This is a genomic window from Pseudoalteromonas sp. HL-AS1, from assembly GCF_031198785.1.
Classification (GTDB): domain Bacteria; phylum Pseudomonadota; class Gammaproteobacteria; order Enterobacterales; family Alteromonadaceae; genus Pseudoalteromonas; species Pseudoalteromonas distincta.
The window spans coordinates 2,306,859-2,364,529 of record NZ_CP133569.1 but is presented as its reverse complement, the minus strand read 5'-3'; the positions used below and the strand labels follow the sequence as shown (position 1 = coordinate 2,364,529).

Sequence of the window (57,671 nt, the reverse complement as noted above, 5' to 3'; positions counted from 1 at the left end):
CATAGGAACCGGTTGTGCCAAACGGCTTTTAGTTAGTGCTACAGTAGGGGTTTTGCCTTCATCAAGAAGGACTTTAATTGCATCAAATACAACTGAATTCATTAGATATATAACTCTTTAATAAAATAAATACGCAGCATATGAATGCTGCGCAGATGCTATGTTAGCAATAAATAAGGGAGGGTACATTAAATAAAGTTACTTACTTTGACGAAGGCGTACATCTAATTCGTCAATTACTTCACTCCAATCACCATCCTCAGCAAGCGATTCAGCTAAAAAGTGCTGTTGCGCTTCATCCCAAAAAGGGGCTTCTTGGAGTAGTGTTGTGTCTTCTAATTCATGTGAGGCAATGAATGCATCTATTTGTTCATCAGAATTAGGTAATCCAAGTTGTGCAAATAGTGTATTGATGTCGTGTTTAGTCGTATCCATGATATTGCTCCTTATACCAGCTTTATTAAAAACATGACCATTCTAGCGTATAAAATAGCTTCACTTCCTGCGTTAAAAATTATTCATATAGAACAACCATATGTCATAATTTTCGCCTTGTCATTGTGCTATTTTCTTAGCGCTATAATAGAACACTCATTTAATGCAATTGGTATTAACTAAATGAAAACTTATTTTAAGGACTAACTCTACTCCTAGCTAGCTAAACTCTCGCTGAATTTACGGTTAATAATTTTAGGTATATAGTTAACGCAGTCTATAGCCAAAATAATCAAGGAAATACAATGAGTGTAACTACGCCTGCTGATACGTTCAGCGTACAGTATTTAGCCGCAGAAGATATTAGTACTGCAGCGAGCCTAATTTATCAGGCATATCACGATGATCCTGTATTACAAAAAATGCTTAGCTACAATGACGAAAATAAATCAGTTTACGAAAAAAAATTACGATCATTAATTCGTGAAGAGCTCAGTAGTTTTTGGCAAGAAAAGCAGCCATTAATTGGTTTATACCGCAACGATAAATTAAAAGCAGTAGCGTGTGTATTTGAATCTAATAGCCAATTACAAGCGCAGCGTTATTGGCACTGGCGTTTAAAATTGATGCTGAGTGCGGGCTACTTACAAACAAATCAATTAATAGATAAAGAACAAACAATTAGAGATGCCCTTAAAGAGAAAGGCAATTACTACTTTTTAGCTTTTATTGCCGTAGATCCACATTTTCATGGGCAAGGGTTTGGTCGTTACTTACTACGAGGGCTTGATGATTTAGTTAAATGTAACGCTGAGTCAACGGGGATGGCTGTATTTGTAACGCGTAAAGAACACACTGAATTTTTTAAAACCGAAAAGTTTGAAGCATTTAAACACCTTACTTTTAACCAAGTAGAGGGCGAGTTACTATTTAAATCAATAATTGAGCCAACTATTTAAAATTATAATGTAAGCCAATGCGCCCAAACGGACATAAGGCTGTGAGATATATCTCACATTATCGTGAGTATTGTCAGTTAAAGGCTATTAATAAGTGGCCTTTTTTCATTCAAGCTATTGTTATTTAAAGTTTATTTTTATTTTTCATTTTTGTGACGTTTATTTATTTAGTGTTAAGTCCTATTTCTCCCCCCTGATTGCTTTAAACTTCTCTTTGTCAAGACGACACAGCTCAATGATTGAGTTACTGCCAAGGATACGGAATAGGCAACATAGCGGACGCTAGCAGGAAGCATAAAGGACAAGCTAAAACGGATACAAGGAAGAATAAGGAAGTGCATGAAGCACTTAGTAGCTAGGAGTTACTTTAGGATAATCACGGATGACGCTACAGGAAGTAGCGGGAGCGTTAGTTTACGCAGGACAGCCAAGATGGCAAGTGGACATTGCAGGATGCAAAAGTGGCAGGAGCTACTTTAAAGGATTAACAGGGATGATGCTACGGGACGTAGCCAAACGATAGATTTCGTGGGTTTGCCAAGATGGCTATGGATATTGCAGGATGCAAAAAGTGGCAGGAGCTACTTAAAAGGATTACCAAGGATGATGCTACGGATGTAGCCAAACGATAGATTTCGTGGGTTTGCCAAGGTGGCCATGGATATTGCAGGATGCAATGTGAGGGTAAACAAGGTTGTTTACTCGTTCAGGGGATGATAATACGGATTTAAGATAATGGATATCTAGCAGGATGCAGTCCAATTGGGGCGTAACTTTAGTTACGCCTTAGTTTTTTGTATTGAATTAATTTTTACTAAATCAAAACAAACTCCCTTAAGGTATAAGCTTTATATTTTATGCGGCGGAACGACCACACTTTTCAAAAACTCATTTTCCATAATTAACACACCTTGATAAGCATTTTCACCATCGCTTGAAAACTCAAATATAAATTCGCTTTTGATGCCTGGCTTGCCGCTCTTTAAAAAACCAAAGCGGCGTTTTGTGCATGCAACACTCATCAACTGCACCTGCAGTTGCTCACTTTGACGTTTAGCATGAACGTTCGCCGCTTCAGCAACCTTTCGGTTAAGCCAAAATAAGTAAATTACACTACCAATAAGTATGAACGTCCATAAACTTGCCATTTAAGAGAATAACCTTCCAATTGCACGCGCGAGGGTTTCGCTACGATTTTCTTTACGTAATAAGCCTAATAAATGCGGGCGAATAGTCGGTATTGCAACTAAGTCAGCAAAAATACTTGGAAACAATTCTTCAATTTTTTGATGATGCGCGCAATTATCCATAAATACATGTAAGCGTTCAGGGTTTTCTAATTGCTTAAAACACCGCCCAGCTATTGTTAGTAACACGTCAGAGTCGTGCCTCACTGGTGAGCTTAGTACAGTATCGACTAATTGAGCGCATAACCCTTGAGCTTGACCTTTTGAAGCTGATCTTAGTGCTGCGGTTATAGCCACTGTGTCGTTGTTACTAATAGCACCCTGCGTGTAATCAACAAGTAACTCACTCATTGATGTTGGTATTTCAACGTGTTCAAGCATGGCACTGAGTGGTTGTAGTACTTCAATAGGTAAATGCGCCCATGCTTTTTGCAGATTACTTAAGTTTGTATCGCTGTCTAAGCGTAGTGCAAAATCGGCAATACCCTGTAGTGCAACACTTTGCCAATTATCAAAACCAATTTTACCGCTAAAGTACAGTTGTGCATGCTCGTAATACTGCGATGCAGGCTGTTTTAATAGTACTTTTACTTGAGCGTTAAATGCCGCTAATTTATTTGCGTTTGGTGTAAAAACATAAGGGTTATTATCAAGCTTTCCATCGGCTTGTTCGCCTGTAATTTTAGTGCCTAGCGCTTGAATAACCATATCAGCAAAGTGATCTCGACTAGCACTTACCAGCATACTTTGCTCATCAAGGGGGAATTTTAAAAACCATACATACGGTTCTTTACTGGCTTTAGTATCCCAAAATTGAATAGCGAGCCATGCATGACCAGCAAGTGGATAAGGGTAAGGCACTTGAGCTTGTTCAATAGCTAAAAATTGGTTTTTATCAAGCTTAGTAATGTGCCTGCCAATATCAAAAGCACGCCACTGAGTACCCGCACCATCTAAAAGCTGACCTAATGTAGCTATTTGATCACTCATTGTTTTCTCAACTGTTTTTACTGCAAAATTACATTAATTATACGTCATAGCCGCTTGTGAGGGAACAGGGTATAATTGCATTACATATATAAAAGAGGGTGGTTATGTACCAGCAAACCCAAACTTATTTAGTGCAGCTAACGGCACTTTTACAAAAACACGCGCTTTGGCAAAGTGAGCCAATAGACGCTGAGGCACTGCTTTCAAAGACCCCTTTTTGTCACGATACAATGGCATTTGAGCAGTGGTTACAATTTGTATTTATTGAAAAAATACAGCAATTAATAACACATAGGCAACCACTGCCGCGTAACTTTGCTATTGCCCCTATGGCGCAAATGACACTTGTGAATAAAGCCGGAAGCGATGAAATTATTGAATTACTAACAGCCCTTGATACCTTTTTAGGAGAACCGAATGAGTGAGCGTCTAGCGCCTATTGAATATGGCGAGCTGACTATTTTGTATCAAGATGAAAACTATGTGGCAATAAATAAGCCTTCAGGTTTATTAGTGCATCGCTCGTTTTTAGATAAACACGAAACCCAGTTTGCTATGCAAATGTTGCGCGACCAGCTAGGTCAACATGTATTTCCAGTACATAGGCTCGATAGACCTACGTCGGGCGTATTACTGTTTGCATTGAGCTCGGAAGCTGCTCGCGATATAAACCAGCTATTTATTGAAGGTACTATTGCTAAGCGCTATTTGGCCTTAGTGCGCGGCTTTGCGCCAGAGTCAGTATTTTTAGATAAACCACTTAAAGAAGAACTTGATAAAATAGCCGATAAGTTTGCAGATCAAGGTAAAGCACCGCAAGAAGCGCAAACCCAGTTTAATTGCTTGCACCAAGCTGCATTGCCTATTCCTATAGGTAAGTATCCAACAGTGCGTTACTCGTTAGTTGAGTGTTTTCCAAAAACCGGGCGCAAGCATCAAATTCGTAGACACTTAAAGCACTTATCACTGCCTATCATTGGGGATGTAAATCACGGTGATAACCAGCATAATCAATTTTTTAGGGATCATTTTGAGCTAAGACGCTTAATGTTATTTGCAACAGAGCTTAGTTTTGTGCACCCTTATAGTAATGAATCAATAACAATTAAAGCGCCACTAGGTGAAGACATGCTTGAAATATGTAAGCAGCTAGGTTGGCCAGAGCAAGAAAAGGATTATTAATGGCACATATTAGTATTTTTGTAGGCAGCGTTAATGGCGGTGCAGAGCGTTTAAGCGATGAAGTTGCAGCCACAATAGAGCAAGCGGGTCATACTGCTAAAGTAATTACTGAAGCATCACTTGATGATATAAAAAATGCATCGCATATTTTAATTGTTACCTCCACAACAGGCCAAGGTGATGTACCGAGTAATTTGGCCGGATTGTACTTTGCAATGAATAGCACTTTCCCAATGCTTACCGATAAACCATTTGGTGTAATTGCAATGGGGGACAGATGTTACGGCGATACATTTTGTGGCGCAGGGCGAAGCTTTGACGAGCTACTTCGTGATTTACAAGCAAAGCCTGTGGGCAACCGCCTAGAAATAGATGCATGTGAAGATTTTGAACCATGGCCAGTAACCGAGCCTTGGTTAAAAGTATGGCTAGAAAAACTACCTGCTTAATTTTTATTATCCTGCCTGAGTATAGGGGAAAATAATTGAATAAAAACGTCTGAAATAATTTATTAGGCGTTTTTATTTTAAGAGCCAGTCTTCTTTGAGCATATAAAACCACTGACTCCAAACAATTTTTCACTCCATCTCTATTTTTATTTAAAACACACTTATGTGAAGTAGCATATTATCGAGTTTTCTAATAACGCTTAATCAGTTCTATCTTTAAGCTTACTAAATCTTCGATTATACAATTTCCAGACTTCGGTTTACGTGTCACTCAGATATAGGCCAATGTAGTATTAGCTAATGATGGATATTTATTAAATGCTTTTGGTATCAAGCTTTTGCTCAACGACCTCTATACATTTATACATGACCAAATTTAGTTGACCACCACACAAGGCAATTAGGGACATTAAAATGAAAGTGAATATTTAATTGGGGATTACTTGATTAGTCGATTTAATGAAGCAGCAATACAGCGGCAATATCTTACGATACTACCGCCAGTAATAATGCTCGCGATAGTATTAAACCAATACCTTTATTTTTTAACTTTTCCCTTAAGAACATAAATTTCACCATCGAAACTGCCTTGAATTGTTAGCCCTTGGCTTGCCAACTCTTGCAAATATTCGATATGATCATTAGTAATATGCTGGCCCGGTACTAAAAGCGGAATGCCCGGTGGATATGGAGTAACTAAACCGGCACAAATGCGATTGTTACTTTTGCTAATAGGCACAGATTCGCGGTCGCCATAAAAAGCATCGCTTGGAATACACGCCAAGTCGATGGCTGGTAAATTTTCAGGCAAGCGAGCTCTGCGCGTCGATTTCGATAGTTTTACCTTACCGCTGTCTAGCTTTTTCAACGCATTGTACAAACGAATTATTTTTGAGCGCGTGCCGCCAAGCGTGAGTAAAACTAAAATGGTGCTGTGTGTGTATTTTTCTATCTCTAGCCCAATTTCATCCAGTAAGTATTTATGAATATCTTTTAATGAGTAAGGTAGCTCACTAATATCAATAAGGATTTTTAATGGATCGTGACCCATATTATCACCACTAAAATGCGGGAATATTTCCATAAAGTCTTGCTTAGCTAATACTTTAATTTGCTTAAGCGAGGCCATCTGTTGTTTAAACTCCTCAACATGATTTAGCAGCGCATTGAGCAGCTTATAGCCTTCCATCTCTAATTGCTTTTGGCACACGTCAAGCGATGCAATAAGCTGATATTTAGGCGATGTACTAGCGTAGATACTATAAATCTCTCGAAAGAAATCGGCATCAAAATCGGGGTCGTTAATATGAATATAAGACGCTTGAGAAAACGCCGATACAACTTTATGCGCCGAATGCGTAATGTAGTCAGCCCCTGCATGTATCGCAGAATAATGACGAAAGCTAGGATGAAACAAAGAGTATGCAAACCAGGCTTCATCTATAAATACTTTAATACCATATTGATGAGCATAATCGACGACTTGTTTTAGGTCGCTAAGTAAGCCATCGTAAGTACAACCGGTAAGCACTAGTAATTTAGCATCAGTATTGTTTTCAATTGCTAACTTGATGTCGGCCAACGACGGTGGCGCGAAAATGCCATATTTTGGATTTAAGATACTCGCCAAATAAATAGGGTAACTGGCTGATTGCAAGATGCCATAGTGTACTGACTTATGGCAATTACGGTCGACAATTACTTTATCGCCCTTGCGCAGGAGTGTCTGCAAGATGATTTTATTTGAGGTAGACGAACCATTTGTAACAAAGTAGGTGTGTTTAACTTCAAACGTCGCCGCGGCTGATTCTTGAGCGCGACCAATGGTATTGGTGCTGTCTGATAATGAACCTAGCGAGTCTACCGAAACCGACAGGTCGCCAACAAATACATTGCGGCCGTAAAACTGATAAAAATCTTTGATGTAAGGTGAGTTTCTAAAGCTAGAACCCCCACTATGACCCGGTGTATGCCAAGAGTCGTTTGCTTCACCAACGTAACGACGATACGCCGTCCAAAATGGCGTTTCAGAGCGGTCGTCAAAATCGTTAATCATATAACCTAAAATAGCTTCTGGGTCAGAAATCACTTCATCTTTAAAAAAGAATGATTCGATTTCTTCTGATTCGTTTACGATCTCCAGCCCTTTGGTGTCGTCGCCAATAACATAAACCGGTAACTCAAGACGAATTGCCTTTAAATCCTCGATAAAGCGACTATACATTCGCTCACCCACTTTGTTGTGCATATCCCAGCTAAGAACTACGGCTTGAATATCACCATCTTCCTCTACACATTCCAGCGCGTGTTTAAGCTCGAGGCATTCAATAATATCGATATGAATATCGTCTCGCTCAAAGTTAGGAATAGTCTTTGACAGATTCGTTGAAAGCCCTTGTAAGGTGGTTGGGTCTTGTTCAATTATCAAGATACGAAGTAGAGGTAGCATAGAGGGTTTCGCAATATAATTTTATAATGCTCACTAGCATAACCAAAGGAGTGTAACTTGTGAAATTAATACTTTGATAATGTTCTAATAATTATTCTATTTCATTGATACGGCTGTTGAAATTTTAGGATTAAAATTAGTTCAATCTAGATGATATTTAATTGCGGTGTGGGGTTTGAAACTTGTAGTGGCCACATAAAGCGGCCAAGAGGTACTTTATGGTTGAAGAGGGATTTTAATACTTCTAAACCGTGTATCCATTAAAAATTTATTTATGTATTCATTCATATAAAAATGAGCATCTTTTTCAAAGTACCACTCATTACCATCATGAAGCTTTTGGAATTGCCCTAAATCATACTTAGAATGGTACGCTAAAGAAAATTCTGAACTGAAGTTAAATAATTCGGTTTTGTCATCACACTCATCTATTGTGTCACTACCATCGTTATTAATATAACCTTTTACAGTAATAAAATAAGATACTTCATATATTTCATCTTTGACCGCAGTAATTTTTGGTATAGAAAGCTCGATAGTTACAAAGCCATCACTGTTAGCTACGTTTAAACTTTCGATTTGCTCAGATTCTTTGAAAACAAAAGAGGATATTTTTTTTCCTGCAAGATTAATGGCTTCTAACATTATTTTCACCTTTCAACGTTGTGTGAGTAGACCTAAGCCAATCCATATCTGCATGAATAGGTAATCTAGTTAACTCTTTTACTTCAGCAGCTGAATTAATTGTTAAATTAATATTGGTAGTATTAGATAACCTATTTTCAATAGACTTTGATACGTATTGGTTTAATGTTTCTCCGCATGCTGTTGCGGCATATGCTGCTTCTTTATGAAGCAGGGGCGTAACTCGAATATTGAATGACCCTTTAAAAGGTTTATCAGGTTCTTTTCCTAGGATTTTACAAGTGTCTAGGTAATCATCAACAGAGTTATGAAACTCATTGATTAATTCAGGTAAAGTATCTGCACCAAAAACAATACTATCCCTGATATGCTCGATACGTCCTACAAGACACTCATCTTCAATTGAAAAATCAATTGAAGCTAAATAGCCTTTATATGATATGGATTTATTGCTCATTACGATAATCCTTTATTAACTGAATTGCTTCTTTAATGACATACTGTTTCACTTCATTTCCAGGATGAGGCTCATGCCAGCTGGCATAAAGGCTCATTTCTTTATTAATAAATTTTCTCCTAGAACCACTCCCTTCAAGAATTTCAAAGCCTAAACCTTCCATAATTGAGCACAAATCTTTCCAAATAAATGTTTTAGGCTTGGTTAATAATTTTGCGATTAACTTTTCTTGTTTACCCATAATATAGATGTCCATTCCTGAGGGTGCAACTATATATTAGTTGCAAAATATGTCAATTAGTTCATTTTTATTCAGTCTTATCTTTAAACTCACACAAGTCTTCAATAATACAGCTGCCACATTTAGGTTTACGTGCTACGCAGGTGTAACGTCCGTGAAGAATCAACCAGTGATGTACGTCTACTTTAAATTCTTTTGGTACAACCTTTTCAAGCTTTGTTCTACAGCGACAACATCTTTACCCATGGCAAGCTTTGTACGATTAGATACACGAAATATATGTGTATCTACGGCTATTACAGGCCAGCCAAAGGCTGTGTTGAGTACAACATTAGCGGTTTTACGGCCAACGCCTGGTAGGGCTTCTAGGGCTTCACGATTTTCTGGCACGATGCTGTTATGTTCATCTACCAATATTTGGCACATTTTGTACACGTTGGCAGCTTTAGAGTTAAATAAGCCTATGGTTTTTATATAATCACGCAGTGTATCGTGACCTAAATCTAAAATGGCTTGTGGTGTATTAGCAACAGGGAACAACTTTCGAGTGGCTTTATTAACGCCTACATCAGTTGCTTGTGCTGAAAGAGTTACTGCTACTAGTAACTCAAATGGGCTTGAATATTCAAGCTCTGTAACTGGGTGCGGGTTATCGTCGCGCAGGCGCGACAGTATTTGGTGACGTTTTTCTTTATTCATGCAACTTAAAACGTATTAGTGCTAATTGTTGCTCTAATACGTTTTCCCCTTAAGTTAAGCTAGTAACACGTGCTCGAGGACCTTTTTCAGCCTCTGGCGGTGCAACTTGTTTTGATTTTATTTGTGCGTCAATTACGTTTTTTGCAGCAATAAGTAGCCCAAGCCCTAAAAAGGCACCCGGTGGTAAAATTGCCAGTAAAAATTGGTTATCAAAGTTAAATACTTCTATGCGCATGCTCTGTGCCCATGGGCCAAGTAATAAATCGGCTCCGTCAAACAGCGTACCTTGGCCAATGAGTTCACGCATAGCTCCTAACACTAACAATACAGCCATAAAGCCTAAGCCCATCATTAAGCCGTCAAATGCTGATAAATGAACAGGATTTTTAGAGGCGTATGCTTCGGCGCGGCCAATAATGGCGCAGTTAGTTACAATCAACGGGATAAAAATTCCCAATGATTGATATAAACCAAAGGTATAAGCGTTCATAAGTAATTGAACTATTGTTACAAAGCCCGCGATGATCATTACAAATACAGGTATACGAATATCTTTTGGCACCCAGTTACGCACAATCGATACGGTAACATTTGAGCCTATTAGTACGAGTAAAGTTGCTAAACCTAAACCTAAGGCATTTGTTACCGTTGAGGTAACGGCAAGCAGTGGACATAAACCTAAAAGCTGTACAAGGGCAGGGTTATTTACCCATACACCTTCTTTGTATAATGTTTTTAACTCACTCATTTAGCTACCTCCATACATTCGGCATTAGGTGCTGCAAAAATATCATCAAAATTAGTTTGTGCGAATAATACGGCATTTTTAACAGAGCCCACAACAGCACGTGGCGTTATGGTCGCGCCTGTAAATTGATCAAACTGGCCGCCATCTTTTTTAACAGCCCAGCGAGCGTCTTCTTCGCCTTCAACCGTTAAGCTTTTAAATGTTGTGATCCAAAGTGATTTTTTAACTTCTACTTTGTCACCTAAACCAGGGGTTTCTTCGTGTTTAGTCGTACGGACGCCAGCAATAGTGCCATCGCTTAATACCGCTGTTAATAAGTTAATATCGCCACTGTAGCCGTTTGGCGTAACATGCCTAATAACAACAGCGACTGGTTTATTGTTTTTACGAGCACGGTAAATTACTTGATTTGCGTATGGGCCTAGTTTTTCGTCAGTAATAACTACGCAATCTTGTGATAATTGATTGTCGTACGATTTTGGGTCGAGCACTTCTTGTAGCTGCGCAGTAAGTTGCAGTTGTTCTTGCTCTGCAATCTTATCGGCAGTAAGCGCGTTGATAGAGGCAACTAAGCCAGTTGTTGCTAATGCAAACGCAGTTAAAATAGCACCATTTTTAGCCATTGACGAAATGATCATTTTACTGCTCCATGGCCATAAGTACGTGGCTGTGTGTAGTAGTCTATTAGTGGCACTGCAATATTAATCAGTAATACGCTAAATGCGATGGCATCAGGAAAACCACCAAAGGTACGAATTAAATAAATTAGTAAGCCAATTAGTGCGCCATAAATTAAGCGCCCTTTGTTAGTTGTTGCTGCAGATACCGGATCGGTTGCTATAAAAAAGGCTCCCATCATAGTGGCACCACTTAATAAGTGAAATAGGGTGCCCGGCTCTGTACCTGGTGATGCGATATAACCAATAGCACTACATACAGCTAAAGTTGCGATAAAACTGACAGGAATATGCCAGTTAATTATTTTTGCTTTTAATAAGTATAAACCACCGGCTAAAAAGCCTAAGTTAACCCAGGCCCAACCAAGGCCAGCCCATTCGTTAAATATTGGCTTTTGCATGCTTTCGGTAACGGTTAAACCGTGTGCTATGTCTGTCTTAACAGTATCCAGCGGTGTTGCCATTGTTAGGCCATCAACCCCTGCACGTACTTGATCTAGACTAAACCCAGAGGCCGTAAAATCGGTAAATATTAGCCTTAGCTGATCAGCAAAGCCTATTGGCGTATTTATTAAATCGCTAACAGGCAACCATGCGGTCATTTGCACCGGAAACGAAACTAACAGCAGTACATAAGCCGCCATTGCTGGATTGAATAAGTTAAACCCGAGGCCGCCATAAAGCTGTTTAACTATAACAATAGAAAATAAACAGCCAATCACGATTATCCACCAAGGGGCAAGTGGTGGAATACTCAATGCCAATAACACGGCAGTAAGCCACGCACTGCCATCACTTAATGCAGGCCAAACAGGGCGCTTTCGTATTAGCATTATTGCAGCTTCAAATATGCTTACAGCAACAAGCGCTAGTACTAGTTGAATAAGCACACCTGTACCAAAAAAGAAAACTTGAGCAATTAGCCCAGGAATACACGCAGCAATAACGCTAAGCATTAATCGCGTTAACGATTTGTGGCTGTGATTATGCGGTGAACTGGCCATGGTTAGTTTCATGACTGATTATTTCCTTCTTTTTGTAACTTTTTAGCTTTTGCTCTCGCAATTGCAGCAGCCACGGCGGCTTTTTTCTTATCGTCGGCTGATTTAGGTTTATCTGCGTTAATAAGATCTGATGAGTCATCGGTGTTACTTTCTGCACTCTTAGGTGCTGCGCTATCAACTTGTAGCTGAGTTTGCTCGGTATCTTCTAGTGCTTTAGCTGCTTTTTTAGCTTTAGCGCGGGCAATAGCCGCCGCTACCGCTGCTTTTTTGTCATCAACAGGGGCATCAGTTTGTGGTTCTTCACTTGTGGTTTGCTCGGCTTCTTCTAATGCTTTAGCTGCTTTTTTAGCTTTAGCACGAGCTATGGCCGCCGCTACCGCTGCTTTTTTATCATCAACAGGGGCATCACTTTGTGGCTCTTCACTCACGGTTTGCTCAGCGCCATCTAATGCTTTAGCCGCTTTTTTTGCTTTAGCGCGCGCAATGGCCGCCGCTACCGCTGCTTTTTTATCATCAACAGGGACATCGCTTTGTGGCGCTTCACTCACGGGTTGCTCAGGATCTTCTAGTGCTTTAGCCGCTTTTTTAGCTTTAGCGCGAGCTATGGCCGCCGCTACCGCTGCTTTTTTATCATCAACAGGGGCATCGCTTTGTGGTGCTTCATTTGTTGATTGTTCAGCGTTATCTAATGCTTGTGCTGCCTTTTTGGCTTTAGCACGAGCAATGGCAGCAGCTACCGCTGACTTTTTATCATCAGCAGGGGCATCGTTTTGTGGCTCTTCATTTGCTTGTGCTGCCTTTTTGGCTTTAGCGCGAGCAATGGCTGCAGCAACTGCTGATTTTTTATCATCAACGGGTGCAGTCTCGGCCGATTCATCTGTTTGAGATTTTTGCTCTTTATATTTACGCGCTTGTTCTTTACGTAGTGCGCGTTCTTTTGCTACTTCGCTGTTATCTGGCTCTAGTTCTTCGCCTTGTTGCTTTTTAGCTTTAGCGCGTGCAATAGCGGCAGCAACAGCTGATTTTTCATCGCCGTTATCTGATTTATTTTTAACACGGGCTAGTGCCTCAGCTACTTTTTGTTTTTCGTCAGCAGACTTAGCAGCAGGTTTGCGTTTATGGCGGTTTTGGCGTTCTTCTTGCTCACGCTCTAAACGTTCTTTTCGGGCGTCAAAACGCTCTTTTGCTCTGTCAGCTTTAATTTTGTCAGCTTGTTGTTCTTTAATTTCAACTTTGGCTATACGGTAGTACTGTACAAGAGGGATTTCGCTTGGGCACACGTATGCACAAGCACCACATTCAATACAATCAAATAAATTGTGCTCTTGTAGTTTGTCGTACTCTTTTGATTTAGCAAACCACTGCAATTGTTGTGGTAATAAAGAAGCAGGGCAGGCATCGGCACAGGCGCTACAACGTATACAGGCTTTTTCAGGGCCGGGTTCCGCTAGCTCTTTATGATCAGGCGCTAAAATACAGTTGGTTGTTTTAACTATGCCGATACGTACTGTGGGTAGCGTAAAGCCCATCATTGGGCCGCCCATCACAACACTTTGTTGAGGTACAGGCGAGAACCCTTGGCAATCAAGTAAGTGCTTTATTTCAGTACCAAGTAGTGCCCATACATTTCCAGGTTTATGAATAGTGTTGCCTGTTACTGTAACTATACGTTCAATTAGCGGTTTACCTTCATAAACGGCTTGTTGTACGGCAAACAAAGTACCCGTGTTATGCACTAAAATACCAATATCGGCTGGAATACCAATGCTAGGAACTTCACGGTTAGTAAGTAATTTAATTAATTGCTTTTCACCGCCAGATGGATAAATAGTTGGCACCGTTTGAATAATAATTTTTGAGTTATGCTCAGCTGCTTGCTTCATTGCTGCAATAGCTTCAGGCTTGTTATCTTCTATACCCACAATGCACAGTGTTGGGTTTAAAAGTTGCTGCATTATTTCAATGCCTTGGATAACTTCTTTAGCGTGTTCGCGCATTAAAACGTCATCGGCAGTAATATAAGGTTCGCACTCAACAGCATTTACAATTAAAAATTCGATAGGTTGCTTGGTATCTGCTTTTACATAAGTAGGAAAACCAGCACCACCCATACCGCTAATACCGGCTTGATGAATAATATTTATCAGCTCGTCATGACTAAGCTCAGCAGGATTTTTATTTTTATTTAGAGCTACCCATTCGTCTTTGCCGTCTGGTTCAATAATAACACTTAGTTCAGGCAGGGCCGATGGGTGTGCTGATGGCATAGGTGCAATATCAGTAACCACACCAGAGCTTGGCGCATGCACAGGTACCGACCAGTTAGCAGCAGGCGCTGTTAATGGTTGGCCTTTTAATACGTGTTGGCCTTTTTCTACAAGTAACTTACCGTTTGCACCTATGTGCTGCTTAAGCGCAACAATGAGTTTGTCGGGCAAAGGTAGGCGAGTGATACTCGCACTATTGGAGAGTGACTTTTGTTGTGGTGGGTGTATGCCGCCAGGAAATGCCCACACGGTGCCTTTTTTTATTTGTTCAAGTAACTTGTCCACTCAAACCTCTAATCTATTTGTGTAACAGGAATAGCGTCTAGCTGCCATTTCCAGTTTTGTTTAGTTTCGGCTACAGGTAGCATATCAATGCAATCTACAGGGCAAGGCTCAACACATAAATCACAGCCAGTACATTCATCAATTAATACAGTATGCATTTGACGAGTTGCGCCTAAAATAGCGTCAACTGGGCAGGCTTGAATACATTTGGTACAACCAATACATTCGTCTTCGCGAATATAAGCCACTGTTTTTATAGGTTCTGCTTGCTCACCACCGGCAAGTGGTTTTTCATCAACCCCCATTAAGCCGGCAAGCTTTTTCATGGTTGATTCACCGCCCGGTGGGCATTTATTTATTTCATCGCCATTAGCTATGGCTTCAGCGTAAGGGCGACAACCCGGGTAGCCACATTGTCCGCATTGAGTTTGTGGCAAAATAGTATCAATTTGTTCAACAATAGGGTTGCCTTCAACACGAAAGCGTATTGCTGCAAACCCTAAAATAAGTCCAAAAACGAGTGCTAGCGAACCAATCGCTATCAAGGCATAAAACAAGGTCATATTAAAACTTCACTAATCCAGTAAAACCCATAAACGCCATCGACATTAAGCCTGCGGTGATCATTGCAATGGAGGCGCCTTTAAAAGGCGTAGGAACGTCAGCAGCAGCTAAGCGTTCGCGTAGTGCTGCAAACAATACAAGCACTAAAGAAAAACCAACAGCAGCACCAAAACCATATACTGCAGATTGTAAAAACGAATGATCTTCTTTGATATTTAATAAAGCCACACCTAATACCGCACAGTTAGTGGTGATCAGCGGTAAAAATATGCCAAGTAAGCGATATAGGGTAGGGCTGGTTTTTCGCACAACCATTTCGGTAAATTGCACTACAACAGCAATCACTAAAATAAAGCTCATGGTACGCAAAAATTCGATATCCAGAGGGATTAAAATATATTGATTAACTAAATAGCTAGTTACAGAGGCAAGCGTAAGCACAAACGTGGTTGCCAAAGACATACCAATCGCTGTATCAAGCTTACCTGATACGCCCATAAACGGACATAAGCCTAAAAATTGTACTAATACAAAGTTATTGACCAGAACGGTTCCAATCAATAACAAGACATATTCTGTCATGTGTGCCTCACGCTATTAAAGTCCTGCGTATTATCCTTTTTTCTGCCTCGATAAACAACATTTGCGAGCTGTTATCAGTTAAATAAACGTCAGGACAAACATATTGATCACAAGGCTGTAAAATTAATGTGATCTTGATGTAAGGATAAAATAGTAGAAACAAAAAAAGAGCAACGAATGCTCTTTTTTGTATTAATTGAAAACCTGATTAGATGTCTTTAGGTTTTTCTATGTAATAACCTTGCACACCATCTAAACACAAAGTTTCTATAATGTGCTTTTCTTCTTGGCTCTCAACGCCTTCAGCAAATACGCTAACACCAATACGGTGGGCTAAATCAACCATTAAGCGCATAAAGTACTGATTGTTTTTATCGTCTTCAAGGCCGCGAGTGTAACTTGCATCCATTTTAATAAAGTCAGGTTTTAAATCGCGGAAAAATTTAAATGATGTTAAGCCAACACCAAAACGTTCAACAGTTACGCGTGCACCAACGCGGTGAACCATGTCGATAAAGCGTTTACTAGCTTTGATGTTTTGTTGTAAACCAAACTCGCTAACTTCAAATACTAGTTTAGATGCAATGTGCGTATCTTTTAATAATCGGCGTTCTAGCCAAATTACAAACTGATCGTTGTGTGCACTAGAGGCTGTTACGTTTAAACCAAAAAACTTTTCAGATAAATTACGGCTTTTAACTTTTTCAAGAGAAGAGTCGATGATTAAGCGATCAATTTCTATTGCCATATCAAGCTTTTCGGCCATTGCTAAAAAAGAGGCGGTAGGCAGTACCTGATTGTCTTCTGTTTTAAATCGAACTTGTACTTCAGCGTAGGCTTTTATGCTTTTACCAAGCGGCATAATGTTTTGCATCACTAAATGCACACGCTTAGATTCAATAACTTCCTTAATAACCTTACGCCAGTTTTGATTACCAAAACCTGCACTCACATTATTAACTAAATCAGTTTCACGTTGTACGTGCCATGCGTTTACCTGTTTTGATTGCGCCATACTCATCGCGTTATCAACAACAGAAAGCAGTTCGCCTAACGGCTTACCTTTTTCGTAACCTACAATACCTGTATTAGCTACCGAGCTTAACTCTTGGTTTTGTTGGTACTGCGTGAAACGCGATTGCAGGTTTTCACCAAAGCGCTCAGCTTCTTTTAAAGGAATGTGGGGGAGTACTACCGCAAAATCAGAGCTGTTTAATCTAAATACTTGGCTACCCGTGTAAGTGCCGCTTATGTGCTTAATAATATCAGCAACGCCTTTAACGTACTCGTCACCTTTTTGATAACCACGGCTTTGGTTTATAGCTTGTAGTTCGCTACAACGAACCATAGCTAAAGAGCCAAATGTACTTTGCTCAGTGTTTTCAATATTTTTTTCGTAATACTCAACAAACATATTACGATTACCAAGCGAGGTAATTACATCTTTGTACGCTTCATGCTTGATAGTCATAGCAGCGCTTTGAATGTCTTCGTTTTTGTTTTTTAAAAAATGTGATAACCGATTAAAACTAGGTACTAAATCTTTTCCCATTTTTTTCAATCGAGTGCCATCTAATGCTGCTTCTAAATCATTATCAAGTTGGTTTTGATTGATATAAATATCGATAATGTCAGCAACTGTTGTACTTATATTTTTATTTAAATGGTAAAAAATAGATTTCATTAGAATTATTGGAATAATAACTAAAATAGCAGAAATCAAAATAACAATAAAAAGGGACGTTTGTAGCTGCGACGCTAAATGCTCAATGTTAAGTACAAATTCAACTTTTATATCTGCGGCATCGTTTACAGCAAACTGTGGGCGTACAGAGTTAAAGTTAGAGAGTACAAAATCAGCAAACATTGGTAATTGAGTAGGGGGGTTAATGCTAAATACTTCAGCACCTTGGTAATCTCTTAGAGTAAAGCTTGAAAACGTATTACCATCTGCAATTGATTGTTTTAAATTTTGAGCAGAAATATCGTCTAAAGAAAGGTCATTAATATACTTAGTAACAGTTGTTTGTGCATTTTTTTGTGCATCACTTACCGCAGTATCAAAGCTTATAGATATGAAGTAGCTTCCTGCTGCAACACACAATAACCAAGAGATAATTTGTATAAAAATAAGTTTTTTAAATCCAGCCATGTTTTCAGTCTTTTAATAATCAAAAGGGAAGGAATCAAGTCCTTGATTAATAAACTAAGTACAGCGCATTAAAGAATTAAACTAATGCTTTAGTTATATAAGGAAGAGTAGTGGAAATAGCTTGAAATGTCTATGAAATTCTTAGAATTGGCTCCCCCTCCCCGACTCGAACGGGGGACCTGCGGATTAACAGTCCGTCGCTCTAACCAACTGAGCTAAGGGGGAACTAAAGTACTGATATTATGATGATTTGGCTCCCCCTCCCCGACTCGAACGGGGGACCTGCGGATTAACAGTCCGTCGCTCTAACCAACTGAGCTAAGGGGGAACTATATCATAAACATAAACTTGGCTCCCCCTCCCCGACTCGAACGGGGGACCTGCGGATTAACAGTCCGTCGCTCTAACCAACTGAGCTAAGGGGGAATCGTTTATGGTTGAAAAACTTGGCTCCCCCTCCCCGACTCGAACGGGGGACCTGCGGATTAACAGTCCGTCGCTCTAACCAACTGAGCTAAGGGGGAAGCGTCTTGCCTTTCAACGGGGCGAAATATTAATGATGGAGCCGCAAAGTGTCAACATATAAAAGTCATAAATTGAAAAAAGAGGTTTATTCGTTGTTTTTGTGTTCGATCTGCGTGATTTATAGCTCTATTAAAGCTATTTTTTTGAGAATTTAAGAATACTAATGCGAGTTTTATTATTGTTGAGTCTTTAAATTGGTTAAATTAAACACGCCATTAAAGCCACTTGTAATTAAAAAACAACTCAAAAACATAAAATTTCATTTTTTACTTTGGGGTATTCTTCGTATTTATTTACTTTTTTATTTTAATTTTCTAAAAATATACCTGCACGAATAGTCATTAAAGTATTTTTCCCCTTAATAGTGATCCAATTTTGATCTATAAATTGAGCATTTATTATCTTCGCTCAAAAATAGAACAATCAATAACTTAACTTTGTATTAAACGTTTTTTATTTACTAACGTATAACTATGTTAAGAAGAAAAATCGGCAAGCTTGCGTTTTCAGTGTGAGTTTATAAAAATGCCACAATTAGCAAATCAACAATTGATTGGACCTCAGCGAAAATTGCGAGTCTCTCAAGGCCTTTATAAATGCGGCTTTGAATGAGTTATCCACGGTTTCTGTGGATAACTCTGTTTATGAAACTTTAAGAACATCATCGGCACCAATGTTTTAGGGTGCTACAACGATTTCAAGCTTTTAAATCACTATTTTTTATTCATTGTAAAACAGTAGGTTATGTTTTGGTGGCTAATAGATGTAACTCCATGAATGAATTTTTTCGTAACGATAAACCAAGTAGTTGCTTTGTGTAAAAAAGCATCAGATAACACAGGGTGTTTGTAATAAAAGTTATAAAAATGTGTTTTAATTGTTTTTTGGCGTGTTTAGGCTCTATTTTAACAAAAAGATGTAAAAATCAAGTTTTACTATTTTTTAGAATATTTACTTCCGTAATTACATCAATTGTAGTGATAAATCCGTGGCTTGAACTGCCTTGATGCTTTAAAATGATTCGTTCAGTAAAAAGAGGCCTATTTATTTCATGCGCGCAATTTCAAAATCTCAGACTCGCCCAGATTTACTAAACGATCCTATCTTGCCTACATTAAAGACGATGACCATACCGATGATATTCGGCATGATCACACTAATGATGTTCAATATTGTAGACACCTTTTTTATAAGCTTACTTGGCACCGAACCACTAGCTGCCGTGAGCTTTACATTTCCGGTTACTTTTACCGTTATCAGCTTAGCAATAGGGCTGGGGATCGGTACATCAGCAGTAATAGCGAAAGCGCTCGGCAGTAATAAAATTGATGAAGCACGTTTTGATGCCAGTATTTCTTTAATGGTTGGTGTGGTTCTGGTTATTGTGTTGTCATCTGTTGGATATTTACTAATTGACCCCATATTTACTTTGCTAGGAGCGGGCGCGCAAGTATTGCCGTTAATACACGAATACATGAATGTATGGTTTATCGGTAGCGTATTTTTAATAACCCCAATGATTGGTAATTCGGTACTGCGTGCCAGCGGTGATACCAAAACGCCAAGTATAGTAATGGGCGGAGCCGGGCTGATAAACGCCGTACTTGACCCAATACTTATATTTGGCTTTGGGCCGGTACCCGCGTTAGGAATTCAAGGCGCTGCCATAGCAAGTGTTGTTGCATGGTCGGTCGCTGTGGTTATTATTTTATATATATTAGCGGTTAAAAAACGTTTGTTGAGTCTCAAAGCGGGCAAGCAAACTGTAACTGGCGCTATTCGTAAAATATTAAAAATTGGTTTACCTGCTGCAGGTGCAAACATGCTTACACCCGTTGCAATGGCTGTAATGACCGCCTTAGTAGCGCATCATGGGCCAGAAGCCGTGGCCGCATTTGGAGTAGGAAGCCGGATAGAATCTATTGCAAGTATTTTAGTGCTTGCGCTATCGATGACATTACCGCCATTTGTGAGTCAAAACTTTGGGGCTGGCAAATTATGCCGTGTTAAAGAAGCGTATACCGGCACACTAAAATTTGTGATGGTATGGCAATTTGCCATTTACGTATTACTAATTGCATTTTCAGGTGTTATAAGCCAATTATTTGGTAAAGAACAAGCCGTAATAGATGTAATTAAGCTCTTTATTTATACCATCCCACTAAGCTATGGCTTACAAGGGGTGATCATATTATCAAACTCATCGTTTAATGCTTTACACAAACCAATGAACGCATTGGTACTAAGCGTTATTCGTTTATTCATATTTTATGTACCATTTGCTTATATCGGCAACGAAATAGCCGGATTATTAGGGTTATTTATAGGCGCTGCCATAGGTAATTTATTTACAGCAATAGTGGCATATAAATGGTTTATGAAAAAACTAGAAGCGCTGAGCGGCGAATCGTTACAGGAGTGCAATAATTGAGCGACCATTTTCAGTTAAAATCACATTTCAAACCAGCAGGCGATCAGCCTACCGCCATTAAACAGCTATGCGAAGGTTTAGAAGCGGGGCTTGCACACCAAACGTTATTAGGTGCCACCGGTACCGGTAAAACCTTTACCATGGCCAATATTATTAGCGATTTAAACCGTCCAACAATAATAATGGCGCACAATAAAACATTGGCTGCGCAGCTATACGGCGAGATGAAAGAGTTTTTTCCTAAAAACGCGGTTGAATACTTTGTATCGTATTATGATTACTACCAGCCAGAAGCCTATGTTGTATCTAGCGACACATTTATTGAAAAAGATGCTTCGATAAATGAGCACATAGAGCAAATGCGTTTAAGTGCGACCAAAGCATTGCTTGAGCGTCGCGACACCATTATTGTGGCATCGGTATCGGCTATTTATGGTTTGGGTGACCCTAAATCGTACATGAAAATGATGCTACTTTTAAAAGTGGGCGAAAAAGTAGATCAACGCGACATGCTACGCCGCCTTGCTGAAATACAATATACCCGCAATGATATAGATTTTAGCCGAGGTACATACCGTGTACGTGGCGAAGTAGTTGACATATTCCCAGCAGAATCAGACACTTTTGCTGTACGTGTAGAAATGTTTGATGATGAAATAGAACGCTTAAGTATTTTTGACCCGCTTACCGGTGCAATTGAAAAGCACATAGTGCGCGCTACTATTTATCCTAAAACGCACTATGTTACCCCGCGTGAAAAAATACTTGGCGCTATCGAAAAAATAAAAGAAGAACTAAAAGAGCGACGCGCCCAGTTACTCAGTGCAAACAAGTTAGTAGAAGAGCAACGTGTAGCACAGCGAACGCAATACGATATAGAAATGATGACCGAGCTTGGTTATTGCTCGGGTATAGAAAACTACAGCCGCTATTTATCTGGGCGTACGCCAGGCGACCCACCGCCAACATTGCTTGATTACCTACCTGATGACGCATTAATGATTATTGATGAATCGCATGTAACCGTATCGCAAATTGGCGCAATGTATAAAGGCGACAGAAGCCGTAAAGAAAACCTTGTTGAGTATGGTTTTAGAATGCCCTCCGCAATGGATAATAGGCCACTGCGCTTTGAAGAATTTGAAGCCATAGCACCACAAACTATTTATGTATCGGCAACGCCTGGCGACTTTGAGTTAGAGCGTTGCGCGGGCGAAATTGCAGAGCAAGTAATTCGCCCAACAGGGTTGCTCGACCCACTTATAGAAGTACGTCCTGTGGGCGATCAGGTTGATGATTTACTCTCAGAAATATACAAAAGTGTGGAGAAGGGCGAACGCGTACTGGTAACTACACTTACTAAACGTATGTCTGAGGATTTAACTGACTACCTAAGCGAGCATAATGTTAAAGTACGTTACTTACATTCAGACATTGATACCGTTGAGCGCGTAGAAATAATTCGTGACTTACGAGCAGGTGTGTTTGACGTGTTAGTGGGCATTAACTTACTGCGAGAAGGCCTTGATATGCCAGAAGTGGCACTTGTTGCCATACTTGATGCTGACAAAGAGGGCTTTTTACGCTCAGCTCGCTCGCTGATACAAACCATTGGCCGTGCTGCGCGTCACCTAGATGGCCGCGCTATTTTATATGGCGACAGAATTACAAAATCAATGGCAAAAGCCATGGACGAAACAGCACGCAGGCGCGAAATTCAGCATGCATACAACGTTGAGCACGGCATAGAGCCTCATGCTCTGGCTAAAAAAATACTTGATGTAATGGATGTAGGCGAGGAAGCGGCTCCTAAAGACAACCTTAAACTTATTCGTAAAGAGTCTAAAAAGGTTCTTAGTGCGAAAGAAATTGCCGTGCAAATTAAGCAGCTTGAAACCAAAATGCATGCATACGCAAGCGACCTAGAATTTGAAAAAGCGGGCTCTGTTCGCGATGAAATACATGAACTACAACAACAGTTGATTAATTAAAAATGACAGCAAACTTTACACCTCTTATTACTGCGCTTGAAAACGCGCCAATTTTAAAAAATGAACTGTGTCGTGTTTTTCATGGCCGAGGCCACAGCGTCGAAGCATTAAGTCATATTAATTTAGACTTTTACCCGCCAAGTTTATTTTTGGTTTCGTACGACGAAATTGACGAGCAAACACTAAGCGAGCTCACTAATGTTGTGTGGCAATGGGCGCAACAAAATCAGCCTGAGCTTATTACTTCACTTGTGTATCAGCAACGCGCTGGCGTGCAAAGCCAAAATACCGTGGTTTATGGGCAATTACCTAACCCACATGTTGTAACCGAAAACGGCATTCGCTTTTTGGTTGATTTACAGAGCCGCCAAAATACCGGAATATTTCCCGATATGCGCAGCGGCCGTGAATTTGTAATGGCTAACAGCAAGCATGGCAAAGTGCTTAATTTGTTTTCGTATACATGTGGGTTTTCGCTTGCCGCCATGCAAGGTGGGGCAGATCATGTGATGAACATGGATATGAGCAAAGGCGTGCTTAAAGTCGGCAAGCAAAACCATCAACTAAATGGTTTTGAGCGCGGCGTAAGTTTTTTACCCCACGATATTTTAAAATCTTTTGGAAAACTAAAAAAAGCAGCCCCGTTTGATTTAATAATAGTTGATCCGCCAAGCTTTCAAAAAGGCAGCTTTATATTAACTAAAGACTATCAAAAAGTGCTGCGCAGGTTGCCAGAGCTACTTTGCGATAGCACACAATTATTATTGTGTGCGAATAGTCCAGAGCTTAGCGAAGATGCATTTAAAGCATTAATAAACGAGAACACCCAAGGCGCAATTGAATTTGTTGAGCGCCTAGCCCCCACCGAGCGTTTTATTGAAGTAGACAGCGACAAAAGTTTAAAAGCGCTTGTCTATAAAACGTCACAAATACCTGCTTAAATGAAGCTCAGTAAACGCCTAACTGCCATTGATAAATTAATTTCGCAGCATCACGATATTATTTGGGATTGTTGCTGCGACCATGGTTATTTAGGCATGGCGCTATTAAAACGCGCAGCTGCAAACCACGTTATTTTTGTAGATATAGTCGCCACTTTAATGAACGGCTTAGAAGCGCAATTATCATCTATTAATAAATTACAAAAAACCTGTGATAAAAATCCGCAGTGGCAGGTCTTATGTCAGGATGTAGGCAAAATAGAAATTGCTCAAAGTAAAAGCCAAGTAGTTGTAATAGCAGGTGTTGGCGGTGAGCTGTTGTTAAGTTTAGTACAACAAATTATTGCTAATAACGCAGTGGAGCATTTAAATAATGTTCGGTTTATTTTATGCCCAGTGCATCACACTTATAAGTTGCGAGTGGGTTTAAAACAACTTGGTTTAGGGCTTATAAGTGAACAAATAGTTTACGACAACAAACGTTTTTATGAAGTGATTGAAGTGAGCTTTAGTACCAATAATGAGATTAGCCATACCGGCAACAAAATGTGGGACTTTGCTAGTACAGAGCACGCTATGTACCAACGACAACTCATAAATCATTATAATAAAATACTCAATAAAGATAAGCCATACTATCAAAAAGTTATAACAGACTATCAAGAACTCACCGATAGTTAAAAAAGCCCAAAAGTAGGGCGTATATGTGATCTAATTACGACATTGACGACGTAATGTGTTCATAGTTTATATCGCACTACGCGAGTTTATTTGGTTTATTTATGTCAGATAACAAGAGTCACATTAATCATTTGCTTAGCAATGAGCAAAAATGGCAACACAGTTACGAGCAACCTATTTCTTATGCACCCCTTGTGCAATTGGCTAATAGTAATTGGGTGGTGCCACAGCATTTTTTACGTTACAAGCACACGCTTCAAAGCGTAAACGAAGTACTTGAGAGTATTGAGTTTTCGGCTCACTTTAGAGTGCTCGCTGCACAAAAAGGTGAAGAAATTTACCTGCAAGTAGCAGTGCTGAGCCCTGATAACTACCAAAAAAGCGCATCTACTAATGAAGTCAAAGCTAAAAAACTATTATTTGGCAGACGCTGGATAGTAGAGGAAAACTTACCTACTTCAGAGCTTATTCAAACCGCATTTTTAGCGTTAAAAGTTGCGCGTGAACATGAAGTAAGAGAGCTTTTTCAGTTAATGCAAAGCGGCGCAACAAGCACGCCATTTAATAACCATCACGACTTACCGGTAATGGCGCAAAACCCTGAACTTGTTAAAAGCGAAGCGGTTACAAGTAACGTTGATGAAGTGCTTAAACGCATTGTATTTGCAGGAAAAAGCATTGAGCTTAAAAGTCAGCAGCAAGTAGCCGAGCAACATTTATATACTGTTGAGCTGTTGTGTGAGGATTGCCAGCTTAGCGAGTTTAATAAAAAAACAATTGCGTTTCTAACAGCAGACTCATCCGCTAATAGTTTTTTACATAGCTTAATTGCGGCATTGGTGGCCACAAGTAATGACTACGTAAACGAGCAGTTTAAATACAAAGGTTTTGCCCGTTTTAGCAAGCACGTAGTGGTTGAACAAATAGGTAACCTAAGTATCGCTATGCGCTCGCCAAGTACAGTAGGGCTTTGCTCTATGGGTAAGCAACATGCTAATCAGTTAAATTTTGAGATAGACAGTGGGCGAGCACCACAGGGCTGCGGGCAAGCTATTGGTGGGTTTTTAGCTGCTCACGGCATTGAGCAGCCAGAAAATGCGCATTTATATCCAAATTACTTATAACAACTTAAAGTTTATTAATTTCATCTTTAACGTTAAAGCTTGAATCAGTAACAATAGCCTCAAGTGTTTGTACACGCTCTTTTAATGCAAGCACTTGTGCGTTTGTTTCAGCTAATTGTTTATGGGCATCGCTGTTGTTGTTTTGCATTTTATGCTTAAACTCAAGGTGCTTTTTATACATATCGTAAACTACTCCTGAGCCAACCGAAATTAGCACAATAAGTACAATCATCGTAGTTCCAGACATAACCTCATTCCTTATCATTTTATTATTCGTTTATGGCTAAAGTATAACCTTTAAGTGCTTTTGATAAAGCTGACAATTGTAACTTAATTTGTATATTTTATTTAAGTTCAGCTTTGAGCGTGTTCATCATTTATACACTTTAGATATTGTTTAATGGCTACTATAATAAACATAATTTAGCCAATACAGTGAGTTGCCATGTTAAATAATAAAATTCCACCGGTTATCGTTGTGCTGTTTTTTGCAGGCATAATGGCGCTTATTGCGCATTACAGTGTTATTGATTTCACCGCATTTATTACCTACCTAGCAGCAAGTTTGGTCATTATTGGGTGTGTTTTTTGTATTGCAGGGGTAGCGAGCTTTAAAATAGCAAACACCACAGTAAATCCTAATAAACCTGAGCAAGCATCAAAACTTATTACGAGCAGCATTTATAAAATTTCGCGTAACCCAATGTACGTAGGTTTTGCATTTATTTTAGCAGGGTGGGGTGTTTGGTTAAGTTCCTTGTGGGCGCTTTTATGTATTATCGGGTTTATTGCGTATTTAACGTTTTTTCAAATAATACCCGAGGAGCGTGCGCTCACTAAATTATTTGGTGAAGAGTTTACCGCCTATAAAGCGCGCGTAAAACGCTGGCTTTAATCAATACCATTGCCTTAAAACCTGACAAACAAAAAAGGCTATCGATGATAGCCTTTTTTTGTTTGCAGCAATTGTATTACTAATTAATTGCGGCTTATTCGTATTCTAACGGGTCTGTAATGTTATTTAGTGCAAATGCTTCAAGGCGTTCTTGGCACGCGCCACATTTACCACAGGCCTTTTCACGGCCGTTATAACAGGTCCACGTTTGGCTGTAATCTAAACCCATTTCAATACCGTCGGTCAAAATACCAATTTTAGTATTATTTAAATACGGGCTAAAAATTTCTACCGCGTCGTAGTTAGCAATACGACACACATCATCCATTTTTTGCACAAATTCAGGACGGCAATCAGGGTAAATAGCATGATCCCCAGAGTGAGCGCCGTAATAAACTTGGCTAGCTTTAAGTGATACCGCGTAGCCAACAGCAAGCGAGAGCAAAATCATATTACGATTAGGTACAATCGTACTTTTCATGCTTTCTTCTTCGTAATGGCCTTCAGGTACATCAATATCATCAGTAAGTGATGAGCCACCAATAAGTTGGTTAATCGCCGAAATATCAACAATTTTATGTGGAACGTTTAATTTTTCACACACACTTGCCGCTACTTTAAGCTCTTTTACATGACGCTGACCATAGTCAAATGATAGGGCATATACATCATGGCCTTGTTGCAGGGCTTTATTTAATACGGTAAATGAGTCCATACCGCCGGAATAAATAACAACTACTTTTTGCGTCATATCTGTTTTGCTCTTAGTTTTAATAGAGGTTTATATCAGGGCGCGATATACTACACGGCCGCAGCTTAAATAACAATTTTTGCACAGCGCTTTTTGGTTTTTTAATAGTAGCAATTTGGCTGCTAGGTAGTAAGTGAGATCTCTTTTGTACAAAATTAATGAAGTGTTTGAAACCATTCAAGGTGAAGCTAGCTTTACTGGCACACCCTCAATATTTTTACGTCTGCAAGGCTGCCCAGTAGGTTGCTCTTGGTGCGACACTAAGCAAACGTGGGATGTTGATAATGTATATAAAGTATCGCTGGATGAAACCGTAGAAAAAAAAGCCGACTCAGATCATTGGGCTAACGCCAGTGCAGAGCAAATTTTAGCGCTGTTTCAATCACGTGGTTACACCGCAAAGCATGTTGTAATTACTGGCGGCGAGCCATGCATGTTTGATTTAAATCCAGTATGTAACTTATTACATGAACACGGTTTTAGCACACAAATAGAAACCAGCGGCACGTTTGAAATACTCGCCCCAGAGCAAACATGGGTAACGGTATCGCCAAAAATTAATATGCGCGGTGGTTATGAAGTACTTACCAGCACCATGAAGCGTGCCAACGAAATTAAACACCCCGTTGCCATGCAAAAGCATGTAGAAGAGTTAGAAGAATTATTTGCTAAAACAGGCGTTAATCCTAAGCTTGTTTATTTGCAGCCAATTAGCCAAAAAGTATCAGCAACAAAATTAGCAATCGACACCTGTATTGCCAAAAACTGGCGCCTATCAATACAAGTACATAAGTATTTAGGAATTAGTTAAAGCCAGCTTAAAGTTATATTACGTATGTTGGGTAGAGCGAAGCTAAACCCAACAAACCTCCACTTCCACACCATTTTCTAATAACGTTTATAGTATTTAAATACGTAGGTCGTGTACTTAGCTCGGATAACCGAAGCGCCATACGACAATTCTTAATTACATCGACTTTAAAGCTCATATCTTCTTCGCTAATAGCCATAACTAGTTTACTATGCGCGACTTAAAAATTTTCTACTACTTACCACTAGGCTTATATGTCCGCAAATGCACTCTACACCGACCTTTCTGATTACTACGACTTAATGTGCGCAGATATAGATTATCAAGCCCAAAGCAATTCTATTCACAGGCTGCACCAAATTTTTGGTAATGGCGCAAATACCCATCTCGATTTAGCATGTGGCACCGGCCCGCATGTACGCCACTTTATTGATTACGGCTATAAAAGTAGTGGGCTTGATTTAAACCAGCCAATGCTCGATAAAGCAAAAGTTCGTTGCCCAGAAGCGCAATTTTCGTTGCAAAACATGAGTGAATTTAAGGTAACTGAGCCCGTGGATTTGATTACCTGCTTTTTGTATTCAATCCACTACTGCGACGGTATTAATAAGTTAAAAGAGTGCCTTGCTAGCGTACACAATGCATTAAATGTAGGTGGAATATTTTGTTTTAACACGGTTGATAAAAACAAAATCGACAGCGATTCATTTGTAGAGCACACAGCAACAAGCGAAAATAGCTTCTTCACATTTCGCTCTGGCTGGCACTATAGTGGCAGCGGAAGTAAACAGTTATTAAAACTCAGCATCGAAAAAACCACCGCAGATAAAACACTCGTATGGCACGACGAGCACCCAATGGTTGCTTTTAGTTATACCGAGCTTAAAGAAGCCTTAAAACCGTACTTCGAAATCCACATATTTGAACATGACTACGACAAAATAACCCCATGGGCAGAGCGCTCAGGTAACGCCATTTTCGTCTGCGTAAAAATTTAAGATAAACTCGTAGGTTGGGTAGAGCGCAGCGAAACCCAACGAGCTCCAACGAACCTCTAATACCCACGGCCCAATAACCCCGCATTATATATTTGAAAACGTAGGTCGGATAAGGGAAGCACCATCCGACACAGTAACTTATTTAAGTTTCGGCGAATATAAACAGCTAATTAATCATGATGTATGAAGTCAAGATTTGACCCCTTTGGTTTCTTAGCTCGGATAACCGAAGCGCCATACGACAATTCTTAATTACATCGACTTTAAAGCTCATATCTTCTTCGCTAATAGCCATAACTAGTTTACTATGCGCGACTTAAAAATTTTCTACTACTTACCACTAGGCTTATATGTCCGCAAATGCACTCTACACCGACCTTTCTGATTACTACGACTTAATGTGCGCAGATATAGATTATCAAGCCCAAAGCAATTCTATTCACAGGCTGCACCAAATTTTTGGTAATGGCGCAAATACCCATCTCGATTTAGCATGTGGCACCGGCCCGCATGTACGCCACTTTATTGATTACGGCTATAAAAGTAGTGGGCTTGATTTAAACCAGCCAATGCTCGATAAAGCAAAAGTTCGTTGCCCAGAAGCGCAATTTTCGTTGCAAAACATGAGTGAATTTAAGGTAACTGAGCCCGTGGATTTGATTACCTGCTTTTTGTATTCAATCCACTACTGCGACGGTATTAATAAGTTAAAAGAGTGCCTTGCTAGCGTACACAATGCATTAAATGTAGGTGGAATATTTTGTTTTAACACGGTTGATAAAAACAAAATCGACAGCGATTCATTTGTAGAGCACACAGCAACAAGCGAAAATAGCTTCTTCACATTTCGCTCTGGCTGGCACTATAGTGGCAGCGGAAGTAAACAGTTATTAAAACTCAGCATCGAAAAAACCACCGCAGATAAAACACTCGTATGGCACGACGAGCACCCAATGGTTGCTTTTAGTTATACCGAGCTTAAAGAAGCCTTAAAACCGTACTTCGAAATCCACATATTTGAACATGACTACGACAAAATAACCCCATGGGCAGAGCGCTCAGGTAACGCCATTTTCGTCTGCGTAAAAATTTAAGATAAACTCGTAGGTTGGGTAGAGCGCAGCGAAACCCAACGAGCTCCAACGAACCTCTAATACCCACGGCCCAATAACCCCGCATTATATATTTGAAAACGTAGGTCGGATAAGGGAAGCACCATCCGACACAGTAACTTATTTAAGTTTCGGCGAATATAAACAGCTAATTAATCATGATGTATGAAGTCAAGATTTGACCCCTTTGGTTTCCTATCATGATGTATGAAGTCAAGATTTGACCCCTTTGGTTTCCTGTTGGTTAAATTATTTAAATCCACCACGGCAATACCAAGCGCTAGCAGCTAGCGCTTGATACATTGCTGTCTTCCAACTGTTTGTATGTTGGAGTGATGCACCTGCATGTTTTTTCAGTAAGGCATGCTCTACACCTGTTTGCTGGTTTATTTTAAAGTCTATATCTAGCTCACCTCTTAAGTTCGATATTTCATCTCCAGCTTGAATACAGAAGCGTTTAGCTAGCTTAAAGTCATCAAAGTGACTTTTTACTCTAGCTTTATCAGTAGAAATCCAATTGTTTGGTGCTTGCACGAAATACTTGATTGTTGCTGGAATTGTTTGGATTACCTCTGCAAACAGCCATTGCTCATTAATAAAGTGCCCTTGATCAAAATAAGGATGTAAGCATTGCTCACTTTTTGACTTTGCTATTCCTGCGCTTTTGCCTTTATTGCAATCGGCACAACTAGGAACTAAGTTTTTTGGAAATATTGATAACAATGGGAACTTAGCTTTAGGTAAATAATGATCCAGAGTTGTAACCTGCCCAAAACCGCAAAAGGGGCAGATTCGTAGAGGTGCTTGCATCATTATTTGATCATAATACTGTCTAGCAGGCTTTTTAGCAGGGACCATTTGAAATGTATAAAGTCCTTTAAGTTCTTCCTTAGTTACCTGACCTATTACTACCGTTTTATCTGCACCAACAAAAGGCTGTATTTGGAATAAGTCAGCTGTAGCAGATTTTGTATCAAAATCTTGAACTGCATTATTTAGTTGAGGGTTGATAGCATTGATTTTGTGTGTGAGTGTTTGACAGCTAATACTACCAACACAGATATTTAATACATCAGTAAAAGTAAGTTGGGGAGGCGGAATAGCTCGCATATTAATCGGCCCCTTTATTGGCAATTAATGCTCTGAGAATTGCCTGACCTTCAAACCCTATTTGTCCTTTGTATAGGTCTACGACTTCGTCAAAGCTTTTGCCTGCTTCAACTGACTCCATTAATAATGCATGGAAACCTGATTTAGTGACTTCTAAACCAAATACCTCACGAGTTAAAACACCGACATTTTCACCAAAAGTTTCATTTTCAGGGCGGAAAGAAACACCTATATTCCGAGTTCTTTCTAACTTCCAGACACAGCTTTTAGGTACTTCTTGTAATATTACAGGAGAGTGAGTAGCAATAATTGCAACCGCATTCCGGTCTACCAGCAAATCAGATAGAGCTCTTGTAAATGCTGAAAGTAATGGAGGATGTAGGTGACTCTCGGGTTCATCAATCAATACTAGAGTTTTTTCTTCTATTGTTTCAATAAGCTTTGTTAAGGTAAGCAAAACGATAGTATGCCCTGAACTCATTCTGCTTACTAAATTTAATGCTGACATCTTAACTTCATTGATATTTTCCAAACCACCTAAACGGGTGAGGTTCATTTCTGCAAAGTTAATATCAGATTCTAGAGTATTAATAGCTTGTAGCCATCGTTTTTTCTTAGTCTGTAAAGAGAAACAAACCAATAAGCTATCAACGAAATCATTTCTTATCGCTTCATCACCTTTCAGTTCTTTTGAGCTTGTATCATCATTTTTCTTTAAACCAATGTAAAAATAGCAAGTTCCTAAGCTTCTATCTGGTCTGTTTTTTGGTGGAATAAAAGGGTCAAATGCGCTGAAAGAAACAGAAGATATACTACTGAAATAATCTTTAGGAAGTCTTATTTCTTGCCAAGAGCTTTGTTTACATAGCATCACGCCAACTTCTTCTTTAGTGGCTGAATCATCAATAACTGTTTTCACTATGTTGTTGAGTAAAGTTGTCTTACCAACGCCATTCCGACCGATCAGAACGTGTATATTGCTAGAAGGCAAGGAGCCAGGAGTTACCTGAAAATTTATATCTATTTGAGCGCTTTTATCTGTTTGCATTTTTTTATATGAGAAATCGAATTCAGATAATGTTGCTTCGCCTTTAATTATTTTAGAAAACTGTCCGTGAATAACTGAGGTGCTCACTGAGCGCAATAGTGATGTTTTAAAAATAGACTCATTAAAAGCTATATCGAAACTTTTGCGTGAATATGCTACATCATTGAGTTTTTCGAATATTTGATTACCCAGTGTGTTACTGAGTAGGCTTCTAATATTTTTATAATATTCCTGGTCTTGACCTAGACTAAAGACTTGATCAGTAAAGTGAGTAAAAGAGTTATCACCTATACGCTCAGAAACCCAGCCTTTCTCGAAACCAACTATACCTATTTTTACATTTCCAAGATTATGTTGTTTGCCATTTTCATCGAACACGATTAGTGAAAATGCTGTCTTAAAATCGTAGTCATCCCAGTTATCTTCACACAAATAGGCAATTAATCTTCCGATTTGCGGCGGGTAGCTTTTGTGCTTAATTATTTTAAACGTTAATTCCATTTAATAACTCCTAAAACGATCCATATATACCATTACCAGCATAACTAATAGGTCGCCACTACTGGTTAAAACACGTTATGAGATAGCTGCAAGATCAACAAACCCACTGGTTTAATTTACTCTAGAACGAAGACAAAGACCTAGTTTTTTGGGATAATCTTTATTTTAAACAGCAAAGTCAAGAAACAAAGTCTATTAGAGAAGTACTTGGAACACCTATTAGAAAGGACCAAAGACTTCATACATCAAAATTATTGACTGCCTATTTATCCCTCGTTCATGCTCTTATTAATCAAATATTTAATAACTAGCATAAAAAAAGCGTTGCCCTTGAGCAACGCTTTTCTGTATTTGTCTAATAGCTGGTAGCTAACTTACTCAGCCGCTAGCTTATTCTGCTGCAAACTTACTCTGCCGCTAAATAATCTAACACTACTTGATGGTGATCTTTAGTTTTAAACTTATCGAACAGGCGTTTAATTTTGCCGTCTTGGCCTACTAAAAACGTTAGGCGGTGAATACCATCGTACTCTTTACCCATAAACTTTTTGTAGCCCCATACACCAAATGCTTCAGCAATGGCGTGGTCTTCATCGGCTAATAAATCAAAATTAAGCTCTTTTTTAGTTTCAAAGTTTTTAAGGCGCTTAATTGGATCTGGGCTAATACCTACAACGCGGGTATTAAATTTAGCAAGCTCTGCTTGCTCATCGCGAAGGTTCTCGGCTTGAACCGTACAACCCGGTGTAGAGGCTTTAGGGTAAAAGTATACAAGTACTTGTTGTTCTTTTAACAGCTTGCTTAATGTTACTGTTTCGTCGTTTTGGTTTTGTAGGCTAAAAGCGGGTGCTGTATCGCCAGCCTGTAATGGACTAATTGTGTTCATGTTTAGCATCCTTAACGAATTCGTTTAAAAATATAATCTACGTTTAGTGTGTGAGAAAGGCTCTCAAAACTAATTTTAAATTGATCTATATCTACATCAACAGGTATGTTGAATTCAAGTTCACAACGCATCTTTATGTTGTCTTCTTGGGAATAAGTGTCTGACTTAAGTGAGCAAATACTAATATTATTGTCGGCAAAAAAGCGCGTTACTTTGCTCAATGTACCAGGGGTGTCTATGCCTGTGTATTCTAGGGTGTAACCTGCACAAAACTCGCTAGGAGTATGACTTGCTGTACGCTTCATCATGGTTAGCAGGCCAAGTTCCATGGCTTTAGTGGGCAGTACGTGTTCTATGCGGCTTATTGCCGCCATGTCCCCGCTAAGTAGCATTATAAAGGTAAATTCGCAGCCTAAAATAGCAATACGGCTGTCAATAATGTTGCAGTGGCAATCGCTAACCAGTTGGGTTAGTTCACTTACTATACCGGGTCTGTCTTCGCCAATCGCTGTTAAAACAATTTGATGATTTGAAAATGCAGTCATGAGTTCAAATACCTTGTTACTTGGATTATATCAACCGAGTTGGCAACACCAAAAATACACACGAGAAGTTGCACGGCGGCGAAGTTTAACACAAAAAGGGCTCTAAACTACAGCACACGCTAATTAAGCGCTTTTAAAGTGCGGTGTTTCTTGTTTTTACTGGCACGGGAAAGTACCATAGCTAAAATTTGCTTATTTGCGCTTAGTTGCTTACTAAGTTGAAGTGCTGAACTTTATTGCATTTAGGCAGCCAAATAATAAATGTAAAGTTAATATTGATTTTACACTGAACCAAATCGGTATTACCCACTCATATATTTGTTAAAACAATTAAAGGGTATGCTAAGGAGAAATATCTGTGCAGTATTGGATCCCAAAAGCACTTGCAGTAAGTGTATTGGTAAGTTTATCAGGGTGTAGTGTATTTATTAATAAGGCACATGACGAGCGTAACTATCGTACGCATGAGCCTGTAAAAGCACCAGCGTCGTTATCTCAACCAGCTCAAGACCCAGTTTATAAAATGGATGTAGGTCAATACGACAATAATCCTGAAGCTACAAATTACCGCCCACCGGCACAAGTATTAACAATTGCGAAAGGCAGTTGGGTAGAAGAGACAGATAAACAGGCGCGTATTTATTTTGATAAAAACGATGGCATTGCTGATTTAGATGAATTTCTTTGGGATACGATTAAATCTGTCCTAGCTGATAATAATGCAGGAACTACTAAAGAAGATAAGCTACTTGGTATTATTGAAACTGATTGGTACTCAATCATTAAAACCGAAGAAGGTTTTTGGTGGTGGGGCGATGAAGTTAACGATGATTTAGAAAAGTTTAGATTCACTATTGAAGAAAAATCACATCAACGCACTGCGTCTTTACGTGTAGAGCTGATTGATTTTAAAGGTGATAAAACGCTAACAGACTTACTCAAGCAGCAGTTAGAAGTACGTGCGCTTAACCAAGTAGTGAGCGAGTTTGATTACCGTTACCGTCAACTTGAAGTTGATATGCGTAAACGCCAAGGTATTATTTCTCTTGAAATGGGCTTTGATAATAAAGGTAATGCAGCACTTGTAACTGAGCAATCTTACGACGCTGTGTTTGACCGTTTCTCTGGATTCTTAGAGCGCTTGTCGTTCTCTATTGTTGAAATTAACCCAGATACGGGCTTAATTACTGCAGATTATACTAAACCAGAAACAAGCGTTTGGGATTCAATTTGGGGTGATGACGTAGCTCAATTACCTATTGATGAAGGCCAATACCAAATTTTAGTAAGCAAAACTAAAGAAGGCGGTACTAGCTTAACGTGGATGGATGATAAAGGCGAAACGCTTGAGCCAGGTACTATGAATGGTTTACAACAAGCATTAGAAGCAGCACTCATTCAGCGCGGCATTAAAATTTAAATAATAATAAGTTTTACCACAAAAAGAGCGCTATGCTCTTTTTGTGGTTTTTATAGGTTAAACAATATGTCTCAGCTACCTGAACGTTCACACTATACGTGGCGCACTTGGTTTACTTTTTTGGTTCCTTCGTTAATTGGTGTGTTTTTATTTATGACACCCATTAGTACTTCGCAAGGGATGACCATTCCTATTGCCGTTATGGCAAAAGCGGTTCAAGCAATGATGCTTGGCTCTGCTCAAGCAATTATTACCCTCATTATTTGTATTACAGGGGTTATTTCTGTAATTACTAAAGTGTTTAAACCCGCCGCTATATGTAACTCACCTTTGTTAAAGCATTTATTTGATGTGAGCTGGACATGGCTGGTGGTACGCTTATTTGGTATGGCGTTTGGTTTAATGACGTACTTAAGCCTAGGCAGCGAGATGATTACCTCGGCTAATACTGGCGCGCTGGTATTAAATGACTTATTGCCTGTGTTGTTTTCGGTATTTATTTTAGCGGGCTTATTACTGCCGCTATTAATTAACTTTGGTCTATTAGAGCTTGCTGGTACGTTAATGACCAAAGTAATGCGCCCTGTATTTGGTGTACCAGGTAGAAGCGCGGTTGACTGTACTGCATCGTGGTTAGGTGATGGCAGTGTGGGTATTTTGATGACTGCAAGGCAGTACGATCAAAAGCACTATACACAACGCGAAGCGGCTATTATTGGTACTACGTTTTCAGCGGTTTCAATTACATTTAGTTTAGTGGTGCTTGGGCAAGTTAAACTTGAATACCTATTTGCACCGTTTTACGCAACGGTATGTTTAGCCGGTATTGTTGCCGCTATTATTGTGCCGCGATTACCGCCACTGCGCTTTAAAAAAGACTTACTCATTGATGGTACTGAGCCAGATAGAGACGCTGAAACAATTCCGGGTCATAAAACTCTATTTGGGCATTCGTTAGATGTTGCATTAGCAAAAGCTGATAACTCAACGGGTGTTAAAGGCACTATAAAAGAGGGCGTACATAATGCGCTTGATATGGTGTTTGGTGTGTTACCTGTAGTAATGGCGGTAGGCACATTTGCACTGATCATTGCTGAGCATACGCCTATATTTCAGTATTTAGGTATGCCGTTTGTGCCATTTTTAGAGCTATTGCAAGTACCCGAAGCAGCCGCTGCGTCGCAAACTATTATGGTAGGCTTTGCTGATATGTTTATTCCATCAATATTAGCTGCAGGGACTATCGAAAGTGATGTAACGCGCTTTATTATTGCCGCAATGAGTGTAACTCAGCTTATTTATATGTCTGAGGTAGGTGCACTTTTACTTGGCAGTAAAATACCGGTAAATATTTTAGAGCTATTTATTATATTTATTTTGCGAACGCTAATTACTTTACCTGTTATTGCGCTAATGGCGCATTGGCTCGTAGGCTAAATTAACGAAAATATAATTAAGCGGATTGGTATTATTAAAAAAGCCCTGATTAATCAGGGCTTTTTCGTGTCTGTTGTATTTTTTATATTGGCGTTGGGTTTTATAAACTCCTGTTTTGCAGAGAGTCTAATCAGCGCAATATTACCAATGATAATGGCAAAAACAACAGCGACAATAATTACAATATGCCAAGTTTGCATCGCAGTATCACCTAATCTTTAGTACGTTTAAGTGTGACCGCTTTGCGCTATAACAGCAATTAAATTACTCAAAATACAATCAATAACTTTAAACACAATCAATAACGTTAAAAACGTCTCGCTACCGAAAGCGTTAAAAAGTTCAGCCCAGGGTTTGGCTCTTTAAAGCCAGCGTTTGAATAGTGAATAACGCGAAGAGCAACATTGGTGTGGCCAAAATCGGCTACAAGCCCTATGCGGTCTTCAAACTGGTAGTGAGTACTTATGTTTTTACCGGCAAACTGCGTTTCATCAATCAGTGATATACCAATACCTGCTTCTACATAAAATGGGGTGTTGTTAAAACTAAAGGCAGGAAATTGCAGCACAGGTGACATAGCAAGTACTAGGTTTGATTGTGTTTCATCGCCGTGGCGGTATTCCCACATATTTACGCTGGTTTCAAAGTAAAAGCGTGCATTACCAATTATATTTTGCATGCTAGGTGCATGATACTGATACGCAAGCTTAACGCCGTTTACGTTACCTTCGCCTTTAAGAAGGTCAACGGCATAACCGTGGTTCGATTGAGCAAAAGCAAGTTTGCCAAAAAGTGAAACTACTAATACAAAAGAGATAATAAGTGTTTTCAGTGACGTTTTCATAGGTGCCAAATGCTTGTTTGATTTAAGTTGATAACTAAATGATAAGGGCGACCTATTAACAATTACAATGAGGACAAAATGCCGGTTGTATATGAGCTGTTAATGGAGGTTTCTAACTGGTTGAATTTATTTTAGTTATTCTATTGGTGCTGTTTGGGCATTAATAAGTTGCTTATTTATTCCTTTTTTATTGCGTATGGTTCGCGTAAATTACAGCCATCTTAATCACACAGACATATACAATTATGAAACTCTTTAAACTATTCGTTTTAGCCACTGCTTTTTTTAGCAGTTCGTTATTTGCACAAGCTCAGCAATCACCAGATCAGTTACTTGAATCGGTAGCTGACAAGTTATTTGCGGATATTGGTCAAGTAAACTCAAAAGGGACAGCCAGCAAAGAAGCAATGGCTGCCATTGTTGAAAAACGTTTAATGCCACATATTGATGTTAAGTTTGTGTCGTTTAAATTATTAGGTAAACACATTAAAGGCATAGAGCGCGAACAAGCAGTGCAGTTTATAGATGCAGTAGAGCACTACTTAACAGGCACATACGCTGGTGCACTAATGAAGTACACGGGTCAAAAAGTAGTATTTGAGCGTAATAACGCAAAAAGTGACTCTGAGTACGCAACAGTTAATACGCAAATTATTGAACCAAATGCGCCTACTATCGACTTAAGCTTTAAGCTTCGTTTAGGTAAAAATAATGAGTGGAAAGTATACGATATAGTTGCTGAAGGCATTTCACTATTAAGTGCTAAACAAAAAGAGATTATTCAACGCATTTCTGATGTGGGTTTAGAGCAAGTTATTAGCGAGTTAAAAAGTAAATAGACTATTTGTCTGGCTCTGATTAAGCCCAACTCCAACCTCAAAAACGGCCAATTACTTATGTACTTGGCCGTTTTTATATTTTTGCTAAGGACAATACCAATCCACAGTAATACTTAATCATTTAGAACAACTAAATAACGAAATTTTTGCCTTGCTATCACACGGTTTTCTACCTCAAAATAAATCACTTAATTAAGCGAATTGGTATAATCCTAAAGGATTGTTGTTATTGCGTAATTTTGCGCTAGCAGCAAAACAAAGGTGTGCTAGAATATCGGCACTTTGATTAAGCGTGGTGTCAGCTTAAAACTGATATAACTTACCACCCCCAAGCCACACTGGAGTTGTGTTGTTTTAATGGAAAATGTACTGATTTGGCCAAAGGAATACCCATTACTTATTAAAGGACTGGTAGAACAAAACGGTGCCTTTATTTTAGATGCTTTGGAAGCTTGGCCTGCTTGTCGTTCTTCAAATGAAGACGATGGTGTATGCACCACCGTGCTGCCACCTATTTATTATTTGGCATGGCTAACCCCGCTGGAGCCATTTGAAGAATGTTACTTTCAACATATCTCTGAATATGACGAAGACGCACAAGCGTATATTAGTGCGGTTAAAAGCCATTACTACGATAATGAATACACCCCTGAAAGCTTAGTGCTTATGCTGTGCCAGCGCCTTGAAAAATACGCAAGCGTGGCTGCACAAAATACCATAGATACGCCACTGTCTTTAGTTGATTTATTTTTTAGTAAACGCTACTTCACCTTAATTGAGCATGCGTTAAATAATAAAAGTAAACTCTCGGCAAAGGACACATTAGCTCTATGGAAAGAAGTTGATTTTAGAGAGCGCCTAAGTGCGTTTATTCCAGAGTCTATTGCTGATTTAGATACTCTTTCTGAACTTGCCAGCGAAAAAGTAGCTGCGGGTAAAGACTATTTTACGCTGCTGACGCAGGTTTCTCCTGATGTTGACTCTGTTGTTCTTTTAGAAAAAGCTTTGCTTACTCATTTACGTAAAAAAACAGCTAAGCAAACAATGGCTATGCGTTTTATTGAGCAAGGCGCTACTGGTGTACTTGCTGATGAAAACAATAAAACAGCCTTTATGTGGGCCGCCGAAAAAGGCTTTGTAAATGTGGTTGAAACGCTACTGGCAAAGCAAGACAAAAAAGCGGTTGATAATTTAGGTAACACTGCACTTCATTATGCTGTGTTTGCTAAAAATGAGTCGTTAATGGTGCTGCTTATTAAAGCCGGATACGATTTTAGAGCACGTAATAAAGAAGGTTTAAGCTGTTATCGTTTGGCGGTGAGTATTAAAGCTAATAACTTAGTTAAATGTTTAGAGCGTGATTTTGGTATTAAAGAGCTTTCGCCAGAAGGGCAGTTCGATCGCATTAAAAAAGTGCATGTGCTACATGCTATTGTGACTATATTGCTGCCTTTACAGTTGTTTTTCTTTTTTGATGAAACCCTCTCAATTAAAAGTGAGCTGACGCTGGGTTTAACTATGACTGCAGTGATTTGTTTTTTCTTTGCGACTACATTAAAGCGCTGTGCGCTATATCCACATATTAAACACCCTTGGGGTTTATTTGTGCTTAGAGGCTTTTCGTTTATTAGCTTAATTGCTCAAATAGGGTTGGCGAGTATTGTGGTGCTAGCTGCCTTGAGCGATTTAGTTTAGCTAGTTTTAAACAGTTAATAAAAAACGCGCTTAAAGTAATTTAAGCGCGTTTTTTTGTATATAGCGTTTATGGTTAAGCTTTATTTACCGTGCTCATTTGCTGCTTTTTCTTCAGCTAATTCTTCTTTAAGCTTACGGATTTTTAAACCTTGTTCTTGTCCGCGATGTCTTGCGTAGTAAGTACAGCCAATAAACATAGATGATGCAAATACCAGCTCTAACAACACCCAAATTAATTCATCAGGAGCGGCCCACAGCATAGTAAGCCCGTGGATAAAATAAAGCATTACAATAAAGTTAGCCCACGCATAGGTGTATGTGTTGTCTTGAATTATGCCTCTTAGCGGCAGCAGTAAAGGAATGATAGGAAAAAACAATGACACCCAACTAGTATTACCGTCTAGAGGGGGTACAAAATACATCCACAAAGGGATCAGAATAAGTAAACCAACATAGCCAAATAGTGCTGCACGTTGAAATTTTACCGTAATCGGCTTTTTAGCTGGACTGTCAGCTGTAGTCATTTAAGTTTTCTCGCAATGTGAGTAAGGCGTTTACCAACGCTTTGGCATATTTTAATTTCGTCTTTGCTTAGCTGTGCACTGTTAGCGCTGCCAGCGACGTGTGTTGCACCGTATGGTGTTCCACCGGTTTGTGTTGCAAATAGTTCGGGTACATCGTACGGCACGCCCATAAGCACCATGCCGTGGTGTAATAGTGGCAAAGATAAGTTAAGTAAGGTTGCTTCATTTCCACCATGCATACTACTTGATGACGAAAATACACACGCTGGCTTATCGATTAATTGGCCTTTTAGCCACAAGTCGCTGGTGGTTTCCCAAAAGCTTTTTGCTTGAGAGGCCATCATGCCAAATCGGGTTGGTGTACCAAATGCTAAACCATCGCAATTTATTAAATCATCTTTGGTGATCACAATATCGTGCGCATTTTTAGCCACAAAAGTACGCAGCAGGGCGGTTGCACCTTGTTGCTCTATCGACTCTGCTATCTCATGAGCCATTGCTTCAACTGAGCCGTGGCTTGAGTGATAAAGCACCACTATGGTTGCACTCATTATAAAACGCTTAGTACGTTTTCTGGTGGACGACCAATCGCTGCTTTATTGTTATTAACTACGATAGGGCGTTCAATCAATTTTGGGTATTTAACCATAGCGTTAATAAGTGCGTCCTCATTTGTTTCATCTTTCAAATTAAGCGCTTTGTAGTCATCTTCTTTGGTGCGCATCATTTCACGTACGGATGAAAAACCAAGTTGGATTACAAGCGTTGAAATTTGCTCGTGAGTAAGAGGGGTTTTTAAATACTCTACAACACTTGGCTCTATCGCTTTACTTTGCAGTAGCGCTAGCGTTTCGCGTGATTTAGAACAACGTGGGTTGTGGTAAATAGTAACAGACATAAAATGATTCCAAAGTGTGAATTGCGTCTATTTTAGGGTAAGCGCTTGCAGACTTAAAGTCTTGCAAGCTCTTTTTGTAAAAGTCGATACTGGGTAAGTAGTGCTTTTAAACGTTGTTGCTTTACAAGTTCGGTTGGCTCTACGAAGTTAAGTGCTTTTTGTACTTCGTCTGCGGCTTTTAAATAAGCACCGTATTGAGCCAATACATCGGCGTTCGCTTCGTGATATGAGGCTAATTTATCTTGTTTTTTATACGCATCAGCAAGAAGTTGCTTGCCTAGGTTATGATCTGGCTTTTCGAGTAAAAAACTCTTCAAAATATTTTCGGCTAGTTCATATTGCTCAGCTTCAAGTGCTGCGTTGGCATAGTTAAGCGTAATTACCTGATTATTAGGGCGATACTGATTTAAATCGGCTAAAAATTTTACGGCTTCATGTGCCTTTTTTTGCGCGATGAGTAAATCGGTATGGGTATCTATATAAAATAGGTTTTTAGGATCGTTTTTTAAAAGCTCATCTAGTATTGGGGCTGCTTCATCAAGCTTTTTTTGATCAAGTAAGCTAATAGCTAAACCGTACTTTAAAGCGGTGTTATCGTAGCTATTTTCGCGAAGTCGTTTTCTAAATAGGTCTTCGGCGTTTTCTGGTTTGTTGTCGTAGCGCGCAAGCACGCGGCTTTTAGCTAAATTAAACTCAAGACTGGCACTCATATGACGCACAGGAAATTGCTCTGCACGCAAACGTACATCAGATACTCGGCTCTCTGGTAATGGGTGAGTAAGTAAAAACGCAGGTGGTTTATATTTATAACGAATTTGCGCGGCAAGTTTAGTTAAAAATTCGCTCGATGCACGTGCATCAAAGCCTGCATTGTTAAGCGTTTGCATGCCTATGCGGTCAGCTTCTTGCTCGGCTGAGCGACTATGCGTTAACTGACTAAAAGCAGATTGTGTTTGGCTGGCAGATATAATGGCAATACCCGCATCTGGTGCAACAACGGTTGCTAATATTCCGGCTATCATACCGGCAATAGTCAGCGCGCTGTTATCTTGTTGTTGCTGTATTCTTCGGGCTAAGTGGCGCTGTGTTACGTGAGCAATTTCGTGACCAAGCACTGAGGCAAACTGACTCTCGTTATCGGCTTGAGCTATTAACCCTGTGTGCACACCAACGTGTCCGCCATAAAAGGCGAAGGCATTTATTTCTGAGTTGTTTATCCAAAAAAACGAAAACGGAAAGCGTACATCGTTAGCATTAGCAACAAGTTTACGGCCAATAGTCGTGAGGTATTCATCTAGCACTGGGTCATTTATTACTGGTGATGAGCCTCGTATTTGCATCATCATTACTTCGCCAATGGCTTGTTCTTTTTCGAGTGGCAGTGCTTGTAATGCAGAAGTTCCTAAATCAGGAAGCGTAAAGTTGGTTTGCGCTTTTAAAGGTTCGCTTATTAATAAGCTAAACGTAAGCGCAGCACTGCATAAAGTGATAAATGCTGATTTTAGCTGCATTTTATTCCTTGTTAATTTGTTCGCCAATTGCAATTTTGGCTATGTCTATTTCGTCACTGCTTGCACGGCTGTCTTTTTCGCACAATTGGTATAGTTCTTTTATTGTGACTCCATCAAGCTTTACAACGTTCAATTCTCGCTGCAAGAAAGTAATAATTTTATGTACTACCTTGTGAGCATGTAAAATAATGGCTTTATCTGCTTTGTCGCCTCGTTCGAAATAAAAGCCAATAAACTTATGTAACTGACTTATTCTGATCAAGTTTTTCATTGAATGTGGGTCCCACACTCTAAATTCCATAAAGCGATTGTTTTTTATGTATTGATCAACAATAACATCTTTAGCATAAGGCTGTGCCCATAGTTCAAAGCCTCTGTCTGTAAATACTTGGTGCAGCGCAATACGTGGCTTATGTTTGGTATGTATTTCACCTAGGTTATCTTCATAGCCTTCTAGTAAATCTAAGTTCCAATTGCGTTTATCTAAAAGTTGTTTAACTGCATTGTCGAACCCATGATCTAAAATTCCTTCTGATTCGCTTATTGATGAGGCAACAAGGTGATAAAAAGGAGGTAGTTCGCCCCAATTAATCTGCTTTTTAAACCAATTAATCTCTTTGAGTGTTGGATTACTTGGTAGTTGCGCTTTATTATGCGTGCCAGGCATTAACTTATCCTTACTGCTAGTTATGTTATAAGGATAAACTATTGCAGGAATTGTTTTAACAAAAAGTTACAACGGTTTGAGTATATAAATACGTAGACCGTAAATATGCGACTTATTATTCATTTACTATACGGATAAAGTAGTTATGGTAGAGCGCGATTTAAAAGAGTTTAAGTGTCCTCAGCAATTTGTGCAGTTTAAGCTTGCGCTTCGAAGTGCACAGTCATCAAAACAACGCATCACTTTTAGTCTTAATAGAGGTGAAAGTGCGAACGACATTGAACGTTTTTTGCAAAAAAATGCTTATAGTTACAATTTTGATAAACAACGAGGGTTGTTATTAGTGGAGCCATTACATGTTTGAATACGTAAAAACATGGTACGAAAGGAAGTTCTCGGATCCTCATTCGTCTACCTTATTATTTTTATTATTGGTATCAGTTGCCTTACTTTACTTTTTTGGCGCGTTAATTGTTCCTGTGCTTGTTGCACTGGTTATCGCTTATTTACTAGATTGGCCGGTTGTTCATTTAGAGCGTGTTGGCTTAAAACGTTTTACAGCAACAATTATTGTAATGTTGATATTTATTAGCATTATGCTCACCCTTATTTTAGTTATTGGCCCAGTGCTTTGGAAGCAAACCAGTAACTTAGTGCAAGAAACACCGCATATGCTAGAGCAGGGGAAGTCTTATTTAATGGCTTTACCTGAACAATACCCAAGTTTAATTAATATAGAACAAGTACAAGCAATTGTTGCAACCGTAGAAGCTAAAATTATTGAGTTTGGTCAAGCGGTATTATCGTTTTCACTTACGTCTTTAAAAGATGTTGTTGCTTGGCTTATATATTTGGTACTTGTGCCGTTACTGGTGTTTTTTATGCTTAAAGATAAGCTGGAGCTGACAGGCAGTATAGCTAAACTGATCCCGCAGCAACGACGCTTGATTTTACAAGTGTGGAACGAAATGAACCAACAAATTATGAATTACATTCGCGGTAAAGTATTCGAAATTTTAATTGTTGGTGGTGTGTCTTTCATCGCATTTACTGTTTTAGATTTGCGCTATGCAGCTTTACTTGGTGTGCTTGTTGGCTTTTCGGTATTAATTCCATTTATTGGCGCGGCACTCGTCACTATTCCGGTAGCGGCAGTTGCACTGTTTCAGTTTGGATTAGAAACGCAGTTTTGGACCATTTTAATTATTTATGGAATTATTCAGGCGCTTGATGGCAATGTACTTGTACCGCTGTTGTTTTCTGAGGCAGTTGATTTAAATCCGGTATTTATAATTGTCGCGGTATTATTTTTTGGTGGCTTATGGGGGTTTTGGGGCGTATTTTTTGCCATCCCGTTGGCCTCATTAGTAAAAGCGCTAATAACAGCTTGGTCGTCAACGCACGAAGAGATCAGCAAAGAGCTCAGTGAATAGTTAAGCAAACAGACTTTTAGTTTAAAAAAGCATAGTAAACGCACCTCTAGTGCTAATTGATTATTACTCATTACCTGTAAATTTATGTACTATTGGTAATAAGATATATTTTTTAGTAATAAGGTGCGTTTTTTAATGTCTGAGTTTTTATTGCACGATGAGCCAGTAAAACAAGTTTACCTTGATGCAAATGCAACGACCCCTGTGTTGCCTTGTATTGCTGATGTTGTTTCTCATACCATGCAAATATGTTTTGGTAATCCTTCAAGCCCGCACATCACAGGTATTCAAGCCAAGCATTTATTAGAACAAACACGTCAAAAGGCACGCACGGTTATTGGCGCAACTAATGGCGATATCCTATTTACCTCTGGTGCAACGGAGGGTATTCAAACTGCGGTGGTTTCTACATTAATTAATGCTAAAAAGCAGTCTATTAAAAACCCTGTATTATTATATGGCGCTACTGAGCATAAAGCGGTGCCAAATACACTCAAGCACTGGAATAGCGTACTTGACGTTAATGCTGAGGTGCTTGCTATTCCGGTTGATAGCAACGGTATTTTAGATTTAGATTTTATCGCAGAGCATATTAATAACGCTTTGATGATTTGCACCATGGCCGTTAATAACGAAACCGGTGTATATCAAGATTTACCCGCTATAGAGCAGGTAATTCGTAGCCGTAACAAAAATGTATCGTGGATGGTGGATTGCGTACAAGCACTCGGTAAACAAGCGCTCGCACTGAGTAATACAACTATTGATTACGCTCCTTTTTCGGGGCATAAGCTTTACGCACCTAAAGGTATTGGCTTTTTATATATTCGTAGTGGCAGTGCGTATACACCTTTTATAGCGGGTGGCGGTCAAGAAAGTGGAATGCGTTCAGGCACCGAAAATCTACCCGGTATTGCAGGGTTAAATAAACTATTTAGTATGTTGCTTGATAAATCAGACGATACATTTAAACCAATTAGCATACTTAACTCTTATCGAAGCCAGTTACAAAGCGCGATAAAAGACACCTTTGGTGATATTACATTCAATCATGATTTTGCTTATAGCGTGCCTACCACACTTAACTTTGCGGTAAACGACTTAACGAGCAAAGAAGTGATTGATTTATTTGATGCTGCGGGCATTCGCGTAAGTGGTGGCTCGGCTTGTAGTACGGGCGCATCAACAAGTTTTGTTTTAGATGCAATGGGTGCAAGTAAGTGGCAAAGCGAAAACGCGATTAGGCTATCATTTGGACCTGCGGCAACACAACACGATATTGATGATGCTTGTGTGCGTATTCGAGCTCTTAAAGCAATACTACAGGCTAACTGTTTAATTGTATCTGATAGCACCACACCACAACAAGAAGTGTGCGCACTTGGCCTTACTCAGTTTAGGCACCAAGGAGCATGTAGTTGGCTTTATGTAAGCGATGATAAATACGCAGTTATAATAGACCCGATTATTGAGCTTATTCCGCGCTTTGAAAAAATAGCTAATACACAAAACTTAACTATATCAGCGGTGCTTAATACACATCTGCATCAAGAGCGAGAGTCAGCGACTAATTTATTAACCAGTGTTCTTGCATCAAGAGTTGTAAAAGGTGAGGTTGATGCTTTAGGTTGGCCACTAAATGCAGAAAGTATTAGCTTAGCAAATGACGTACTTGAAAAAGTAGCGACACCTGGGCACAGCAAAGATAGCGTAAGTTATTTATTAAAAAATAGTAATGGCGAAACGCGTTATTGTTTTTGTGGTGATTTAATTTTGCCTGCAGGGCTTGGCAATACATCGCTTATAGGTGGGGATGCAAAAGCAATGGCACGCTCTATTTTAGCAATAAGCGAGCAACTTAATGGCACCAGCATTATTTGCTCAGGGCACGACTACCAACAATGTTTTGCCATGAACTGGGCTGTACAACAAAACCAAACGCCATTACTCAATGCGTTAGTAAGCGGCAGTATTTCAGTTGATGAATTTACTATACAAAAGCAGCAGCACGACGCTTCAAAGCAAGTAAATAACACGCAATTGTGTGGTTATGTAAATGCATTGCCTGAGATTGATACACAGCAATTAAATTTTGATGACGCTAAAGCAATGTTAAACACCGGCGATGCATATTTAATAGATACTCGGGAGCCGTATGAACATGGAGCAAATAATGTTGCTCAGTTATTTAATACGCTAGATGAAAAAACATTAAATATACCGCTTAGCAGAATGGCAAATGCGGTATTTGAAGGGCAGTTAAGTAAAAATAACAAATATATTTTATTATGCCGCAGTGGTAACCGCTCAAAGATTGCTGCGAGCAATTTAATGCAGCTAGGATACAAAACGGTTTATAACCTAAGTGGTGGGCTAGCGCTTAGTAATTAAGCAAAGATTTTAATTTATACAAAATCGGCTTTAGAGCCGATTTTTTGTTTTTAAGGTTTAATTGTTTGCAAGGCAAACAATTACAGTAATTAGTGAATAACTATGAAAAGTAATTAGCAGCGCTTATAAAAATTCATTAATATTTCATTTTGATTGATTAAGCTATGCCGTTGCCTTTAAAATTACAGGTAAATTAATTTATAAAATTTTTATGATACCGGTGTCAAAAGCTAAAAATTGCGTTATCATCTGCACATAAAATTATAAAAACAGCACTTTTTTGCATTTTTAGTTATACTATTTGCGCTTTAATTTAGTGTGAATAAGTAGTATTAAGAGTTTTGCTTTTATAAAAACATTTTTAAATCAATTGATTGAAAAAAATAGAGGATATTTCCATGTCTAACCGAACGCAACTAGCAAGTTGGCAAGCACTAGAACAAAGTGCAGCTAAGATGAAACAAACACATCTAAAAACGTTATTTGCACAAGATGACATGCGCTTTTCTCAGTTTTCTACTCAAGTGCCAGGCGTATTATTCGACTATTCTAAGCAACTTATTGATAACGATGTTTTTGCTAACTTAATGTCGCTTGCTAAAGAATGCGATATTGCATCGTGGCGCGATAAAATGTTTAGCGGTGAAAAAATAAATATCACTGAGGATCGCTCAGTTTTGCATACGGCACTTCGTAATCGTGCTCACACTCCATTAATTGTTGATGGCGAAAACGTGACACAAGCCGTAGACAACGAGTTAGCTAAAATTAAAGTGTTTGTAGAAAAAGTTCGTAGCGGTAAATGGTTAGGCTATACCGGCAAAGCGGTAAAAGATGTTGTAAGTATTGGTGTTGGTGGCTCTAACCTTGGTCCACAAATGGCAACTGAGGCATTAAAAGCACTTGCTGATGATACGTTAAATGTTCACTACGTATCTAATGCTGACGGTGTACAAATTTCGTCTATATTAAAAGCCATTGACCCTGAAACAACATTATTTGTTATTTCTTCAAAAACATTTACGACGTCAGAAACCATGACAAACGCAAAGACGGCGGTTGACTGGTTTTTACAAACAACAAAAGATGAAAGTACAATTGCAAAGCATTTTGTTGCAGTAAGTACAAATTTAGAAAAAACGGCAGCCTTTGGTATCAGCGACGAAAACGTATTCACTATGTGGGATTGGGTTGGTGGTCGCTTTTCACTTTGGAGTGCGATAGGCTTACCAATTGCTTTATATTTAGGCTACGACGCCTTTGAAGCAATTTTAGAAGGTGCGTTTGAAATAGACGAGCACTTTAAATCTGCGCCGTTTGAGCAAAATATACCATTAATTATGGCATTGCTTAGTGTATGGAATACGAGCTTTTTAGGTTATACAGCGCAAGCTATATTACCGTACGATCAAGCACTGCATATGTTGCCTGCGTATTTACAGCAAGGCGAAATGGAAAGTAACGGTAAACACGTTAACTTTGCAGGCGAAACGGTACCTTATACTACGGTTCCAATTATTTGGGGCATGACGGGTATTAATGGCCAGCATGCCTTTTATCAGTGTTTACACCAAGGTAATGTAATTGTACCTGCAGATTTTATTGCATCAGTTAAGCCACAAGTGAATGTTGATAAGCATCACGATATTTTATTATCGAACTTTTTTGCACAAACAGAAGCGATGATGAGTGGTGTAGATGCAGCGCAAGTTACAGCTGATTTAACCGCTAAGGGTAAATCGCAAGCAGAGATTGATGAGTTATTAAATCATAAAATTCATCAAGGCAATCGTCCTACAACGTCTATGCTATTAGATACAGTAGATGCTAAAACAGTGGGCCGTTTAATTGCACTGTATGAGCATAAGATATTTTGCCAAGGCATTATTTTAGAAATATGTTCGTTTGACCAATGGGGTGTAGAGCTGGGTAAAGGTTTAGCATCTAAAATTGAGAGTGAACTCACTGATGATAGCGTGAAACACGCTCATGATAGTTCTACAAACGGCTTAATGGCGTACTATAAACAAAACCGTACGCAGTAAAAAATTCGCTTACGCAAGTAAGTAAACCGAGTACCTTTGAACGGGTAGCGCTGGAGTGCTTAGGGTCTGTATTTTTGTGAGAGGAGATACAGGGCCCCTAAGGCTCATTTAATAAGCGCAATGATAAACAATAATAATAAATCATCGATACAGAACAATTCAGCAGGCTTTTATTTAAATACAGCTATAAAAGCCATCTAATCTAGCAATAAATAGGCATACCCGCGCATTTACAAAATGTACTGGGTATCACAACGTAGAGAGTAACTATGCTTAATCCTTTTGATATTATAATTTTTGGGGGCGGTGGTGATCTTGCGTTACGCAAATTGCTACCTGCAATGTACAGAGCATATCAAGAAGGTAACTTACCTGAAGGCTCACGTATCCTACCAACAGTGCGCGAAGAATCGAAACGTGCTGAATACATAGAAACAGCGCATAAAGCATTACAAGAATTTTTAAGCAAAGGTGAGTTTAACGCTAAAGATTGGAAAGCGTTTTCTACTTTTTTAGTGCCAGTGGTAAGTAATGTTACAGAAGCAGACGACAACTGGGATGTGCTAAAAGGCATTTTAGATGAGCACGAAAGCACTAAGTCTCGCGTGTTTTACTTATCACTTCCGCCTGCTGTTTACGGCACGTGTTGTGAAATATTATCGACTAAAGGTTTAATTACACCTACATCACGCGTTGTTGTTGAAAAGCCAATTGGTTATTGCGGTGATTCTGCTGAAGCAATTAATGGAAAAATTGCAGAGTTTTTTAATGAAGAACAAATTTTCCGTATTGACCATTACTTAGGTAAAGAAACAGTACAAAACTTAATGGCGCTGCGTTTTTCAAACTCATTGTTTGAAAATATGTGGGATGCTAAATCTATTGATAATATTCAAATTAGCTTATCAGAAACGGTTGGCCTTGAAAGCCGCGCTGGTTTTTATGATAAAGCCGGTGCACTTCGTGACATGGTTCAAAACCACTTATTACAACTACTTTGCTTAGTTGCAATGGAGTCGCCTAATAAGCTTAACGCTAACAGCATTCGTAACGAAAAACTAAAAGTATTAGAAGCACTTCGCCCGCTTGTAGATGGTGATGTTGATGAAAATATTGTTCGTGGTCAATACGTACCAGGTGACTTAAACGGTAAAATTGTACCGGGTTACTTAGAAGAGCTAAATGAAGGTTCTAGTAAAACAGAAACGTTTGTAGCTATTCGCGCGCATATCGATAACTGGCGCTGGGCAGGTGTTCCATTTTACCTTCGTACGGGTAAACGTATGGCTAAGCGCTGTGCAGAAATTGTGGTTGAATACAAAAAAGTATCTCACAATATCTACGAAGATAACGTGGGTAATATCGAGCCAAATCGTCTTGTTATTCGTTTGCAGCCAGAGGAAACAATTCAACTAACGCTTATGTCTAAGCGCCTTGATAATCTTCAAATGCAACTTGAGCCAGTAACAATGAATATTGAGCTTTCACAAGCTTACAGCAATGGTTTCCACTCAGATGCGTACAAACGTTTAATGCTTGATGCCGCTGCTGATAACCCGTCGTTATTTATTCACCGTGATGAAGTTCGTCAAGCGTGGAAGTGGATTGATCCAATCATCGACCGTTGGCAAGACAAAGGTAAGCCTGCGCTTTACCGTGCTGGTAGCTGGGGACCTGATGATGCTGATGAATTATTGGCAGAAAACAATCATGTATGGTTTAACACAGGCGATAAGGTATAAGCATGGCAACACTAGTTGAAAAGTTTTTTGATGATAAAGACGCGTTAACAGCTGAGCTTTCTGCAACGCTTGAGCAATCATTACGTGATGGCATTAAAAACGATGGCCGTGCTGTATTAATGGTGTCGGGCGGCTCGTCTCCTGCGCCCGCTTATAAGCATTTATCAACACTTGATTTAGATTGGCAACATGTTGATGTTGCTATGGTTGATGAGCGTTGGGTAGACCCAAGCCATGAAAAAAGTAATGAAGCATTTATTAAAAGTACTTTATTACAAAATCATGGTAGTGCTGCAAACTTTATTACTATGAAGAACGCTGCAGCAACGGCTCAACAGGGCGCACAAGAGTGTGAAGCGGCTTATAGCGAGTTAAAAAGCCCATATGATGTAACTATTTTAGGTATGGGCCCAGATGGCCATACAGCGTCGTTATTCCCAAATGCAGACGGTTTAGAGCATGGTTTAACAACTGAGCAAACAGTATGTGCAATTAATGCGATACAAAGTGATGTGACGGGTAGTATTACTGAGCGAATGACGCTTACGTTAAATGCCATTGCGCAATCTAAAGTGGTTAAGCTTTTAATTAGCGGTGAAGAAAAACTCGCTGTTTATAAGCAAGCAAAAGCGGGCGGCGATGTTAATGACATGCCACTTCGCGCTGTGCTTAATCACCCAAGTATAAATATTGAAGTATATTGGGCGCCTTAATTTAGATGCCAGTTTAACTTTTAAAGGCCGCTTATATAAGCGGCCTTTTTTATTTGCTTAAATTTAAGCCCAAACACTGCAAAAAAATAGCTTTGAACTGTTAACCAATGTTAATGAATAACTTTGATTTGTATTAAAATTAACCACGAAGTGTGTTGTTTTTGAACAAAATTTATGAGTTTGAGCTGTATGTTTTTTAGCAACGTTCAGATTTAGTTAAATTTTATTTTTTCATGGTTGTTGTCATAAAAGTTTCCCTTCCTTTTTTAGCTCAAAAGCATTAGCCTAAAGGCATTAACAATGAAACATATAAATTAAAATAAACGGAGCAGTAACATGGCGGAGCAACAAGTACAGCCTTTACACAACGAAAAACATGCCAACACTAAAATTCAAAACGGCATCAATGTAGAATTCATGAAAACTCAACACTTAGTGCCAGTAGTTGCACATGAGTTTGCACGTGTAGCAAACGAGTTTCCAATGTCATTCGTTAAAAATAACGAAACAGGCACTTTTCAAGCAGTTGCTATGTTTGGCTTAGAGCCAGGCGAAAACCTTTTTGTAGAAGATGGTAAATGGACTGCAGCATTTGCACCTATGGCATCTACTCGTTACCCACTGGGTTTAGTTAAACACCCAGATCAAGATCAATACGGTATCGTAATTGACGAAGCAAGTACGCTTGTTGGTGAAGACGAAGGTAATGCATTATTTGAAAACGGCGAAGAAACAGATTACCTAAAACGTCGTAAAGAAGCGCTAGTATCATTTATTGAGTTTTCTCAAGTAACTGAAGCGTTCACTAAATTCCTTGCTGATAAAGAGCTACTAATTGCGCAAACGCTAACAGTAGACATTAAAGGCGAGAAAAAAGACATCAACGGTATTTACCTTATCGATGAGAAAAAACTAAATGAGTTAAGCGATGCTGATTTCTTAGAGCTTCGTAAACGTGGTTACTTAGCACCAATTTACTCGTTCTTAACGTCTACTCACCAAGTAGCACGTTTAGCGCGTTTAAAAGCTAAACAAGCTTAATTACAAACACGTAAAATTTTAAAAAGCGCCTTAAGGCGCTTTTTTTATGCCATTAAACTCACTTTAGTTGAAATTAAGTCCGTAACCATTCACATTAGTTTATAACTTCCCCATAAAAGAACTCATTATGAAAACACCATTATTAGCGATTTTTGCGAGCAGCTTTGTTGCTTTAAGTAATAGCGCAGTAGCTGCAGAGACTCCTTTTGCCATTGCGATTCATGGTGGGGCAGGGACAATTGAAAAAGCACGATTTACACCCGCTCAAGAAAAAGAGTATCGTGCAAAATTAACGCAAGCAGTAGAGACAGGTTATAAAGTATTACACCAAGGCGGCGAAAGCTTAGATGCGGTAATTGCAGCAATTGCAGTATTAGAGCAATCCCCTTATTTTAATGCAGGGCGTGGAGCGGTATACACCTACGATGGCGGGCATGAGCTTGATGCATCCATAATGGATGGTCGAAACCGTGAAGCAGGCGCAGTTGCGGGTGTAAAGCATATTGAGAACCCAATTAACTTAGCACGTTTGGTAATGGATAACTCTGTACATGTAATGCTTAGTGGGCAAGGCGCTGAAGAGTTTGCTAAAGAGCAAGGTGTTGAGCTTGTCGAAAATAACTTATTTGATACCGAGCCTCGTTACAAAGCGCTTTTAAAAGCAAAACAAAAATTAGATAAAGCCAAAGCAACCAGTAAAGAGTACCAAGCCGCGCACAAAGCATTACCTAACTCTTACAAAATGGGCACGGTTGGCGCAGTGGCGCTTGATAAAAATGGTAATTTAGCGGCAGGTACATCAACAGGTGGTATGACCGCAAAACGTTATGGTCGTGTGGGGGATGCACCGGTAATTGGGGCCGGAACATTTGCTGAAAATGAATCGTGCGCGGTATCGGCAACAGGGCATGGTGAATACTTTATTCGCTATAACGTAGCAAGCGATATATGTGCGCGAGTTAAGTACCAAGGTAAAACCATTGCTGAGGCAGGGGATGAAGTTATAAACGGTGTGCTTAAGCCTATTGGTGGCACAGGCGGCGTAATTATTATTGATACAAAAGGTAATATTAGCTTACCGTTTAATACCTCTGGCATGTATCGGGCAAGTAAATCGAATACTCAAGCGACCTACGTAGGCATTTTTAGTGACGAATAAGCCAACGTCATTTAATTTATTCAATGTAGTTAGCCCTGAAAATAATTGTTTAAAATAAATTTATTATTTACAGTTTAGTTCAATAGCAGCGTTTATATAACAAACAACCCCGCGTTATGCATTTTGTAGGATTAACCCCAGCCGTTTAATTTGATACAATTACGGCTCTTTAACTAATTTCATAAGGTATGCGGGTGGTAAACCTAGGTCAGTTGTTTGGCGAGCTAAAAACGTGCTTAAAAAAAGATCAATTCATTTTCAAGAAACGCTTACATGGCGTAAAAAAAATAACGGATGAAAACAAGCATGCCAACGCGCTTGAAAAAATAGCGGCTGATATAACCCGTAGCCAAGAATTACGCGATAAACGCTTAGCTGGCCTCCCTAAAGTGACTTACCCTGAGCAATTGCCGGTAAGTCAAAAAAAGGAATTAATTAAAGACGCCATTGCAAATAACCAAGTGGTTATTATTGCCGGTGAGACGGGCTCAGGTAAAACAACGCAAATACCTAAAATGTGTTTAGAGCTTGGTCGCGGTGTTGATGGTTTAATTGGTCATACGCAACCACGTCGATTAGCAGCGCGTACTGTGGCTAATCGTATTGCTGAAGAAATGAAGTGTGAACTTGGTCAGCAAGTTGGCTTTAAAATTCGTTTTAGCGATCAGGTATCTAATAATACGTATATTAAATTAATGACCGACGGTATTTTGCTGGCTGAAATTCAGCAAGACCGTTTTTTAAATCAATACGACACGATTATTATTGATGAAGCGCATGAGCGTAGTTTAAATATTGATTTTATTTTAGGTTACTTAAAAAACCTGCTTCCAAAACGCCCTGATTTAAAAATAATAATTACCTCAGCGACTATCGATCCTGAGCGTTTTTCAAAGCACTTTGATGATGCGCCCATTATAGAAGTATCGGGTCGTACTTTCCCTGTTGATGTGCGCTACAACCCTATTACTGATATTAATAAAGATGATATGGAAGCGGAGGGCGATCAGCTACAAGGTATTTTTGATGCCGTTGATGAGCTGTGCGCTGAAGGCCCTGGCGATATTCTCATATTTTTAAATGGTGAGCGTGAAATACGCGATACCGCAGATGCACTTAGCAAGCGTAATTTAAAACACACCGATGTATTGCCACTTTACTCGCGTTTATCTAACGCAGAGCAAAACCGTATATTTGCGCCGCATTCTCGTCGTCATATTATTTTATCGACTAACGTAGCCGAAACGTCACTCACCGTGCCGGGTATTCGTTATGTAATAGACCCAGGTACTGCGCGTATAAGTCGTTACAGCTATCGTACAAAAGTACAGCGCTTACCAATAGAGCCAATATCGCAAGCAAGCGCTAATCAGCGTATGGGTCGTTGTGGACGTGTTGAAGCGGGTATTTGTATTAGGTTGTACTCTGAAGATGATTTTTTATCGCGCCCAGAGTTTACCGACCCTGAAATACTGCGTACTAACCTTGCGTCTGTTATTTTACAAATGTTGGCGCTAGGGCTTGGTGATATGGCGCAATTTCCGTTTGTACAAGCACCAGATAGCCGCAATATTAATGATGGCCTAACATTGCTTGAAGAGCTACAAGCGGTCAAACCAGCTAAACGCGATAGTAAAACCAGCCTAACGCAATCGGGCAGAGAGCTTAGTCGATTACCCGTTGATCCACGTTTAGCAAAAATGGTGCTAACAGCCCATAAACTTGGCGCATTGCGTGAAGTGATTATTATTGTGGCGGCGTTGTCCATTCAAGACCCACGTGAACGCCCACAGGAAAAACGTGCGGCTGCCAATGAAAAGCACGGTCGTTTTGATGATCCAGATTCTGATTTTATCGCTTTTTTAAACTTATGGAATTACCTAGAAGAGCAGCAAAGCGAGCTGACTAATAGCCAATTTAGAAAGCTGTGTCAAAAAGACTTCTTAGCCTATATGCGCCTGCGTGAATGGCAAGATATTGTTTATCAAATAAGTACTGTGTGTAACGAAATGGGCATGAAAGCAACCAGCCAAGCGGCTGATGGCGAACTTGTTCACAAAGCGTTGTTAAGCGGGATGCTAAGCCATATTGGCTTTAAAGATGAAAAACAAATATACAAAGGCGCACGTAATAGTCAGTTTCATATTTTTCCAGGTTCAGGTTTATTTAAAAAGAGCCCTAAATGGATCATGTCAGCGGAGCTGGTAGAGACAAGTAAGTTATATGCCCGCACAAATGCAAAAATAGACATTAACTGGGTAGAACCATTAGCACAGCACTTAGTTAAACGCAGTTACACAGAACCTCATTGGGAGAAAAAGCCTGGTGCGGTAATCGCGTTTGAACAGCAAACTTTATACGGCTTACTTGTTGTAAATAAACGCCGCTGTGTTTATAGCAACATAGACCCTAAAGTGAGTCGAGAGCTTTTTGTGCGCACTGCATTAGTTGAGCAAGAACTGGGCTTAAACGAGGGCTTTTTAGCGTTTAACCGTGAGCTAATAGAAGATATTCAAGTTCTGGAAAATAAGTCACGTCGTCGTGATATTTTAGTTGATGAGCAAACGTTATTTGAGTTTTACGATAAAAAAATACCCAAAGAAATTAATAACCGCGCTGCATTTTTAAAATGGTATAAAACACAAAAACAACAAAATAAGCATTACCTACACATGACTCGTGAAGAGTTAATGCAGCATGGTGCAATTAATATCACTGAGTTTGACTACCCTGACACATGGCAGCAAGACAATATTATATTGCCGCTTGCTTATCATTTCGACCCAGGCCAAGCAGTTGATGGCGTTGCGGTACAAATACCAGTAGCGCTTTTAAATCAAGTACAAGAAAGTGGTTTTGACTGGCACATACCAGCATTTAGGCATGAGCTAATAAGTGGGCTTATAAAGTCATTGCCTAAATCGCTTCGTCGTAATTTTGTGCCAGCACCAAATTATGCTGATGCAGTGCTGGCAGCTATTGAGCCAATG

At 39.4% G+C, this 57,671-nt stretch carries 54 protein-coding genes, 4 tRNA genes and 1 pseudogene (2 of these 59 cut by a window edge); 26 read left to right on the top strand and 33 right to left on the bottom strand.

What is annotated here, in order from left to right; all coding sequences use genetic code 11:
* Positions 1-102, bottom strand: partial view of a hypothetical protein gene (locus RB214_RS10980; protein ID WP_165728585.1) — the 5' end (the start) only. The gene continues 165 nt to the left of window position 1, outside the view; only the first 102 of its 267 coding nucleotides appear in the window; it begins with the start codon at positions 100-102; the stop codon falls past the left edge of the window.
* A 96-nt stretch (positions 103-198) separates the two neighbouring features.
* Positions 199-435 (bottom strand): DUF2789 domain-containing protein, encoded by a 237-nt coding sequence (locus RB214_RS10975; RefSeq protein WP_309166852.1) that lies wholly within the window; start codon positions 433-435, stop codon positions 199-201.
* A 305-nt stretch (positions 436-740) separates the two neighbouring features.
* Between RB214_RS10975 and RB214_RS10970 the strand changes: the two genes are divergently transcribed.
* Positions 741-1,394, top strand: a complete 654-nt coding sequence (locus RB214_RS10970; protein ID WP_309166849.1) for a GNAT family N-acetyltransferase — start codon at positions 741-743, stop codon at positions 1,392-1,394.
* An 848-nt stretch (positions 1,395-2,242) separates the two neighbouring features.
* Here the strand turns inward: RB214_RS10970 and RB214_RS10965 are convergent.
* Together RB214_RS10965 and RB214_RS10960 are read right to left on the bottom strand one after the other, a co-directional pair.
* A complete protein-coding gene (locus RB214_RS10965) occupies positions 2,243-2,542 on the bottom strand; it encodes a DUF3301 domain-containing protein (RefSeq protein WP_007378202.1) in 300 nt (99 codons plus the stop codon).
* The gene (locus tag RB214_RS10960) at positions 2,543-3,571 is read right to left on the bottom strand and encodes a DUF3549 family protein (protein ID WP_309166847.1); all 1,029 of its coding nucleotides are present in this window, start codon (positions 3,569-3,571) and stop codon (positions 2,543-2,545) included.
* 104 nt (positions 3,572-3,675) lie between these two features.
* On the opposite strand from RB214_RS10960, the gene RB214_RS10955 reads away from it, so the two are divergent.
* From RB214_RS10955 to RB214_RS10945, 3 genes are read left to right on the top strand one after another with little or no spacing between them, the layout of a single operon-like run.
* Positions 3,676-3,996, top strand: coding sequence for a YqcC family protein (locus tag RB214_RS10955; RefSeq protein ID WP_024604125.1), 321 nt, complete (start codon positions 3,676-3,678; stop codon positions 3,994-3,996).
* On the top strand, positions 3,989-4,753 hold the full coding sequence (gene truC, locus RB214_RS10950; protein WP_309166844.1) for a tRNA pseudouridine(65) synthase TruC: 765 nt from the start codon (positions 3,989-3,991) through the stop codon (positions 4,751-4,753). Before RB214_RS10955 ends, truC begins: the two co-directional genes overlap by 8 nt.
* On the top strand, positions 4,753-5,202 hold the full coding sequence (locus RB214_RS10945) for a flavodoxin (RefSeq protein WP_309166841.1): 450 nt from the start codon (positions 4,753-4,755) through the stop codon (positions 5,200-5,202). Before truC ends, RB214_RS10945 begins: the two co-directional genes overlap by 1 nt.
* Positions 5,203-5,740: 538 nt before the next feature.
* Here RB214_RS10945 and RB214_RS10940 read toward each other — a convergent pair.
* From RB214_RS10940 to RB214_RS10865, 16 genes and pseudogenes are all read right to left on the bottom strand, one after another.
* Complete coding sequence (locus RB214_RS10940; RefSeq protein ID WP_309166839.1) at positions 5,741-7,651, bottom strand: aminotransferase class V-fold PLP-dependent enzyme; 1,911 nt, start codon at positions 7,649-7,651, stop codon at positions 5,741-5,743.
* Positions 7,652-7,867: 216 nt separating this feature from the next.
* Entirely contained in the window at positions 7,868-8,296 is a 429-nt protein-coding gene (locus RB214_RS10935) for a hypothetical protein (RefSeq protein WP_182682106.1), read from the bottom strand.
* A complete protein-coding gene (locus RB214_RS10930) occupies positions 8,280-8,753 on the bottom strand; it encodes a type II toxin-antitoxin system HicB family antitoxin (RefSeq protein WP_182682107.1) in 474 nt (157 codons plus the stop codon). The genes RB214_RS10935 and RB214_RS10930 overlap by 17 nt, the downstream gene beginning before the upstream one ends.
* A complete protein-coding gene (locus tag RB214_RS10925; RefSeq protein ID WP_182682108.1) occupies positions 8,743-8,994 on the bottom strand; it encodes a type II toxin-antitoxin system HicA family toxin in 252 nt (83 codons plus the stop codon). The genes RB214_RS10930 and RB214_RS10925 overlap by 11 nt, the downstream gene beginning before the upstream one ends.
* Positions 8,995-9,061: 67 nt before the next feature.
* Positions 9,062-9,693: pseudogene (gene nth / locus RB214_RS10920) on the bottom strand (endonuclease III).
* A 49-nt stretch (positions 9,694-9,742) separates the two neighbouring features.
* Positions 9,743-10,441, bottom strand: a complete 699-nt coding sequence (locus RB214_RS10915; protein ID WP_024595474.1) for an electron transport complex subunit E — start codon at positions 10,439-10,441, stop codon at positions 9,743-9,745.
* Positions 10,438-11,079, bottom strand: a complete 642-nt coding sequence (gene rsxG / locus RB214_RS10910; RefSeq protein ID WP_149602385.1) for an electron transport complex subunit RsxG — start codon at positions 11,077-11,079, stop codon at positions 10,438-10,440. Before rsxG ends, RB214_RS10915 begins: the two co-directional genes overlap by 4 nt.
* The gene (gene rsxD / locus RB214_RS10905) at positions 11,076-12,134 is read right to left on the bottom strand and encodes an electron transport complex subunit RsxD (protein ID WP_165744042.1); all 1,059 of its coding nucleotides are present in this window, start codon (positions 12,132-12,134) and stop codon (positions 11,076-11,078) included. The genes rsxG and rsxD overlap by 4 nt, the downstream gene beginning before the upstream one ends.
* Positions 12,131-14,674 carry an electron transport complex subunit RsxC gene (rsxC, locus tag RB214_RS10900; protein WP_309166833.1) on the bottom strand — a complete coding sequence of 848 codons (2,544 nt, stop codon included), beginning with the start codon at positions 14,672-14,674 and terminating at the stop codon, positions 12,131-12,133. Before rsxC ends, rsxD begins: the two co-directional genes overlap by 4 nt.
* Before the next feature lie 8 nt (positions 14,675-14,682).
* Positions 14,683-15,237 carry an electron transport complex subunit RsxB gene (rsxB, locus tag RB214_RS10895; RefSeq protein ID WP_002960333.1) on the bottom strand — a complete coding sequence of 185 codons (555 nt, stop codon included), beginning with the start codon at positions 15,235-15,237 and terminating at the stop codon, positions 14,683-14,685.
* A 1-nt stretch (position 15,238) separates the two neighbouring features.
* A complete protein-coding gene (gene rsxA, locus RB214_RS10890; RefSeq protein WP_008134172.1) occupies positions 15,239-15,820 on the bottom strand; it encodes an electron transport complex subunit RsxA in 582 nt (193 codons plus the stop codon).
* Between the two features lie 208 nt (positions 15,821-16,028).
* Positions 16,029-17,972, bottom strand: coding sequence for a GGDEF domain-containing protein (locus RB214_RS10885; protein ID WP_309166820.1), 1,944 nt, complete (start codon positions 17,970-17,972; stop codon positions 16,029-16,031).
* A 148-nt stretch (positions 17,973-18,120) separates the two neighbouring features.
* Positions 18,121-18,197 (bottom strand) — tRNA-Asn (locus RB214_RS10880).
* Between the two features lie 26 nt (positions 18,198-18,223).
* A tRNA-Asn gene (locus RB214_RS10875) sits at positions 18,224-18,300 on the bottom strand.
* A gap of 21 nt (positions 18,301-18,321) precedes the next feature.
* Positions 18,322-18,398 (bottom strand) — tRNA-Asn (locus RB214_RS10870).
* A 21-nt stretch (positions 18,399-18,419) separates the two neighbouring features.
* A tRNA-Asn gene (locus tag RB214_RS10865) sits at positions 18,420-18,496 on the bottom strand.
* A 1,052-nt stretch (positions 18,497-19,548) separates the two neighbouring features.
* Between RB214_RS10865 and RB214_RS10860 the strand changes: the two genes are divergently transcribed.
* The 5 genes from RB214_RS10860 (at position 19,549) to RB214_RS10840 (ending at position 25,665) form a co-directional block, all read left to right on the top strand.
* A complete protein-coding gene (locus RB214_RS10860) occupies positions 19,549-20,928 on the top strand; it encodes an MATE family efflux transporter (protein ID WP_138489356.1) in 1,380 nt (459 codons plus the stop codon).
* Entirely contained in the window at positions 20,925-22,919 is a 1,995-nt protein-coding gene (gene uvrB / locus RB214_RS10855; protein ID WP_039487290.1) for an excinuclease ABC subunit UvrB, read from the top strand. The genes RB214_RS10860 and uvrB overlap by 4 nt, the downstream gene beginning before the upstream one ends.
* Before the next feature lie 2 nt (positions 22,920-22,921).
* Entirely contained in the window at positions 22,922-23,860 is a 939-nt protein-coding gene (locus RB214_RS10850; RefSeq protein ID WP_309166816.1) for a class I SAM-dependent methyltransferase, read from the top strand.
* On the top strand, positions 23,861-24,541 hold the full coding sequence (locus RB214_RS10845; protein ID WP_309166814.1) for a tRNA (adenine(22)-N(1))-methyltransferase TrmK: 681 nt from the start codon (positions 23,861-23,863) through the stop codon (positions 24,539-24,541). It abuts the gene before it with no gap.
* Between the two features lie 101 nt (positions 24,542-24,642).
* Positions 24,643-25,665, top strand: coding sequence for a hypothetical protein (locus RB214_RS10840; RefSeq protein WP_309166812.1), 1,023 nt, complete (start codon positions 24,643-24,645; stop codon positions 25,663-25,665).
* Between the two features lie 4 nt (positions 25,666-25,669).
* Here the strand turns inward: RB214_RS10840 and RB214_RS10835 are convergent, their stop codons facing one another.
* Complete coding sequence (locus RB214_RS10835; protein ID WP_010553668.1) at positions 25,670-25,912, bottom strand: hypothetical protein; 243 nt, start codon at positions 25,910-25,912, stop codon at positions 25,670-25,672.
* A 198-nt stretch (positions 25,913-26,110) separates the two neighbouring features.
* Between RB214_RS10835 and RB214_RS10830 the strand changes: the two genes are divergently transcribed.
* Positions 26,111-26,560: an isoprenylcysteine carboxylmethyltransferase family protein gene (locus RB214_RS10830; protein ID WP_309166806.1), complete on the top strand. Its 450-nt coding sequence runs from the start codon at positions 26,111-26,113 to the stop codon at positions 26,558-26,560.
* A gap of 94 nt (positions 26,561-26,654) precedes the next feature.
* On the opposite strand, the gene queC is transcribed toward RB214_RS10830, so the two are convergent.
* The gene (gene queC, locus RB214_RS10825) at positions 26,655-27,311 is read right to left on the bottom strand and encodes a 7-cyano-7-deazaguanine synthase QueC (protein WP_002960416.1); all 657 of its coding nucleotides are present in this window, start codon (positions 27,309-27,311) and stop codon (positions 26,655-26,657) included.
* A 145-nt stretch (positions 27,312-27,456) separates the two neighbouring features.
* Here queC and queE point away from each other — a divergent pair, with 145 nt between their 5' ends.
* From queE to RB214_RS10810, 3 genes are all read left to right on the top strand, one after another.
* Positions 27,457-28,122: a 7-carboxy-7-deazaguanine synthase QueE gene (queE, locus tag RB214_RS10820; RefSeq protein ID WP_002960417.1), complete on the top strand. Its 666-nt coding sequence runs from the start codon at positions 27,457-27,459 to the stop codon at positions 28,120-28,122.
* Positions 28,123-28,376: 254 nt separating this feature from the next.
* Entirely contained in the window at positions 28,377-29,120 is a 744-nt protein-coding gene (locus RB214_RS10815) for a class I SAM-dependent methyltransferase (protein ID WP_309166802.1), read from the top strand.
* Between the two features lie 350 nt (positions 29,121-29,470).
* Positions 29,471-30,214 carry a class I SAM-dependent methyltransferase gene (locus RB214_RS10810; protein WP_309166802.1) on the top strand — a complete coding sequence of 248 codons (744 nt, stop codon included), beginning with the start codon at positions 29,471-29,473 and terminating at the stop codon, positions 30,212-30,214.
* A gap of 267 nt (positions 30,215-30,481) precedes the next feature.
* On the opposite strand, the gene RB214_RS10805 is transcribed toward RB214_RS10810, so the two are convergent.
* The 4 genes from RB214_RS10805 to RB214_RS10790 all read right to left on the bottom strand — a co-directional run bounded on the left by RB214_RS10805 (position 30,482) and on the right by RB214_RS10790 (position 34,322).
* Positions 30,482-31,342: a hypothetical protein gene (locus tag RB214_RS10805; protein WP_309166800.1), complete on the bottom strand. Its 861-nt coding sequence runs from the start codon at positions 31,340-31,342 to the stop codon at positions 30,482-30,484.
* A gap of 1 nt (position 31,343) precedes the next feature.
* Positions 31,344-32,891, bottom strand: a complete 1,548-nt coding sequence (locus RB214_RS10800) for an AAA family ATPase (RefSeq protein ID WP_309166798.1) — start codon at positions 32,889-32,891, stop codon at positions 31,344-31,346.
* A 406-nt stretch (positions 32,892-33,297) separates the two neighbouring features.
* Positions 33,298-33,777 carry a thioredoxin-dependent thiol peroxidase gene (gene bcp / locus RB214_RS10795; RefSeq protein WP_309166796.1) on the bottom strand — a complete coding sequence of 160 codons (480 nt, stop codon included), beginning with the start codon at positions 33,775-33,777 and terminating at the stop codon, positions 33,298-33,300.
* Positions 33,778-33,788: 11 nt separating this feature from the next.
* A complete protein-coding gene (locus RB214_RS10790) occupies positions 33,789-34,322 on the bottom strand; it encodes an ACT domain-containing protein (RefSeq protein ID WP_309166795.1) in 534 nt (177 codons plus the stop codon).
* Between the two features lie 358 nt (positions 34,323-34,680).
* On the opposite strand from RB214_RS10790, the gene bamC reads away from it, so the two are divergent.
* Complete coding sequence (gene bamC, locus RB214_RS10785; protein WP_039487313.1) at positions 34,681-35,742, top strand: outer membrane protein assembly factor BamC; 1,062 nt, start codon at positions 34,681-34,683, stop codon at positions 35,740-35,742.
* 66 nt (positions 35,743-35,808) lie between these two features.
* Positions 35,809-37,179 carry a YjiH family protein gene (locus RB214_RS10780; protein WP_138489349.1) on the top strand — a complete coding sequence of 457 codons (1,371 nt, stop codon included), beginning with the start codon at positions 35,809-35,811 and terminating at the stop codon, positions 37,177-37,179.
* A gap of 53 nt (positions 37,180-37,232) precedes the next feature.
* On the opposite strand, the gene RB214_RS10775 is transcribed toward RB214_RS10780, so the two are convergent.
* A complete protein-coding gene (locus RB214_RS10775) occupies positions 37,233-37,379 on the bottom strand; it encodes a DUF2897 family protein (RefSeq protein ID WP_076914920.1) in 147 nt (48 codons plus the stop codon).
* A 107-nt stretch (positions 37,380-37,486) separates the two neighbouring features.
* Complete coding sequence (locus tag RB214_RS10770) at positions 37,487-38,023, bottom strand: acyloxyacyl hydrolase (protein ID WP_309166793.1); 537 nt, start codon at positions 38,021-38,023, stop codon at positions 37,487-37,489.
* Between the two features lie 245 nt (positions 38,024-38,268).
* Between RB214_RS10770 and RB214_RS10765 the strand changes: the two genes are divergently transcribed.
* Together RB214_RS10765 and RB214_RS10760 are read left to right on the top strand one after the other, a co-directional pair.
* Positions 38,269-38,862: a phospholipid-binding protein MlaC gene (locus tag RB214_RS10765; protein WP_024606588.1), complete on the top strand. Its 594-nt coding sequence runs from the start codon at positions 38,269-38,271 to the stop codon at positions 38,860-38,862.
* 357 nt (positions 38,863-39,219) lie between these two features.
* Positions 39,220-40,557, top strand: a complete 1,338-nt coding sequence (locus tag RB214_RS10760; protein WP_309166791.1) for an ankyrin repeat domain-containing protein — start codon at positions 39,220-39,222, stop codon at positions 40,555-40,557.
* 80 nt (positions 40,558-40,637) lie between these two features.
* On the opposite strand, the gene RB214_RS10755 is transcribed toward RB214_RS10760, so the two are convergent.
* Genes RB214_RS10755 through RB214_RS10735 form a run of 5 tightly spaced genes read right to left on the bottom strand, consistent with a single transcriptional unit; the run spans position 40,638 to position 44,157 of the window.
* Positions 40,638-41,081 carry a DUF2069 domain-containing protein gene (locus RB214_RS10755; protein WP_024595679.1) on the bottom strand — a complete coding sequence of 148 codons (444 nt, stop codon included), beginning with the start codon at positions 41,079-41,081 and terminating at the stop codon, positions 40,638-40,640.
* Positions 41,078-41,632: an NAD(P)H:quinone oxidoreductase gene (gene wrbA / locus RB214_RS10750; RefSeq protein WP_165744054.1), complete on the bottom strand. Its 555-nt coding sequence runs from the start codon at positions 41,630-41,632 to the stop codon at positions 41,078-41,080. Before wrbA ends, RB214_RS10755 begins: the two co-directional genes overlap by 4 nt.
* Entirely contained in the window at positions 41,632-41,979 is a 348-nt protein-coding gene (gene arsC / locus RB214_RS10745) for an arsenate reductase (glutaredoxin) (RefSeq protein ID WP_024595681.1), read from the bottom strand. Before arsC ends, wrbA begins: the two co-directional genes overlap by 1 nt.
* A gap of 53 nt (positions 41,980-42,032) precedes the next feature.
* Complete coding sequence (locus RB214_RS10740) at positions 42,033-43,490, bottom strand: M48 family metalloprotease (protein ID WP_165744055.1); 1,458 nt, start codon at positions 43,488-43,490, stop codon at positions 42,033-42,035.
* Position 43,491: 1 nt separating this feature from the next.
* Positions 43,492-44,157, bottom strand: a complete 666-nt coding sequence (locus RB214_RS10735; RefSeq protein ID WP_024597628.1) for a hypothetical protein — start codon at positions 44,155-44,157, stop codon at positions 43,492-43,494.
* 145 nt (positions 44,158-44,302) lie between these two features.
* Between RB214_RS10735 and RB214_RS10730 the strand changes: the two genes are divergently transcribed.
* The 9 genes from RB214_RS10730 to hrpA form a co-directional block, all read left to right on the top strand.
* Positions 44,303-44,521, top strand: a complete 219-nt coding sequence (locus RB214_RS10730; RefSeq protein ID WP_149602402.1) for a hypothetical protein — start codon at positions 44,303-44,305, stop codon at positions 44,519-44,521.
* Positions 44,514-45,590 (top strand): AI-2E family transporter, encoded by a 1,077-nt coding sequence (locus RB214_RS10725; protein WP_024606584.1) that lies wholly within the window; start codon positions 44,514-44,516, stop codon positions 45,588-45,590. The genes RB214_RS10730 and RB214_RS10725 overlap by 8 nt, the downstream gene beginning before the upstream one ends.
* 135 nt (positions 45,591-45,725) lie before the next feature.
* On the top strand, positions 45,726-47,981 hold the full coding sequence (locus RB214_RS10720; protein ID WP_165744056.1) for an aminotransferase class V-fold PLP-dependent enzyme: 2,256 nt from the start codon (positions 45,726-45,728) through the stop codon (positions 47,979-47,981).
* Positions 47,982-48,379: 398 nt separating this feature from the next.
* Positions 48,380-50,026 (top strand): glucose-6-phosphate isomerase, encoded by a 1,647-nt coding sequence (gene pgi, locus RB214_RS10715; RefSeq protein WP_309166779.1) that lies wholly within the window; start codon positions 48,380-48,382, stop codon positions 50,024-50,026.
* Positions 50,027-50,295: 269 nt separating this feature from the next.
* Entirely contained in the window at positions 50,296-51,768 is a 1,473-nt protein-coding gene (gene zwf / locus RB214_RS10710; protein ID WP_024597624.1) for a glucose-6-phosphate dehydrogenase, read from the top strand.
* A 2-nt stretch (positions 51,769-51,770) separates the two neighbouring features.
* Positions 51,771-52,481, top strand: a complete 711-nt coding sequence (gene pgl / locus RB214_RS10705) for a 6-phosphogluconolactonase (protein ID WP_024606581.1) — start codon at positions 51,771-51,773, stop codon at positions 52,479-52,481.
* Positions 52,482-52,817: 336 nt separating this feature from the next.
* Positions 52,818-53,522 carry a SapC family protein gene (locus RB214_RS10700; RefSeq protein WP_197098520.1) on the top strand — a complete coding sequence of 235 codons (705 nt, stop codon included), beginning with the start codon at positions 52,818-52,820 and terminating at the stop codon, positions 53,520-53,522.
* 127 nt (positions 53,523-53,649) lie between these two features.
* Positions 53,650-54,681: an isoaspartyl peptidase/L-asparaginase gene (locus RB214_RS10695; RefSeq protein ID WP_309166774.1), complete on the top strand. Its 1,032-nt coding sequence runs from the start codon at positions 53,650-53,652 to the stop codon at positions 54,679-54,681.
* A 194-nt stretch (positions 54,682-54,875) separates the two neighbouring features.
* Positions 54,876-57,671, top strand: partial view of an ATP-dependent RNA helicase HrpA gene (gene hrpA, locus RB214_RS10690; RefSeq protein WP_309166772.1) — the 5' portion only. 1,092 nt of this gene lie beyond the right edge of the window; the window shows 2,796 of its 3,888 coding nt (coding positions 1-2,796); the start codon lies at positions 54,876-54,878; its stop codon lies off the right edge, out of view.

Excerpts from the sequence above, each read along its gene's own strand:
- RB214_RS10970 (WP_309166849.1), top strand. The coding sequence starts at position 741 with ATGAGTGTAACTACGCCTGCTGATACGTTCAGCGTACAGTATTTAGCC.
- RB214_RS10755 (WP_024595679.1), bottom strand. The coding sequence starts at position 41,081 with ATGACTACAGCTGACAGTCCAGCTAAAAAGCCGATTACGGTAAAATTT.
- RB214_RS10730 (WP_149602402.1), top strand. The coding sequence starts at position 44,303 with ATGGTAGAGCGCGATTTAAAAGAGTTTAAGTGTCCTCAGCAATTTGTG.
- rsxB (WP_002960333.1), bottom strand. The coding sequence starts at position 15,237 with ATGACCTTGTTTTATGCCTTGATAGCGATTGGTTCGCTAGCACTCGTT.
- RB214_RS10945 (WP_309166841.1), top strand. The coding sequence starts at position 4,753 with ATGGCACATATTAGTATTTTTGTAGGCAGCGTTAATGGCGGTGCAGAG.
- RB214_RS10845 (WP_309166814.1), top strand. The coding sequence starts at position 23,861 with ATGAAGCTCAGTAAACGCCTAACTGCCATTGATAAATTAATTTCGCAG.
- RB214_RS10830 (WP_309166806.1), top strand. The coding sequence starts at position 26,111 with ATGTTAAATAATAAAATTCCACCGGTTATCGTTGTGCTGTTTTTTGCA.
- rsxG (WP_149602385.1), bottom strand. The coding sequence starts at position 11,079 with ATGATCATTTCGTCAATGGCTAAAAATGGTGCTATTTTAACTGCGTTT.
- RB214_RS10935 (WP_182682106.1), bottom strand. The coding sequence starts at position 8,296 with ATGTTAGAAGCCATTAATCTTGCAGGAAAAAAAATATCCTCTTTTGTT.
- RB214_RS10770 (WP_309166793.1), bottom strand. The coding sequence starts at position 38,023 with ATGAAAACGTCACTGAAAACACTTATTATCTCTTTTGTATTAGTAGTT.
- RB214_RS10965 (WP_007378202.1), bottom strand. The coding sequence starts at position 2,542 with ATGGCAAGTTTATGGACGTTCATACTTATTGGTAGTGTAATTTACTTA.
- RB214_RS10800 (WP_309166798.1), bottom strand. The coding sequence starts at position 32,891 with ATGGAATTAACGTTTAAAATAATTAAGCACAAAAGCTACCCGCCGCAA.
- RB214_RS10735 (WP_024597628.1), bottom strand. The coding sequence starts at position 44,157 with ATGCCTGGCACGCATAATAAAGCGCAACTACCAAGTAATCCAACACTC.
- RB214_RS10930 (WP_182682107.1), bottom strand. The coding sequence starts at position 8,753 with ATGAGCAATAAATCCATATCATATAAAGGCTATTTAGCTTCAATTGAT.
- RB214_RS10850 (WP_309166816.1), top strand. The coding sequence starts at position 22,922 with ATGACAGCAAACTTTACACCTCTTATTACTGCGCTTGAAAACGCGCCA.
- pgl (WP_024606581.1), top strand. The coding sequence starts at position 51,771 with ATGGCAACACTAGTTGAAAAGTTTTTTGATGATAAAGACGCGTTAACA.
- bcp (WP_309166796.1), bottom strand. The coding sequence starts at position 33,777 with ATGAACACAATTAGTCCATTACAGGCTGGCGATACAGCACCCGCTTTT.
- RB214_RS10885 (WP_309166820.1), bottom strand. The coding sequence starts at position 17,972 with ATGGCTGGATTTAAAAAACTTATTTTTATACAAATTATCTCTTGGTTA.
- RB214_RS10695 (WP_309166774.1), top strand. The coding sequence starts at position 53,650 with ATGAAAACACCATTATTAGCGATTTTTGCGAGCAGCTTTGTTGCTTTA.
- RB214_RS10955 (WP_024604125.1), top strand. The coding sequence starts at position 3,676 with ATGTACCAGCAAACCCAAACTTATTTAGTGCAGCTAACGGCACTTTTA.
- RB214_RS10700 (WP_197098520.1), top strand. The coding sequence starts at position 52,818 with ATGGCGGAGCAACAAGTACAGCCTTTACACAACGAAAAACATGCCAAC.
- RB214_RS10765 (WP_024606588.1), top strand. The coding sequence starts at position 38,269 with ATGAAACTCTTTAAACTATTCGTTTTAGCCACTGCTTTTTTTAGCAGT.
- RB214_RS10720 (WP_165744056.1), top strand. The coding sequence starts at position 45,726 with ATGTCTGAGTTTTTATTGCACGATGAGCCAGTAAAACAAGTTTACCTT.
- RB214_RS10725 (WP_024606584.1), top strand. The coding sequence starts at position 44,514 with ATGTTTGAATACGTAAAAACATGGTACGAAAGGAAGTTCTCGGATCCT.
- RB214_RS10840 (WP_309166812.1), top strand. The coding sequence starts at position 24,643 with ATGTCAGATAACAAGAGTCACATTAATCATTTGCTTAGCAATGAGCAA.
- RB214_RS10810 (WP_309166802.1), top strand. The coding sequence starts at position 29,471 with ATGTCCGCAAATGCACTCTACACCGACCTTTCTGATTACTACGACTTA.
- RB214_RS10835 (WP_010553668.1), bottom strand. The coding sequence starts at position 25,912 with ATGTCTGGAACTACGATGATTGTACTTATTGTGCTAATTTCGGTTGGC.
- zwf (WP_024597624.1), top strand. The coding sequence starts at position 50,296 with ATGCTTAATCCTTTTGATATTATAATTTTTGGGGGCGGTGGTGATCTT.
- RB214_RS10780 (WP_138489349.1), top strand. The coding sequence starts at position 35,809 with ATGTCTCAGCTACCTGAACGTTCACACTATACGTGGCGCACTTGGTTT.
- RB214_RS10915 (WP_024595474.1), bottom strand. The coding sequence starts at position 10,441 with ATGAGTGAGTTAAAAACATTATACAAAGAAGGTGTATGGGTAAATAAC.
- queC (WP_002960416.1), bottom strand. The coding sequence starts at position 27,311 with ATGACGCAAAAAGTAGTTGTTATTTATTCCGGCGGTATGGACTCATTT.
- RB214_RS10860 (WP_138489356.1), top strand. The coding sequence starts at position 19,549 with ATGCGCGCAATTTCAAAATCTCAGACTCGCCCAGATTTACTAAACGAT.
- rsxD (WP_165744042.1), bottom strand. The coding sequence starts at position 12,134 with ATGAAACTAACCATGGCCAGTTCACCGCATAATCACAGCCACAAATCG.
- pgi (WP_309166779.1), top strand. The coding sequence starts at position 48,380 with ATGTCTAACCGAACGCAACTAGCAAGTTGGCAAGCACTAGAACAAAGT.
- RB214_RS10740 (WP_165744055.1), bottom strand. The coding sequence starts at position 43,490 with ATGCAGCTAAAATCAGCATTTATCACTTTATGCAGTGCTGCGCTTACG.
- arsC (WP_024595681.1), bottom strand. The coding sequence starts at position 41,979 with ATGTCTGTTACTATTTACCACAACCCACGTTGTTCTAAATCACGCGAA.
- truC (WP_309166844.1), top strand. The coding sequence starts at position 3,989 with ATGAGTGAGCGTCTAGCGCCTATTGAATATGGCGAGCTGACTATTTTG.
- RB214_RS10790 (WP_309166795.1), bottom strand. The coding sequence starts at position 34,322 with ATGACTGCATTTTCAAATCATCAAATTGTTTTAACAGCGATTGGCGAA.
- RB214_RS10925 (WP_182682108.1), bottom strand. The coding sequence starts at position 8,994 with ATGGGTAAACAAGAAAAGTTAATCGCAAAATTATTAACCAAGCCTAAA.
- RB214_RS10760 (WP_309166791.1), top strand. The coding sequence starts at position 39,220 with ATGGAAAATGTACTGATTTGGCCAAAGGAATACCCATTACTTATTAAA.
- RB214_RS10975 (WP_309166852.1), bottom strand. The coding sequence starts at position 435 with ATGGATACGACTAAACACGACATCAATACACTATTTGCACAACTTGGA.
- RB214_RS10805 (WP_309166800.1), bottom strand. The coding sequence starts at position 31,342 with ATGCGAGCTATTCCGCCTCCCCAACTTACTTTTACTGATGTATTAAAT.
- RB214_RS10815 (WP_309166802.1), top strand. The coding sequence starts at position 28,377 with ATGTCCGCAAATGCACTCTACACCGACCTTTCTGATTACTACGACTTA.
- wrbA (WP_165744054.1), bottom strand. The coding sequence starts at position 41,632 with ATGAGTGCAACCATAGTGGTGCTTTATCACTCAAGCCACGGCTCAGTT.
- RB214_RS10960 (WP_309166847.1), bottom strand. The coding sequence starts at position 3,571 with ATGAGTGATCAAATAGCTACATTAGGTCAGCTTTTAGATGGTGCGGGT.
- RB214_RS10775 (WP_076914920.1), bottom strand. The coding sequence starts at position 37,379 with ATGCAAACTTGGCATATTGTAATTATTGTCGCTGTTGTTTTTGCCATT.
- rsxA (WP_008134172.1), bottom strand. The coding sequence starts at position 15,820 with ATGACAGAATATGTCTTGTTATTGATTGGAACCGTTCTGGTCAATAAC.
- RB214_RS10940 (WP_309166839.1), bottom strand. The coding sequence starts at position 7,651 with ATGCTACCTCTACTTCGTATCTTGATAATTGAACAAGACCCAACCACC.